This is a genomic window from Lysinibacillus sp. NPDC058147 (assembly GCF_042884205.1).
GTDB lineage: Bacteria > Bacillota > Bacilli > Bacillales_A > Planococcaceae > Lysinibacillus.
In genome coordinates, this window is the sequence record NZ_JBHVUJ010000002.1 from 610,494 (window position 1) to 668,164 (window position 57,671).

At 37.0% G+C, this 57,671-nt stretch carries 59 protein-coding genes, 1 pseudogene and 1 riboswitch (1 of these 61 only partly in view); of the genes and pseudogenes, 6 read left to right on the forward strand and 54 right to left on the reverse strand.

The genetic code is table 11. The annotated features are described in order from the left end of the window. Together csaA and ACFVT8_RS08460 are read left to right on the forward strand one after the other, a co-directional pair. On the forward strand, positions 1 to 222 hold the 3' portion of the coding sequence (gene csaA, locus ACFVT8_RS08455; RefSeq protein WP_387083167.1) for a chaperone CsaA. The gene continues 111 nt to the left of window position 1, outside the view; 222 of the gene's 333 nt are visible here — the last part of the coding sequence; the start codon falls outside the window, past its left edge; the stop codon is at positions 220 to 222. Between the two features lie 239 nt (positions 223 to 461). Further along, positions 462 to 890: a GNAT family N-acetyltransferase gene (locus ACFVT8_RS08460; RefSeq protein WP_387083168.1), complete on the forward strand. Its 429-nt coding sequence runs from the start codon at positions 462 to 464 to the stop codon at positions 888 to 890. A gap of 558 nt (positions 891 to 1,448) precedes the next feature. Here ACFVT8_RS08460 and ACFVT8_RS08465 read toward each other — a convergent pair. From ACFVT8_RS08465 to ACFVT8_RS08595, 27 genes are all read right to left on the reverse strand, one after another. Beyond that, positions 1,449 to 1,745 carry a hypothetical protein gene (locus tag ACFVT8_RS08465; protein WP_387083169.1) on the reverse strand — a complete coding sequence of 99 codons (297 nt, stop codon included), beginning with the start codon at positions 1,743 to 1,745 and terminating at the stop codon, positions 1,449 to 1,451. Further along, positions 1,745 to 2,044: a DUF2089 family protein gene (locus ACFVT8_RS08470; protein ID WP_387083170.1), complete on the reverse strand. Its 300-nt coding sequence runs from the start codon at positions 2,042 to 2,044 to the stop codon at positions 1,745 to 1,747. Before ACFVT8_RS08470 ends, ACFVT8_RS08465 begins: the two co-directional genes overlap by 1 nt. 603 nt (positions 2,045 to 2,647) lie before the next feature. Then, entirely contained in the window at positions 2,648 to 3,286 is a 639-nt protein-coding gene (locus tag ACFVT8_RS08475; protein WP_387083171.1) for an O-methyltransferase, read from the reverse strand. Beyond that, a complete protein-coding gene (locus ACFVT8_RS08480) occupies positions 3,273 to 3,638 on the reverse strand; it encodes a hypothetical protein (protein ID WP_387083172.1) in 366 nt (121 codons plus the stop codon). Before ACFVT8_RS08480 ends, ACFVT8_RS08475 begins: the two co-directional genes overlap by 14 nt. Before the next feature lie 531 nt (positions 3,639 to 4,169). Then, positions 4,170 to 4,706, reverse strand: coding sequence for a S16 family serine protease (locus tag ACFVT8_RS08485; protein ID WP_387083173.1), 537 nt, complete (start codon positions 4,704 to 4,706; stop codon positions 4,170 to 4,172). A gap of 710 nt (positions 4,707 to 5,416) precedes the next feature. Beyond that, entirely contained in the window at positions 5,417 to 6,037 is a 621-nt protein-coding gene (locus ACFVT8_RS08490) for an NAD(P)-dependent oxidoreductase (protein WP_387083391.1), read from the reverse strand. A gap of 78 nt (positions 6,038 to 6,115) precedes the next feature. After that, complete coding sequence (locus tag ACFVT8_RS08495; RefSeq protein ID WP_387083174.1) at positions 6,116 to 6,508, reverse strand: hypothetical protein; 393 nt, start codon at positions 6,506 to 6,508, stop codon at positions 6,116 to 6,118. A 154-nt stretch (positions 6,509 to 6,662) separates the two neighbouring features. After that, entirely contained in the window at positions 6,663 to 6,947 is a 285-nt protein-coding gene (locus ACFVT8_RS08500) for a hypothetical protein (RefSeq protein WP_387224248.1), read from the reverse strand. 527 nt (positions 6,948 to 7,474) lie between these two features. Further along, positions 7,475 to 8,158, reverse strand: a complete 684-nt coding sequence (locus tag ACFVT8_RS08505; protein ID WP_387083176.1) for a DUF1963 domain-containing protein — start codon at positions 8,156 to 8,158, stop codon at positions 7,475 to 7,477. Next, complete coding sequence (locus ACFVT8_RS08510) at positions 8,148 to 8,723, reverse strand: DNA-3-methyladenine glycosylase I (RefSeq protein ID WP_387083177.1); 576 nt, start codon at positions 8,721 to 8,723, stop codon at positions 8,148 to 8,150. Before ACFVT8_RS08510 ends, ACFVT8_RS08505 begins: the two co-directional genes overlap by 11 nt. Before the next feature lie 25 nt (positions 8,724 to 8,748). Beyond that, positions 8,749 to 9,345 (reverse strand): class I SAM-dependent methyltransferase, encoded by a 597-nt coding sequence (locus tag ACFVT8_RS08515; protein WP_387083178.1) that lies wholly within the window; start codon positions 9,343 to 9,345, stop codon positions 8,749 to 8,751. A gap of 1 nt (position 9,346) precedes the next feature. Then, complete coding sequence (locus tag ACFVT8_RS08520) at positions 9,347 to 9,910, reverse strand: cysteine hydrolase family protein (RefSeq protein ID WP_387083179.1); 564 nt, start codon at positions 9,908 to 9,910, stop codon at positions 9,347 to 9,349. Between the two features lie 288 nt (positions 9,911 to 10,198). Continuing rightward, positions 10,199 to 10,390: a hypothetical protein gene (locus ACFVT8_RS08525; RefSeq protein ID WP_387083180.1), complete on the reverse strand. Its 192-nt coding sequence runs from the start codon at positions 10,388 to 10,390 to the stop codon at positions 10,199 to 10,201. Positions 10,391 to 10,891: 501 nt separating this feature from the next. Then, on the reverse strand, positions 10,892 to 12,526 hold the full coding sequence (locus tag ACFVT8_RS08530) for a right-handed parallel beta-helix repeat-containing protein (protein ID WP_387083181.1): 1,635 nt from the start codon (positions 12,524 to 12,526) through the stop codon (positions 10,892 to 10,894). Positions 12,527 to 12,792: 266 nt separating this feature from the next. Continuing rightward, positions 12,793 to 14,475, reverse strand: coding sequence for a methyl-accepting chemotaxis protein (locus ACFVT8_RS08535; RefSeq protein ID WP_387083182.1), 1,683 nt, complete (start codon positions 14,473 to 14,475; stop codon positions 12,793 to 12,795). 267 nt (positions 14,476 to 14,742) lie between these two features. Then, on the reverse strand, positions 14,743 to 15,180 hold the full coding sequence (locus ACFVT8_RS08540) for a hypothetical protein (RefSeq protein WP_387083183.1): 438 nt from the start codon (positions 15,178 to 15,180) through the stop codon (positions 14,743 to 14,745). 249 nt (positions 15,181 to 15,429) lie between these two features. Further along, positions 15,430 to 15,954: a tubby C-terminal domain-like protein gene (locus ACFVT8_RS08545; protein WP_387083184.1), complete on the reverse strand. Its 525-nt coding sequence runs from the start codon at positions 15,952 to 15,954 to the stop codon at positions 15,430 to 15,432. A gap of 86 nt (positions 15,955 to 16,040) precedes the next feature. Continuing rightward, positions 16,041 to 17,147 (reverse strand): DUF4179 domain-containing protein, encoded by a 1,107-nt coding sequence (locus ACFVT8_RS08550; protein ID WP_387083185.1) that lies wholly within the window; start codon positions 17,145 to 17,147, stop codon positions 16,041 to 16,043. Beyond that, the gene (locus ACFVT8_RS08555) at positions 17,131 to 17,673 is read right to left on the reverse strand and encodes a sigma-70 family RNA polymerase sigma factor (protein ID WP_387083186.1); all 543 of its coding nucleotides are present in this window, start codon (positions 17,671 to 17,673) and stop codon (positions 17,131 to 17,133) included. Before ACFVT8_RS08555 ends, ACFVT8_RS08550 begins: the two co-directional genes overlap by 17 nt. A gap of 381 nt (positions 17,674 to 18,054) precedes the next feature. Continuing rightward, positions 18,055 to 18,372: a hypothetical protein gene (locus ACFVT8_RS08560; RefSeq protein ID WP_387083187.1), complete on the reverse strand. Its 318-nt coding sequence runs from the start codon at positions 18,370 to 18,372 to the stop codon at positions 18,055 to 18,057. Positions 18,373 to 18,486: 114 nt separating this feature from the next. After that, positions 18,487 to 19,203, reverse strand: a complete 717-nt coding sequence (locus ACFVT8_RS08565) for a toast rack family protein (protein WP_387083188.1) — start codon at positions 19,201 to 19,203, stop codon at positions 18,487 to 18,489. Positions 19,204 to 19,380: 177 nt separating this feature from the next. Further along, entirely contained in the window at positions 19,381 to 20,262 is an 882-nt protein-coding gene (locus ACFVT8_RS08570; RefSeq protein WP_387083189.1) for a hypothetical protein, read from the reverse strand. Further along, positions 20,246 to 20,779, reverse strand: a complete 534-nt coding sequence (locus ACFVT8_RS08575; RefSeq protein ID WP_387083190.1) for a sigma-70 family RNA polymerase sigma factor — start codon at positions 20,777 to 20,779, stop codon at positions 20,246 to 20,248. Before ACFVT8_RS08575 ends, ACFVT8_RS08570 begins: the two co-directional genes overlap by 17 nt. Before the next feature lie 107 nt (positions 20,780 to 20,886). Next, positions 20,887 to 21,270, reverse strand: a complete 384-nt coding sequence (locus tag ACFVT8_RS08580; RefSeq protein WP_387083191.1) for an SRPBCC family protein — start codon at positions 21,268 to 21,270, stop codon at positions 20,887 to 20,889. A 164-nt stretch (positions 21,271 to 21,434) separates the two neighbouring features. Continuing rightward, the gene (locus ACFVT8_RS08585; RefSeq protein WP_387083192.1) at positions 21,435 to 22,223 is read right to left on the reverse strand and encodes an ABC transporter permease; all 789 of its coding nucleotides are present in this window, start codon (positions 22,221 to 22,223) and stop codon (positions 21,435 to 21,437) included. Next, entirely contained in the window at positions 22,220 to 23,227 is a 1,008-nt protein-coding gene (locus ACFVT8_RS08590; RefSeq protein WP_387083193.1) for an ATP-binding cassette domain-containing protein, read from the reverse strand. Before ACFVT8_RS08590 ends, ACFVT8_RS08585 begins: the two co-directional genes overlap by 4 nt. Positions 23,228 to 23,372: 145 nt before the next feature. Continuing rightward, positions 23,373 to 24,605, reverse strand: a complete 1,233-nt coding sequence (locus ACFVT8_RS08595) for an MFS transporter (RefSeq protein ID WP_387083392.1) — start codon at positions 24,603 to 24,605, stop codon at positions 23,373 to 23,375. Positions 24,606 to 24,725: 120 nt separating this feature from the next. Between ACFVT8_RS08595 and ACFVT8_RS08600 the strand changes: the two genes are divergently transcribed. Further along, the gene (locus tag ACFVT8_RS08600; protein ID WP_387083194.1) at positions 24,726 to 25,601 is read left to right on the forward strand and encodes a LysR family transcriptional regulator; all 876 of its coding nucleotides are present in this window, start codon (positions 24,726 to 24,728) and stop codon (positions 25,599 to 25,601) included. Positions 25,602 to 25,767: 166 nt separating this feature from the next. Here ACFVT8_RS08600 and ACFVT8_RS08605 read toward each other — a convergent pair whose 3' ends face one another. The 6 genes from ACFVT8_RS08605 to ACFVT8_RS08630 form a co-directional block, all read right to left on the reverse strand. Next, entirely contained in the window at positions 25,768 to 26,868 is a 1,101-nt protein-coding gene (locus ACFVT8_RS08605) for a lactonase family protein (RefSeq protein ID WP_387083195.1), read from the reverse strand. A 170-nt stretch (positions 26,869 to 27,038) separates the two neighbouring features. After that, positions 27,039 to 28,031, reverse strand: a complete 993-nt coding sequence (locus ACFVT8_RS08610) for a sensor histidine kinase (protein ID WP_387083196.1) — start codon at positions 28,029 to 28,031, stop codon at positions 27,039 to 27,041. Further along, a complete protein-coding gene (locus ACFVT8_RS08615; protein ID WP_387083197.1) occupies positions 28,028 to 28,699 on the reverse strand; it encodes a response regulator transcription factor in 672 nt (223 codons plus the stop codon). The genes ACFVT8_RS08610 and ACFVT8_RS08615 overlap by 4 nt, the downstream gene beginning before the upstream one ends. Further along, positions 28,699 to 29,688 (reverse strand): alpha/beta fold hydrolase, encoded by a 990-nt coding sequence (locus ACFVT8_RS08620; protein ID WP_387083198.1) that lies wholly within the window; start codon positions 29,686 to 29,688, stop codon positions 28,699 to 28,701. Before ACFVT8_RS08620 ends, ACFVT8_RS08615 begins: the two co-directional genes overlap by 1 nt. A gap of 129 nt (positions 29,689 to 29,817) precedes the next feature. Next, the gene (locus ACFVT8_RS08625) at positions 29,818 to 31,629 is read right to left on the reverse strand and encodes an ABC transporter ATP-binding protein (protein WP_387083199.1); all 1,812 of its coding nucleotides are present in this window, start codon (positions 31,627 to 31,629) and stop codon (positions 29,818 to 29,820) included. Further along, positions 31,626 to 33,359 carry an ABC transporter ATP-binding protein gene (locus ACFVT8_RS08630; RefSeq protein WP_387083200.1) on the reverse strand — a complete coding sequence of 578 codons (1,734 nt, stop codon included), beginning with the start codon at positions 33,357 to 33,359 and terminating at the stop codon, positions 31,626 to 31,628. The genes ACFVT8_RS08625 and ACFVT8_RS08630 overlap by 4 nt, the downstream gene beginning before the upstream one ends. Positions 33,360 to 33,681: 322 nt before the next feature. Here ACFVT8_RS08630 and ACFVT8_RS08635 point away from each other — a divergent pair, with 322 nt between their 5' ends. Continuing rightward, a complete protein-coding gene (locus tag ACFVT8_RS08635) occupies positions 33,682 to 34,743 on the forward strand; it encodes a tetratricopeptide repeat protein (RefSeq protein ID WP_387083201.1) in 1,062 nt (353 codons plus the stop codon). Between the two features lie 60 nt (positions 34,744 to 34,803). Here the strand turns inward: ACFVT8_RS08635 and ACFVT8_RS08640 are convergent, their stop codons facing one another. From ACFVT8_RS08640 to ACFVT8_RS08710, 15 genes are all read right to left on the reverse strand, one after another. After that, positions 34,804 to 35,844 carry a ribonucleotide-diphosphate reductase subunit beta gene (locus tag ACFVT8_RS08640; RefSeq protein ID WP_387083202.1) on the reverse strand — a complete coding sequence of 347 codons (1,041 nt, stop codon included), beginning with the start codon at positions 35,842 to 35,844 and terminating at the stop codon, positions 34,804 to 34,806. Between the two features lie 12 nt (positions 35,845 to 35,856). After that, positions 35,857 to 38,070 carry a ribonucleoside-diphosphate reductase subunit alpha gene (locus tag ACFVT8_RS08645; RefSeq protein ID WP_387083203.1) on the reverse strand — a complete coding sequence of 738 codons (2,214 nt, stop codon included), beginning with the start codon at positions 38,068 to 38,070 and terminating at the stop codon, positions 35,857 to 35,859. 162 nt (positions 38,071 to 38,232) lie between these two features. Further along, positions 38,233 to 38,420, reverse strand: a riboswitch (cobalamin riboswitch). Between the two features lie 110 nt (positions 38,421 to 38,530). Then, positions 38,531 to 39,214, reverse strand: coding sequence for a hypothetical protein (locus tag ACFVT8_RS08650; RefSeq protein WP_387083204.1), 684 nt, complete (start codon positions 39,212 to 39,214; stop codon positions 38,531 to 38,533). Further along, positions 39,211 to 39,705 (reverse strand): ECF transporter S component, encoded by a 495-nt coding sequence (locus ACFVT8_RS08655; RefSeq protein ID WP_387083205.1) that lies wholly within the window; start codon positions 39,703 to 39,705, stop codon positions 39,211 to 39,213. Before ACFVT8_RS08655 ends, ACFVT8_RS08650 begins: the two co-directional genes overlap by 4 nt. Positions 39,706 to 40,107: 402 nt before the next feature. Next, positions 40,108 to 40,500 (reverse strand): bifunctional adenosylcobinamide kinase/adenosylcobinamide-phosphate guanylyltransferase, encoded by a 393-nt coding sequence (locus tag ACFVT8_RS08660; protein ID WP_387083206.1) that lies wholly within the window; start codon positions 40,498 to 40,500, stop codon positions 40,108 to 40,110. Then, positions 40,449 to 41,048, reverse strand: a complete 600-nt coding sequence (locus ACFVT8_RS08665) for a histidine phosphatase family protein (protein ID WP_387083207.1) — start codon at positions 41,046 to 41,048, stop codon at positions 40,449 to 40,451. The genes ACFVT8_RS08660 and ACFVT8_RS08665 overlap by 52 nt, the downstream gene beginning before the upstream one ends. Next, entirely contained in the window at positions 41,021 to 41,797 is a 777-nt protein-coding gene (gene cobS / locus ACFVT8_RS08670) for an adenosylcobinamide-GDP ribazoletransferase (protein WP_387083208.1), read from the reverse strand. The genes ACFVT8_RS08665 and cobS overlap by 28 nt, the downstream gene beginning before the upstream one ends. A gap of 27 nt (positions 41,798 to 41,824) precedes the next feature. Then, on the reverse strand, positions 41,825 to 42,400 hold the full coding sequence (locus ACFVT8_RS08675) for a bifunctional adenosylcobinamide kinase/adenosylcobinamide-phosphate guanylyltransferase (RefSeq protein ID WP_387083209.1): 576 nt from the start codon (positions 42,398 to 42,400) through the stop codon (positions 41,825 to 41,827). Positions 42,401 to 42,411: 11 nt separating this feature from the next. Continuing rightward, positions 42,412 to 43,020: a histidine phosphatase family protein gene (locus ACFVT8_RS08680; RefSeq protein ID WP_387083210.1), complete on the reverse strand. Its 609-nt coding sequence runs from the start codon at positions 43,018 to 43,020 to the stop codon at positions 42,412 to 42,414. A gap of 11 nt (positions 43,021 to 43,031) precedes the next feature. Then, on the reverse strand, positions 43,032 to 44,111 hold the full coding sequence (locus tag ACFVT8_RS08685; protein ID WP_387083211.1) for a pyridoxal phosphate-dependent aminotransferase: 1,080 nt from the start codon (positions 44,109 to 44,111) through the stop codon (positions 43,032 to 43,034). Further along, complete coding sequence (gene cbiB, locus ACFVT8_RS08690; RefSeq protein ID WP_387083212.1) at positions 44,098 to 45,054, reverse strand: adenosylcobinamide-phosphate synthase CbiB; 957 nt, start codon at positions 45,052 to 45,054, stop codon at positions 44,098 to 44,100. The genes ACFVT8_RS08685 and cbiB overlap by 14 nt, the downstream gene beginning before the upstream one ends. After that, positions 45,051 to 45,734 (reverse strand): adenosylcobinamide amidohydrolase, encoded by a 684-nt coding sequence (locus ACFVT8_RS08695; RefSeq protein WP_387083213.1) that lies wholly within the window; start codon positions 45,732 to 45,734, stop codon positions 45,051 to 45,053. Before ACFVT8_RS08695 ends, cbiB begins: the two co-directional genes overlap by 4 nt. A gap of 219 nt (positions 45,735 to 45,953) precedes the next feature. Next, positions 45,954 to 46,136 carry a hypothetical protein gene (locus ACFVT8_RS08700; RefSeq protein WP_387083214.1) on the reverse strand — a complete coding sequence of 61 codons (183 nt, stop codon included), beginning with the start codon at positions 46,134 to 46,136 and terminating at the stop codon, positions 45,954 to 45,956. A 236-nt stretch (positions 46,137 to 46,372) separates the two neighbouring features. Next, the gene (locus tag ACFVT8_RS08705) at positions 46,373 to 47,731 is read right to left on the reverse strand and encodes an aspartate kinase (RefSeq protein WP_387083215.1); all 1,359 of its coding nucleotides are present in this window, start codon (positions 47,729 to 47,731) and stop codon (positions 46,373 to 46,375) included. A gap of 1,055 nt (positions 47,732 to 48,786) precedes the next feature. Continuing rightward, positions 48,787 to 49,539 (reverse strand): glucose 1-dehydrogenase, encoded by a 753-nt coding sequence (locus ACFVT8_RS08710; protein WP_387083216.1) that lies wholly within the window; start codon positions 49,537 to 49,539, stop codon positions 48,787 to 48,789. 216 nt (positions 49,540 to 49,755) lie between these two features. Here ACFVT8_RS08710 and ACFVT8_RS08715 point away from each other — a divergent pair, with 216 nt between their 5' ends. Beyond that, positions 49,756 to 50,376 (forward strand): TetR/AcrR family transcriptional regulator, encoded by a 621-nt coding sequence (locus ACFVT8_RS08715; RefSeq protein WP_387083217.1) that lies wholly within the window; start codon positions 49,756 to 49,758, stop codon positions 50,374 to 50,376. Between the two features lie 208 nt (positions 50,377 to 50,584). Here the strand turns inward: ACFVT8_RS08715 and ACFVT8_RS08720 are convergent, their stop codons facing one another. The 5 genes from ACFVT8_RS08720 to ACFVT8_RS08740 form a co-directional block, all read right to left on the reverse strand. Beyond that, on the reverse strand, positions 50,585 to 51,292 hold the full coding sequence (locus ACFVT8_RS08720) for a DNA alkylation repair protein (protein ID WP_387083218.1): 708 nt from the start codon (positions 51,290 to 51,292) through the stop codon (positions 50,585 to 50,587). A gap of 606 nt (positions 51,293 to 51,898) precedes the next feature. Further along, entirely contained in the window at positions 51,899 to 52,723 is an 825-nt protein-coding gene (locus ACFVT8_RS08725) for a DNA alkylation repair protein (protein ID WP_387083219.1), read from the reverse strand. Between the two features lie 88 nt (positions 52,724 to 52,811). Then, positions 52,812 to 53,687, reverse strand: a complete 876-nt coding sequence (locus tag ACFVT8_RS08730) for a hypothetical protein (protein ID WP_387083220.1) — start codon at positions 53,685 to 53,687, stop codon at positions 52,812 to 52,814. Positions 53,688 to 53,973: 286 nt separating this feature from the next. Then, on the reverse strand, positions 53,974 to 55,398 hold the full coding sequence (locus tag ACFVT8_RS08735) for a M56 family metallopeptidase (protein WP_387083221.1): 1,425 nt from the start codon (positions 55,396 to 55,398) through the stop codon (positions 53,974 to 53,976). Then, entirely contained in the window at positions 55,395 to 55,757 is a 363-nt protein-coding gene (locus ACFVT8_RS08740) for a BlaI/MecI/CopY family transcriptional regulator (protein ID WP_387083222.1), read from the reverse strand. Before ACFVT8_RS08740 ends, ACFVT8_RS08735 begins: the two co-directional genes overlap by 4 nt. A gap of 296 nt (positions 55,758 to 56,053) precedes the next feature. Between ACFVT8_RS08740 and ACFVT8_RS08745 the strand changes: the two genes are divergently transcribed. After that, positions 56,054 to 57,007, forward strand: coding sequence for a TRM11 family SAM-dependent methyltransferase (locus ACFVT8_RS08745; RefSeq protein ID WP_387083223.1), 954 nt, complete (start codon positions 56,054 to 56,056; stop codon positions 57,005 to 57,007). A gap of 259 nt (positions 57,008 to 57,266) precedes the next feature. On the opposite strand, the pseudogene ACFVT8_RS08750 reads toward ACFVT8_RS08745, so the two are convergent. Then, positions 57,267 to 57,422: pseudogene (locus tag ACFVT8_RS08750) on the reverse strand (LysE family translocator); the annotation flags it as partial. Positions 57,423 to 57,671: the final 249 nt, after the last annotated feature.

The following is a 57,671-nucleotide window of genomic DNA, read 5'->3' on the forward strand; positions in this document are numbered from 1 at the left end:
GGAGGAGAAATTGGAATCAAGCAATCCTCTGCCCAAATTACTAAACGCTATACGCCAGAAGGAATTATTGATAAGCAAGTAGTAGCCATCACTAATTTCCCACCTCGTCGTGTAGCAGGCTTTAAATCTGAAGTATTAGTAATAGGTGGAGTTCCTGTAGAAGGAGATGTGATTTTATTAACTCCTGATCAACCTGTACCAAACGGAACTAAAATCAGTTAAGTCTAGGATTTTGTGATAGTGTAGTGTAAAGCTATCTTGGTACTAAGGGTCACTGATGTGGCCCTCTTATTATTTCGTTTCATCTAGTACCCTCTGTTACAATTTTGATAAGAACTAATCCCCCAATTCGAGAGGATCATAGAAAATGACATTTTATTTAGAATGGTGCTACATCGTTAAAATCTTCAAATAAAAAGTAGAAAGGAGCGTGATAATGAAGAGAAAAAGGAGAGAGCATTATGAAAAACAGACAAGCAACAACTAATGACTATGAAACTATTATTAATCTTTGGGATAGATCCGTTACCAAAACCCATGATTTTTTAAGTTTAAAAGATAAGGAAGACATTAAACAGGAAATTCCTATGTATTTCCCACATCTTGATGTGAGACTATGGTTTATAGAAAATAGATTGATAGGTTTTTCAGGTACCAATAATCAGCACTTAGAAATGCTGTTTTTAGAGCCTATTGAAATAGGAAAAGGTTATGGAAAACAAATAATACAACAACTCATTAGAGATTTTAATATAAGGTCTGTTGATGTTAATAAAGATAATGCAAACGCTAAAATGTTTTATTTGAAAAATGGTTTCACAATTGTCAGTGAAGAACCAACAGATAGTTCAGGCCGCCCTTATCCAATATTACATCTTGGATTGAAGTAACAAGAGAAAAGACTATTCCCGCTGTTTAAGAATGGATACGATATGTAAATATTTTTTTGCATTACATTATTCCTGCCATATTACCCTTTGGTTTCTAATTAAATTAATAAACTTACAGCAGGAGCAAACTAAAATACTTAGAAATACATCAGATAATAAGAACAATTATGCCGTGACATCCGCTGAAGGCTTTAACTTCTTTCAGCAAATTTTTTAAGTAACGAAAGTGAAACGGCAGTTACAAATCTTTTTGTAGCGAAAGCAAAGCGTCAGCTACAATTATTTTCTGTTGCGACAGGTACAGGTGTTTGAACACCCGTTGAAAAGCATCTTAAATCAGCATTCATCTTACCATCTATAGCGGCGGGAAACTTCTGCAGGGTCACAAATGTGGCCCTTTTTATTTTTTCTGTCGTTGTTTCATTTTTTAGATATGAAACTAGAATCTTCTGAGCTTTGAATTAAGGTTTAAAAAATAATCAACTAATACATTTTATTTAAAAGCAATAGTAAGAGCATACCTTGCAATAAGTTTAATCACTCTATTTTCTGTATTCATTAACTAATATCATGTAACTTCATTTTTTCTAATTCTTTCTTTCTTTTAATTTTTAGAGATTCCCTCCCTTTAGCCCAAGTTCCTAATAAAAACACCGAACCACCAACTGCAGCCTTAATAAGTGAAGATGTATTGTCATTATCCATTCTAATGGACCACCATCCGAAAATAAAAACTAAATATAGAATAGGTACAATTGCTCCCCAGTAAACGTTTGTTCTTCTAGATAAAAAAGATTGAATTCCTATTATTACAATGGCTATTAAAATGGCTATTATCCATTTAATTGGATCCATTATTCATCATTCCTTTCGCTTTTATATTTATCAATAATCATTTTTGCCGTTTCTAAACTCAACCGTTCATCAATTACCAAATTTTTAATCATATTTACAAACTCCACGTCTTCAGTATTGCTGTTCAGTTCAATTTTTTTAATTAATGTATCTAATTTAATCCTTACTGTCGGATATGATACACCATAAATTTTAGATATATTCTTTAAAGACCCAGAATTGATAATAAATTTTCTTATAAATTCAACAGATTCTTTATCTAAAGACAAAATCCAAGATGGTACTTCATCACGGTTCATATCACCCCTCCTTTTCAATAATGTTAAACAATAATTAAATAAAATTCAAGTATTAATTAATATTATTCATTTATTTTTAAGATTATTTTAAGATAAACTGCTTTTTTCACCGGAGAAACTTTTCGTAGGGTTAATGCTAGGTTTGAATTCGCAATCAGATAAAAAGAGATCAGTGTCAGTATGGCAGGAAATATAAATCCGTATCCAATGCCTACAAGAATATAAAAATAATAAAAATAATAAAAATATAAGAAAATCAAGGGCAATAAACGAAAATAAAGAACTTCACTGCTTTATCCTATCCAATCTTACCCTCCTTGCTACTAATAAAAGTAATAATGCGTAATTTGGTTACAATCCTTCGGAAAAATTATATATACCATATACTTAAACAAAGTACCTCCTCGATCCATTTACTGTTTAGCCAATTCATTCCTCAAGATACTATACAGTTAATCGAATCATATGGAATAAAGTTACTAAATTTATTCAACTAACTTACTTCGTTAGTTGAATAGCAAACAATCTTTAAGAAAACAGCCTAATCAAAAAAAGCACTAACATGCATTCGTCCGTCAGTGCCTTCTCGTATCAATATGCTGCTTATTTCTTCACTTTTGAAAGTGTCATACCATCTCCAATTGGAATAATAATCGACTCTAATTGAGGGTGGTTCGCTACTACTTCATTGAATTTCTTCATTATTTCCGTATAACGTTTTGGTTTGGCATTTGGATCTGCCACACTTCCTGCAGCAAGCACATTGTCAGTAACTATGATTGCATCGGGATTAGCTAGCTGTACACAGTAATTTAAGTAATTTTCATAATTATCCTTATCAGCATCGATAAAGAAAAAGTCGAATCGCTCATTACTTTGGACTAGCTCTTCAAGACTTTGCAATGCAGGTCCTGTTATATATGAAACTTGTTCACCAAAACCCGCCTTCGATAAATTACTGTAAGCTAACTGTGCGTATTTTTCCTCTAATTCTAAAGAAGTTAATTTACCATCACTGCCGAAACCTCTAGCTAGACAAATTCCACTATATCCACCGAGAGCCCCTACTTCAAGAATGTTTTTAGCTCCTGTCATCGAAACAAGCATTGTTAAAAGTTTTCCCGAGGAAGCAGAAACAGAAATAGCGGGCATTCCGTTTTCTTCTATGGATGTAATGACCTCCTCTAAAATAGAGTCTTCGTTATGAAACACTGCATCAATGTAATGATTAATTATTTTCATTCAGGTTTTTCCCTTCCTCATCATGATTTAAAGATTTTTCATCATCTTCTTGACTGTCGGATGTAGCCATCGTTTCACTTTCATGTAATTCAAATAATTGTATGAATTCATTGATGACCATATCGATGGCTTTTAACTCACCCACTAATATCGGCTGAATAGATTGAAACTCTGGTTGTTCTAATTGCTGTTTAATCGTTGCTCGCTTTAGATTCATCATTTCTAAAAAAGCAATGGCTCTTCCACGTCGGAATGTTTTAGCTCCACGTTGATGAGAGCCATCTCTTCCTCTGTGACGTCCCCCACGATGATGTCCCTCTTCTCTAAATTCCTTAAATTTTTCACTTCTCATTTTCATTCTCCTCTCGAATGTATACATTTGTATACGTTTCATTTCAATTTGATTGTATACAAATGTATACACTTTGTCAATTACCTTCTCATTCACCATTATTTTACCTGAAGCACTTAAGAAATAGGTAGTATATACCAATTATAATTTTCCATTAAACTGTAAATTTCAGCCTGATTAATTTGGCGAGTGAAACTGTTTAGAAGCATGTCTTATGTGAGAGGTGGAATATTGAAGAAAAAATCCTGTTTATTATTTGTGGTATTAATTAGTTTATTTTTAGTTGGTTGTAATAATGAATTCATACAAAGCAGCCTTCAAAAACTAGTAGAATTAGATGTTATTACATTATGGCGAAATGGCAAAGAAAAATGTATGATCCGACTATTTTGGGGTAATGATTACACAATAAAGTTTTTTAAGAGAATCTGGCCTTTAAAATCTTTTTCAGGAGGTCACCTTTCATTTTTGAAGATGAATTTATTTTTTAGCCTATAGGCGAAAAGAAAAGATGTCATTAGGACGCCTTTTTCATTTAATTTTATCGTTCATCTCATTAATTAATTGAACAGCTTCATCGATATGAGACACATTCAAAATTTTCATGTTGATATTTTGCTCCTTTTGAATCTGTGCCGCTTCTTCTGCATTTTTAGAGGGGATAATCATAAAAGGTAAACCGTTTTTTTCTGCGATCAGCATTTTTTCTTTTAGTACCCCTATTGGTAAGACGTCACCCGTTTCGCTTATTGCTCCAGTCACTGCAATTGCTACATTGTTTTGTAAATCTCCTCGTATAATGAGCCCTGTTAGTGCTAGGCCTAACCCAGCACTATTTCCATCAATATTATCCTGATTAAAAAATTCATTAATACGTACATCTTCTTTACCTAGATAATGATTAACGTTGTCTTTCATTTGCTCTACTTCATTCTTCTGAAGATGAAGCCACTTTAATATTTGCTGATTTTTACTCTTATAAAGAACTAAATTCGTAATTTCAACCACATTTACAAAAGGAACTTGCTGTTTATTTAAAAGATCTTCAACAGATTGAGTACTCTCCATAAATTGAAATTCTACTCTATTTACGCCTATTAAATAGATTTCACTACCTTTGGCATGTAATGGCTCTGTGTATATGTATGCGACATGAGAAGTTCCTTCATAAAATATTAGTGGTAATTCGAAACAAAACAGCAAGAACATGATACAAGTAGCGAGCGTGATTCTTCTTTTATATATTTCGTTTCTCAGTAAGATCCGGGCTATTAATAAGATGATAAAACTAAGCAATAGTATAGCAACAAAAGAAATTCCACCTATTACATCTTGAAGATACAAAAATAAAATTCCACCATAATAAAGGAATATTAAAAAGGTAGTTACAATATAAAGCCAACTTCTTTTATGATTAGAAATATTATCCACTCCTCACTTTAATATTAGCCTATTTTCAATCTTTAGGACCTTCCATTTAATTTCACATCTTAGTTTATTAATTCCATATATCCCCTGGTAATCCTCTATATTCAAAAGTCTTATATTCAAAAAATGAATCATCTTCTATAGCCAGATCAATGTTTCAATATTTTTAATTGATTCTTACTTATTCTCCACTTTATACACATGCGAATTTTTAATTTCCTAACAAAAAAAAACGTTAACCCTTTTCGATTAACGCCCCCCTTATGCTAAACAAAGTTCTACCAACCTTTAAAACATATTTTTTCAGTCTCTTTTTGTCTCTTCTTATAATTAATTACGCGTTTGAAAATCTAATACGCAATTCCTACACGCGATTTCACAAATTCCTTACTCTGAATTTGTTGATAGGCAAACTCTGCGGTATCTGCTACAGATATTTCTACCCCACCATCCGGTAAAAAGTCTCGTTCGAAACGATAAGTTCCTGTGTATTCACCATCTGGTAAGTATGTAGGGCAGACGATTGTCCAATCAGTGTTAGATTTCTCTAATAAATGATAGATTTTATGGTGCTCCTCTGCGGCAAAGGTTGATCTTCTTTTTGATTCGCTCGATTGATAACGTAAAATACTCGGCGTCAGACGACTTTGAAGAATACCAGCTGTTCCAATAGTTATTATTCTTTTCACATGTACTTTTTCCATTGCGTCAAGAATTAGCGGCATACTTTCAGTTAATATATTTGTGCCATCTGTGTTTAATGCACTGATCACAATGTCTACATTCTTCATGACATTTTCTATATCTTGTTTTTCTAATACATTCCCTTGTACAATATGTAAATTTTCATCATTTATTTGCAGCTTATTTAGGTTACGTACGAAAGCTGTAACGCTATGTTTATCTCGTAACGCTAGGGAAACTATTTGGCTACCAACGCGCCCAGTGGCACCTAAAACTAAAATTCTCAGAATGATCACCTCTTTTCTTGATTATAGCACATAAATTTTTTGTAACTATTAGAGATCCCTAATCATCCTTTAGCGTTGCTAATGAACATCAACAAGTTTGAGATTAACGATAAACAACTGAAGATCATTATTTTCTGCAATACTGTTGACGATATTTTGGATTTCGCTTTCTGTACTTTTATCAAATTTATCTAAATTATGTAATTGTATAGTGATTACTTGATTGTTTGGAGATTCAATTAAATAGCCGATTGTACTATCTGGAAAATAGCCTGCTGCTCGTAACGCTACTATTATTTTTTGTGTAAAATTCACATTTTGTAATTTGTCACCAATTTCATCAGCATAATTTGTATCGGGATTATTTTGAACAATGGGTCTCTCAATTGAAGGCTGATTATACTTAATCAAGGCTGCAGTTATTACGATTAAGGAAAATAAAACAAAAAGGCCTTTTATTAACCCTCTCATACATTCTCTCCATTTCTTCTTTTTAATAGAATACGCTTATCTTAATGAATTAATCCCACTTTGAAATTTTACAAAACTATTAAAATTTGCCAGGCTAATTTTTTAAATAGCCTGGCAAATTGGTGTAAGGTAACGGATAAAATTCACCTTTGTCTTATTCGTTTACGATGACTTTCACAACGGGTTCTAATTTTCCTACATATGCATCTCCGAGATAATCAACATCTATAACTATAGCTTGTGGCACGAAACGTTGAATGCTTTCAATAAGACGTGCGGTATTACGTCTTTTGACAAGCTGGAAAGGTGGACCAAAATCTCTGTAAAAAGGGCAAGATATTACGAAAGTAGATAATATAAAAGCTACATTTTGTAATATTTCATCAACGCCTGTAGCATTAAAGTCAATATTGCTCGTGGCGGTCACTTGATGTGTCATCCAATCAACCTTTCTTCTACGATACGTGGAAAGTTGTAAGTATTCTTTCTTAATATGAGCTTTTCATCGAAAAAAGAGCACTTTGTTATTTATGCTAAATGCTCAAAAGTTATGAACGAAGCACACATTCACTATTGTATGTATACAATGCAATGTTCCTCTAAACCATTGCACAGTGTTAGGTTCCACACTCATCTTTGCATCTTTGATTGGATTCCACATGCTAGTCATTATTTATCTTATTAGTGCGTAATAAATTACATACAACCAACTTAAACAACCATGTATGATCGCCCATATTATTGAATGATTTACACTCCACGAAATAGTAATGGCCAATACCGAGCCAAAGCTAATACCACTCTTAATAACTGTTTTGTTTTCCATTCTCTTCACCTTCTTTACTCTCCTAATTTCGGAAGTCTGCCTCCTCATCTTCATTCCTCCTCATCAAGTCATCAATGAATGTAACATCTATTGAAGAATGCTGTATTTCCTTCTTTTTTGAACGAACGATGACCTTACTACTAATAAAAATCACAATGAACACGCCATTCATTTACTTCGGAATTAAAAAAGAAATAGAAATTTCCATTATCGACGATATTGAAATGAGCTTTCTCGTCTGAGGCAATCTGAAGTACAAACGGAAATTCCTCACCGTAATCACGACCACTTTGACAAAAAGCGGGATAGCCACCTATTTTATGAACAGCATATATTTCGTCTACGATATCATCGAAATACTCAAAATCCTCCTCGTGCTCTAGCCTCAAAATTTCATCCTCCACATCTGATGGAATCCCTCCTCCATCCCATGTCGGATAATCATTATCAATAAGTTTTGGAAGTAGTGGGAAAGAACGAATACGGTCATGCTGCCAATGTTGCTGGATTAACCCTTCTATAGATGTATATGCTCTTATTTCAAAAAAGTCGCTAAGATCATCTTCTATAAGGTGATCAAATATTTCTTCATTGATAAATAACGTTAGAAGCTCAATATTCTGCAGAGATACAGGTACAAAAGGAAGGTCCTTTAAAAATAATGTTGCTAGTGGCTGAAACCCTTGTGGCCTCTGTTCTCCAGGTAATGACCATCCTACATAGCCAATCCAGCTTTCTAGCAGGTCATGTGTGGGTCTAAACCCACCTGTTTCAAAAATCGTTGCCTGTCTCACTAGCTGTGCCTTAATATCATCAATTTCCATTAGCTGCCCCCTCTCTGCGACAAACACAATCTACGACATGATCATTAACCATCCCTGTTGCCTGCATAAATGAATAGCAAATCGTACTACCAACAAATTTAAAGCCGTCTTTTTTTAATTGCTTGCTCATTATTTCACTAATTTCTGTTGTAGCAGGTACATCTGCTATGGATGACCATTCATTGATGATTGGCTGATGATCTACAAAGCCCCAAATATATTCAGAGAAGGAACCATATTTCTCCTGTATACGTAAAAAAGCTTGGGCATTCGTCACAACACTAGCAATTTTAAGTTTATTACGAACGATGCGAGAATCCTGACGAAGCTCTTGTAGCTTGTCTTCCGTATAGAGAATGATTTTCGATGCATCGAATTGGTCGAATGCTGCTCGGTAGCCATCTCTTTTTTGTAGGATTGTCCACCAACTAAGTCCAGCTTGTGCTCCTTCTAGACAGAGCATCTCAAATAAATGCTGATCATCATAGACGGGTATACCCCATTCCTTGTCATGATACTCAACATATAAAGGTTCATCTAACTTCACCCATTCACATCTTTTCATATATATATCCTCCATTTTCTATGTATCATTTCAGCCCTGTTATACAAAGCCATCCTTTTTGTGTGTTTTCCCTTATCGTAACGCTTTGAAATCCAATACTTTCAAACAACTGCTTAATTTCAGATTTGGTTTTATAGGCTTTCATATGATAATTAATTTTATAGAGCTCCGAAATTATAATAAACTTCCCATCGTCCTTCAATACTCTAAATACTTCCTTCACATCATTTGCTAAGTCTGGCCAAAAATAATGCGTTTGAAATGCTGTAATTGTATCGAAAAACTGATCCGTGTAAGGAATGTTCGACACACTAGCTTGCGTCACAATCACTTTTCCATTTGCTACATCCATCTGATTTGTTTTTATAGAGTCTTTGACAGCCTGCGCAGAAAAGTCTATCCCATAGATTTTACCACTTGGATTAATTTTCGATAAGGATTGAAGTGTTTTTCCACCACCACATCCAATATCTAACACAATATCGCCATCATTTATAGCTTCCTGTTTCATTAGCCAAGTATTCATCCCACTATGTGCCTTATTCATAATTCGTAACATCATTGAACCTACGAATCCCCTTGGTTTCTTAGCTTGCTCAATTAATCGTTGTAAAAGCGTCATTTCAACATTCCACCTTATCATTTTCACTTTTAAAAATTTGCATCGAACTAAGGATTAAGATGTCTTGTCTAGCTAGTTTTGTTAAGGCCACCTCTCTACTTTGATCAGTAGCACCTGCGACCGCATCCTCCACAACAGTAACAATAAAATTTCTAGCTTTAGCCCCTTCCACTGTTGCAGTTACACAGCCCTCAATAAAAACTCCTGTTACTATTAATTTGTTTATGCCATTATTATTTAAATACGTTATTAAGCTAGGATTGCTAAATGCATCCGCTTTCTTTTTTGAAAAATACGCACCCTTGACTTTTGATAGACGGTCATCCAATTCAGCACCTTTACTGCCTTTTAATGCAGTAAATTTTCGTAAAAGATTTGAGAGTACATCCGTGCGCGCAAACTCATTTCTAATATAGATGATCGGAACATTCGACTTTTCAGCCCTTTTAATAAGGTCATTAATGCTATTTATAGTTGGCTCAATTTGATGCTTTGCTACAGTCATTCGAGCTTGATCACTAAAATAATCATTTTGAATATCAAGTACCATTAACGCTTGCTTCAAAGTACTCCCCTCCCTATATATATCTATCTTCATAATACGTTCTCAACATAAAAAAGTTTCAATTTTTACCATTTCAGGAAGGGGATACCCTATGACTAAACAAGCTGCTTTGGAAGAAGTGCCTATAAAAAATGTTAAAAAAATCACAAGCGCTTCGTATTTAGTAAATTCATAGCACTTGTGATTTTATTCAAATATAAGTAAGAAAAATAATAATCGATTTGATCATGTCAAATTGTCAATTTAATATATTCTTATAACAGATATGTAATTTATCAAAAAATCTAATTAATTTAAATATGTACTGTTTGAAATATTTCTTTCGCGCTCATCAATTATTAAATGGATAATATATGCAAGTTGTTGCTCAATTTGCATATTGTTAAGATGCAGGATGTCCGCAATTGCATTTTTTTGCTTCTCTTCTAATCCCACCTTCTCAAGCATTAACATCATTTCTTCTTTCGAAAGTCCAAACATATATTTTTCACCTCTAATTCATCCATTTATTATTTTACAAACATTATTCATATTTCTCAAACAACGAACTAATACAAACATTCTATGAACCATTTTTACTGATTATAGGATATAACATGGAAATTAATCAATCCAATATCTACATTAATTTAATAATAATTTAACCTCTTTAAAAAATCATTGTTATTAAATTAATAATTTTCTAATGAAGGTACTATAACAATATTTTTTGTCACCTATTAATTCTATTATAAAAATAACAAGCCCTTTTGTCGAATTTTAGCATTCTTCGTCACATCCTATTTATCACAATTAGAAACCGTTTACATAAAAATATGCTTTAGATTGTAATGATCTAATGGTAGCAGATAGAACACTCACTTTTTTAATATGTATTCATCTTAATTATACTTTTCCCCTCGTTATTACAGGGCTTTTATCTCATAAAAAAAGTAATTTCAAAATAATTGAAACTACTTATCCTACTTTATTATTCGGTTATTACACTGTTTTATTAATATTATTCTTCAGAAGAGTTTTGTTAAGTTTTTGTAAATTTTCGAGTGGTATTCGCAATCCACCGTCTAGTTTTTGGATATCATTTGTTAATACAACGTGCTTTGTTTTGTCACTAGAATTGACAGGCAAATAAACTATTCTAGACGTTGTATCCTTCTTCCATATCGTCTCTTTTGTATACCCTTCGATAAATAACTGACTCTTCCCCTGTACAATAGCCGGTATTTTTACAGCCGTTAGATCTGTGTAAACCATCTCCAGTAAAGATTGATTAGACATGGCTAAAAATGGACGATCTGCTTTATCGATCGTACAATGCTCAATACGCCCCATCGACTTATCAGACCAAACTATTGCATACGGGCCTTCATGACAGGTTTTAAATTCACTATTCGCGACTTCAAAGATAGCATCAATACAAGTAATCGCATTCCCACTAATGTCTTCAAAAGTACAATTATCAGTAAATAATCGAGCATTATTTATATAAAGGTGATGACTTTTGAGCTCTCGAATTGTTGTGTTCTGAAGCGTAATCTTGGCGTGATCATTGCCATAAATACCACCTGCCTGCCCATATTGAATCATACACTGATGGAGCTTTAAACCGCTTGAGTCAATAATAAAGTGAAATTGCGGGTGTTCTTGGAGATCACACTCTGTCATTGATACATCGGCTTCATTGGCAATCGTTACTCCTGTTGCTTCTCCCTTTTCTATTTTACATGTACGCAACTCCGCTTTACTATTTTCAATTAACAACTGTGACTTCACATGTCGATGGAACTTACAATCATACAATATCCCCTTAGAGTTCTCTCCAAGATAAAGGCCATTCCCAGCTCCATCAGATAAGATAGAATCCGTCACCAACAACTCACTTTGATGAACAACAATGTGCGTGTCTTGATGTTGTTTGATTTCACAGCCATCCATCGTTAGTTTCGAGCTATCGAAAACTTGCATCCCTATATCTTGCCCTTGGTGAATAAGTGTATTGGTCATTGAAATTGAACTGGAGGCTGCAACAATTTGCGCCTTTTGATGTCCATGAATTTCACAATCCGTCATCTCCATCTTTACATCCTGTATTGCAATAATGCCATTCGTTCGGCCTTCCAACAGCATACAATTTGTCATTGCGATATCACTTTTCTGTGCAGAGATTTGAGCCTTTACATGATGCTGGATAGTCGTATCCACAAGAATAACGCTCGAACCATTATCAATACGTAAGCCAAAATGATTGACAGGGCTCGCTAAAATATCAACATTTTTCATCATGAGACTCCCAAAGCTAACAGTCACTTGTGCCTGCACCATTTGCTGCTCAACGACACAATTTTCCAGCTGTAAATCTCCCTTTACATAAATGCCCTGCCCTTGAGTAAAACGCAAATTCCGCATATTTACAAGTGTTCGATAGCGTATAAAAACGCCACCTTTAATGGTCACATTCCCCACTCCATAAAGTGTCAGCCTTTTGGAAATTTCGAAGCTTTCTTCATATATCCCTTCCCGGATTTCAATAAAATCTCCCGGCTCTGCCTCTTGAATCGCCTGCCCAATGTTTTGGTATCGGTGCATAATTCCTCTCTTTACAACAAGTGTCGCCATCTCTACACTCCTATTGTCGGTTTTATTTTATTTATATCCCCATTGAACTTCGTATTATTCAATTTTGTATAAATATTTTAGAACCTGTTTGTATATAGATCGATGACAACCCTATTTAGGGAAAGCTATTTATATAAATCCTCTATCCCTCCTCAACACCATAAAAAACCAGCAATCACAAGATTTCCTCGTCAATTGCTGGTTTAACAGATTTTTAATTTTCGGTGAAGCATTTACACTTACACGCATTAAATGTATGTCCAAAATTACAATTTAAATTTCCTAACAAGATCGTTGAGTTTCTCTGCCATGTCCGCTAAATTGGATGAACTGTTTTTGATTTCATCCATCGAGTTTGCTGCTTGTTCGATCGTTGCCGAAGTTTCTTGTATGCCTGCAGCCGATTGCTCCGATACAGCTGCAATTTCATCCACTGATTTATTAATATTGACAGTGTTTTGTACTACGTCTTCTAGCTTTGTCTTCATGTTGTCTATGTTAGTTGACATTGAGTACACAGCCTCTGCAATGTGGCCGAATGTTTCATTTGTAGATGCAATTTGAGCGGTACCTTTCTCAACCTCTTGATAGCCGTTTTCCAGAGAAGATGTCACCATGTTCGATTCTTGTTGGATTTTTTGTACGATATCCGTGATATCATCCACTGAGACTGCTACTTGTTCTGCAAGTTTACGAACCTCATCTGCAACGACCGCAAATCCTTTACCATGCTCTCCAGCTCTTGCCGCTTCGATAGCTGCATTAAGCGCCAGTAAATTCGTTTGTGCGGCAATATCCTGAATCACTGCCACGATTTTTGAAATATCCTGTGTTTGTTTACTAAGTTCGTCTACCTTATATACAGCATCCTTCACAATATGATGGATGGATGTCATTTGCTCTGTAGATGCATCCATTAAACCTTGGCCCTCTTTCGTTAAAGCCATGACATTTTGGGAATATTGCTGAACATCCGAACTGTTATTATTGACATCTGTCATCTTCAATGTGAATCCTGTCATTGTCGTAGCTACATCTGACGCATTACTCGCCTGAACCTCTGTGCCACTTGCTATTTCTGTAACCGTATCGACAATTTGTTCCGTTCCAGTTTTCACCTCTGTCGCTGATTGCATAAGCTCTTCACTATGTGCAGCCACGTCATTAGACACGGTTTGAATTTGCTTTAATAAACGGTTCAAAATTTCGGACATCTTATTTGTCGCTTCTGTAAGCTGGCCTACTTCATCTTTTGATTTCACCACTAGTGCAGGCTCACTTAAATCACCTTCAGTAATTCGTTGCATACGATTTGTTACAGCGATGATTGGTCTAGAAATGAATCGAGCACTTAATAATGCAATCACGATCGAAACGATAACAATCACAATACCGACGATTATACCTGTAAGCTGCTTAGTCTCGCCATCACTGACAATGTCTGCACCAGTCGTATTAATCGATTGCTTCCGATGTTCTGCTAACCCCTCAAAGCCTTCACGTATTTCCGTAGCCTCATCACTCATAGTTGCTAAATTTTTTGTTGCTTGTTCAATTTGGCCTTGATCATAAACAGTAAATACTTCTTTTTCAACATAACTGCTCCATTCTTTAGCCATTTCCGCAAGTTTGTTGAAATCACCTGTCTCTGATATTGCTAAACGTATTTTCTCATTCTGATCAGCATGCTTGACATTATCTTCAAAAATTTTCTTATACTTTTCATCTCCAGAAAGTACATATCCTCTAGCTGCCGCAATCCTTAGCCCTATCGTCTGGGCTTCCTCATAATCTGTAATTAGTAATTGCATTTCTTCATCTATAATTCGTTCCGTTGCGCTGTTGCTTTGGTTGACTGCATAAAAATTGTAACCAATGTATAAAACCACTACTGCTACTACAATGCTGAAGGAAAAAACGATTCTTTTACTAATTGACTTAAAATTCATTTCAAATTCTCCTTACTTTCCAAATGCAATCTAATGTGCATTGTCATAATTTGCACACCATTAGTAATCTAACACTCCTGAGCAGGATTTGGATTGATTTGGAATTTTACCTAGATTAAATGAAATAATTAGATGATTTTTATGTAATATTCAGCAGATTATTATAGCCATAATTTTCTAACAAATTGACTACCAAAAATATCATAACAGGACTTTTTATATAAAAAAGAACAACCTCAAAAGTAGGCTGTTCCTTCTATTTAAATATTAATCCCAATAATTAAACATAACATCTCCGATTGTTTTACTATCAAAGTGTGAAATGTATTTCCATTCCAACTCAGATAAACTATGCAACTCCTTATCCTGCATCAACAATGTGTTTAGTGTATCGGCAGTAAGGCATTTACGCATCGGAAAATATTTGTGTAATTGAGTTTTTGTTAAAAATTGAAAGCTAAGCTCTTCATCAAACTTAGCAAACGCAATATAAGGCATCAGTCTATGATGAAGTATCGTCAAACGTTCATCTTCCAGTTGAATCACCGCTTGCATATAAACAAAATGAGGCTGATCAATAAATTGTACCGCTTTTGCTCGTTGTTCACTTGTAACTAAATGATAAACCATCGACTGGAAAGATCGCATATCCTGTTCAATTAGATGGTCTGCATCAAAACCTGAAATCCCTTTAGTTAATCGCAACGAATCACCCCTTTATTATTGTGTCTATATGACCTTCTAGTAAAGATAGGCAGATTCCTTCAATGATGATCTAATTTCTTGTTATTTGATAAACAATTTTAGCCGCTTAAGTAGCAGAAGGTCTTTTTTTCATTTATCGCTCAAACTTTTCAATTTAATACCCTATTTTTCTGATTTATCGCCTAACTATTTCTGTTTATCGCCCAACTTTTTCGTTTTATCGGACACTTTTTCAAATTTATCGACATCTTACGCTCCTACAAACAACACAGCCTGTCCAATCGCAATAAAAAAGCCTTCATGTTGCACTGGACTGTTTTCTTCAATTTGTAGGGTAATCTCAAAATGAGTTTCACAAAAGACTGCCTGCCAACGTGCAATTGGTTGATCCTCTAATGAAAATACGGACCAGTCCTCCATTTCCTTGTTGAGTTTTATTGTTTGGACATCATCCGTGATGATTAAGTCAGGAATCATAATTTGCCAGCCATCATAGGCAATCATATACTCTTTGCCAGTGACGAAATCCTTCCCTTTAAAATGCACTCGCCCACGACGCGATACTTTCTTACATGTAAAAAGAGGCTGACCCGCGACATCACTGACATCAAAACGTACAAAGTATCGATAGTCCATCGTGCGGTCAAATGCCCTTTTCAAGCCATTCGAATAAACACGCTGAACAGTAGACGATACTTCCCCCGCTTCATTTAAAATGGCTACTTCCTCTGTTGATTCAATTGCCGCTGGTTGTTTATATGTATAAATCTTCAATCCGTTCGCTCCTTCTTTCAGTTGCTTTCTATAAACTAACATAAAATAAGCGCCAAATACAAAGGTTGTATTTGGCGCTTGAATGTTTATTTAGTTTGCTTAGGTACTTCTACAGTGAATGATTGGAACTTCACTTCTTTTAGTGATGACTTATCGAATGGAATTTTTGTTTCTGTGCCATTCTTATCAATTTGTACACCGCCTCCGCCTGAAGGGAGCATTAAATACGGAGTTATCGTTAATTTTTGAACATCATCTGTAATCGGGTCAAAGGACTTTATGCTGCTAAAGTTCCATACACCATTTTCAAAATGACCTTCTCCTCCACCAGAATGCGAAGTAATCTCCTTGCCAGTCTGATCGGTAATACGGAATTCTATAAACGATGCACCTACTTGTGAATTATCAATTGTACCCTTTTCAGAAGCTTTATAGTCAAGTGCTATACCTGACGGGCTTAATGAAATTTTTGACACATCCAGTTGAATGCCCTCTGCTTGTTGCTGATGATTCACCGGAACATAAATAGTATCGGTAATCTTTTTAACAGGAACTGTAAATTTCCATTGTTCTCCTTCTTTCCCTTCTAACAGTAAGCCCATTTCAAAGGAATCCGGCATTTTCCCCATCACGGCAAATCTTGCAAGTCCTGTATGAACCGTTGAACTTATAACCTTTTCTTCAAAGCTTCCAGATGCCACTTCAGGGTTTTTACCATTAATAGTAAAGTCCAGTCCTGCCCCAAAGTAATCTTTACTTAATTCTTTTTCAGAATCAACTGTAAATCCTACCGTAATATTAGATTCATCATATAGGACTTCGTCTATCGTTACGGAAATACCGTTAATTGTATGTTTTTCTCCAATAGTGCTTGTTAGCCCTTGTTCACTTGCTTGTTTTAGCCCAAGGGAGCCGGAGTTACTAAATACTGACCCGACAATTGGTAGCTGTGATAATGTACTTGCGAAAGTTGGTGATACGTATGCGGCAGAACCTATCATAATACTAAATGCGGCCGCCGTACTTGCTACATATAATAATGGTTTACGTTTACTTTTTCTTTTCATTTGTACCGGTGTTTGAGTCATATTTGATTGCTCCTCTGCTTGTTTTATTCCATTTGTAATTGCTGCTCGAACCTCTTCTCTTGGGAATTCTGGAAGGGTACCGTTTTCATTAAATGGCTTTTTCATTGAACGTTGCACTCCTTTCTAATTCTCGTTTTAATTGTTTTTTTCCACGATGCAAATACGTTTTAATAGTGCTAACCGGCTTTTCCATAACTTCAGAAATTTCTTTAATCGGTAAATCGCGATAATAAAATAAAATGATGGCCATTTGCTGAGAATGATTCAAATGCTGTATAGCATCCGATAGATCGATTGGATTCGCAATAACATTTTCTTGCTCCTGTAAACGATTTAATAATTCACTTTCTTCATAAGGAATGATTTTCTGCCCTTTTTTTAGCAAACGATAGCATTCATGTATTAAAATGCGAAACAGCCATGTGGAGAAAAATTCCGGATGCTTAAGCTGATGAACGGTTAGATAGGCTTTACATGCCGCTTCTTGAATAGCATCCAATGCATCCTCTTTTTGGCCAACATAAGAAAGCGCAGTATAATATAATTTTTCTTCCTCTAGAATGAGCAGCCGCTCAAAAGCTTCCTTATTTCCTGCAATAGCCTGTTTGACGATCGATAAGTCATGTTCCATGCTGTTTCCTCCTTTCAATACTTAGAGTAAATAACTCTATCAAAAGGTTTCACTTTGATAAAAATCTTTTTATTAATAAACTAAAATAGCTCGTCAACATAACGTGGGGTTGATTTCCGCTCCAACTGGGCTCTTTCCTGTGGGCGTCCGCTGAGCCGCTTGGGCCAACATGATGTTGGTCACGAAGGCGTTATCACAGGATGTGATGTTTTTAGCCTTCGTTCCTCTGCCTGCTCGCTCCAGGATTTCAACTGTGACGCTATGATTTAACCCCAAGGAGTCGCCCAGCAATATCCAATTGCATATGTAATAAAAATTTCTCACCCGAATTTTGGTGATAAGCAAATACAGTGGTTCTTCTTCAAATGCTGGGGCTGACGTTCAATCCGTCACTTTTGGCTCTGCTATCGTGCATTTTTTTGTTCTATCCATGATTTTGACAGTTCTATCCATGATTTTGGCTCTTCTAACCAGGATTTTGAGTGTTCTATCCACGATTTTGGCTCTTCTAACCAGGATTTTGAGTGTTCTATCCACGTTTTCGGCTCTTCTTTCCACGTTTGGCTCTCTATCCACGTTTTTAGCTCCTCTATCCACGATTTTGAGTGTTCTATCCACGTTTTTGGCTCTTCTTTCCACGTTTGACTCTCTATCCTCGTTTTTGACTCTTCTTTCCACGATTTTGATCGTTCTATCCATCTTTTACCGTGTACTTTATTTCTTCTATCCACCACTTTGACCTATCTATCCGTCACCTATTTTTCTACAAAAAAAGTAGACTACTTCATCTAGAGTAGCCTACTAAACTTTTCTTTATTTATCCAATTTAAAGGTAACTTCGCCAACTCCCATTTCTGAATGGACCTCTATTTTCACATCTGCTTTATCATACGCTTCGTTTACATAAACCCCTTTGCCTTTAGAAATAAAGCCATCTACATCTAATGATCCGATGCCGTTTTCTGTCGTAAGCTTTACCCCAACTTCTGATGGTAAAATGACAGTAGTTTGCCCAACACCTGTTTCAATATTCGTTTCGAAGCTTTTTTTCCAATCGCCACCTAAATTCACTTTGAGATCGCCAACACCTGTGTTAATATCTAATTTTTCCAACTGGAGCCCTTGTAAGTCTAGTTCTGCATCCGACGCGCCCGTTTCGACTGAGAGATCCATTGGAATATCTTCATTCAGTTTAATATCCCATATATTTTTTATTTTCCCAAAACGCACGCTAGTAGAGCCTTTATGGTCAATCGATACTTCTCCTGTCTTGCCATGTAAATCATATTTTACTTTTGGTGCCAGTTTATCAATATTGTATTGAGCAGTACCTTCAACCCAATCCTTAGCACCTTTTTCTACTGTAATTTCTCCAATACCCAGCTGTAATTCAACATCTAGTTTTTCTGCTTTATCCTTTTCGACTAGGATTGTTTCATCTTTGGTTTTACTTGGTATGATTGAGTTGCACCCCGAAAGCGCAATTAAAGAGGCGCCTATTACCAAACCAAGTCCCATAAATTTTTTCAATGTAATTTCCTCCCGCAAAATAGTATTCCAATAATTTCATTATATAGGAATTTTCATTTATAAAAACGACCCTCCGCTTTAAAATCTTCTAAGACCTAAGACGTAGTGAGCACTCCTTCCATGGTTATGTCAAAAATGACCCCCGTATGAAAGCATCATATTCATACGGGGCAGCTGTTAATAGGTGAAAACACGTGAAGTATTATAGAGAATAGAAGCCTTTCCTTCATGATCCAATGCATGTATCAGCAATTGAGGAGTAGCGATTTCTGATTTTAGAGGCACTGATATTAATTGCGCATCATTCGAATCAACTGTTTTCTCAATACGCTCGTTCCCAGTGTCTATTATTAATTTTTCAATGTTATGATTGTTAAGTAATGGAATAAAAAGATTGTGGATGTCTTTAAAATAAATAGGACTCAGTGTATCGACTTGATACTGGATATAGTAATCTAGTGCATAGCCTTTTCCATCATGCTTGAATATTGAAATGCCAAGAAGGTCATCCTTTGAAAAATAACCTAGTCTATACTGACGAATCGTTATTGTATCATTCATTTTCACACCATCAGGGAATGGTATCCACTTTAACGAATTTTGAATCTCCGCTTCATTTTGTACGTAAACGCGGTACCCAATTCGTTCAGACATATTCCCTAAAATAGCGATAATAATGACGATACATAGTAGTACTCGCCAAAACCATTTTTTCAAGAATGCTAATATCGCAAAAATAAGTAAGAACACAGAACTCACTGATCCTACTACCATCCAAGGTTGTGTTAATACGCTATAATCTTTCACCCTCCCAGACTTTTCTGGATAGAAATTTGAATCGACAACCGTCGACGTCGTTGATTGGATATCATGTTGGAAAAGCATCATCTTTAAACCGATGATCAGACAAGCTGTTACGACTACTGATAGGATAATTGGCATTAACGGTGTTCGTCTCTTCGTTTTTTGATTGATTTTTTGAAACGTTTTACCATGACTTTCATGAGAGAATTTACCTTCCTTATACATTTCGTTGATGGCATTACGAATCTGATCCATATTCGAACCCCTCCTCCAATAGCGTGATGCCAACCATTTGACGCGCTCGCCTTAATCGTGTTTTGACTGTATTTTCTGGTAGCTTTAGCAATTCTGCAACGTCCTTTAAGGAAAACTCTGCAAAGTGAAATAGTAGTAGTACATCTTTGTATTTCGTCGGGAGTTTCTCTATCGATGCCACTAGCAATGCATCTGTCTCTCCTATTAATACTTCTTTTTCAGGATTATTGGAAAGGCTCTTTAATTTGCTCCAATAATCAATGGCTTGTATTTTTTTATAACGCCAGCTTGAAAGATAACTATGACAATTGTTAATCGCAATTCGATATAAATATGTTTTGATGGAAGCTTCTTCACGAAATTGCTCCATTTTTTCATAATATTTAACAAAGGTATCTTGTACTAAATCTTCAGCCACTGTCCAATCTTGAACATATGTATAACAAACTCGTAATAAAAAATCTCCGTATATTGTCATGGCTCTAGTTAAGTGAGCGTCCTTCTGTTCTTTTAACATTTTGCTCGCCCCCTTTGCTTTTATAAAAAAGCATTTACAGTTAGACTGATGAACAATAAAAAAGTTTCATGAAAAAATCAAATTTTTCACGAAACTTAACTTACATGTTAAAGGCTATCATTTTTTTCTGCTAAAGCTTTTAAGCTTGCGAGAGAAGCCTCGTAGCCGCTCGTATTAAAAGTGACCGTGGTGCCATTTTGTTCTTCCTCTAAGTCAATAGCGATCAGTGTTTCTTCTATACCTAAGTAAAACGAAAACTCCTGATTTGGCGTTACGTTTTTTATCGTTAACATTATAGGTAATTTTTCCGCAAGCTGATTTTGTTCATTCGGCATTAACGTGAAAATCATCTCTTCTCCAGCCTCTAATTTTGGAATTTCCCAAGTTGAGTCTGGGGCGTACCATTGCGTTAGCAGCTGCTCCTCTGTAACAGCCCGCCAAACTGTAGCAATACTTGCATCAATCCAAATCGAATTTTTTTCTTGATCCATCAACGCATTCCTCCGTTTGCTGAGTCAATTCCTTTTTCCATCATTTTATCCTATTATAGGAATCAGCAACAGTTACAACTTTTATTATTTGCTTTTACGCAACAATCCAAAATAAAAAGCGTGTTTTGACAATTGCTTAATCAAAACACACTTAAAGATTTTTGCTATGTTCTACGCATATAAGCACGAACTGTTAGTGGCGCAAAAATAATAACAACGATTGCAGCTCCAATTAGTGAAGCTGACAAATCCCAACCTACAGTTCCTGAATTTGAAAGTTCTCTAACGGCCGTGACAAGATGAGAAATTGGATTAATTTTCACAAACCATTGCAGGAAATTTGGTAGGGTCTCGGCTGGAACAAAAGCGTTAGAAAGAAATGTCAGTGGAAACAGAACGAGCATGGATATTCCCTGTACACTTGAAGCTGTACGCGCAATGACACCAAAGAAGGCAAAGATCCAGCTTATAGCCCAGGCACAGACAATAACTAAAAGCCCCGCAAGTACAACATACCCCAATCCACCTTCTGGTCGATATCCCATGATATATCCCATTGTAAAAGTAAGTACAGTTGCAATAGTATAACGAATCGTATCTGCCAAGAGAGCTCCAGCCAGTGGTGCAATACGTGCAATCGGTAATGATTTAAACCGGTCGAACACTCCTTTATCCATATCTTCCCGTAATTGAACTCCTGTAACGATTGAGGTAGTGATGACAGTTTGCACAAGAATCCCTGGAATAATGACTGGCAAATAGTTTTGCACATTGCCCGAAATGGCTCCCCCAAAAATGTAGGTGAACATTAGGGTGAAAATAATCGGCTGAAGTGTTACATCAAACAATTGCTCTGGTGTACGCCGAATTTTTAATACACCTCGATAGGCCATCGTTAACGAATTTCTTAAAGATTGATTGAAGCTCGGCTTCTTTAGTAATTGACTTTTCATACTCTTTCCCCCTCTACTAGCTGTTCTTGGGGAACATTCTCACCGGTAATTGTCAAAAACACTTCATCTAAGGTCGGTTTTTGTACACTGAACTCATCAAGTTGTATTCCTTTTTCACGAAGAGCGATCAGTAAATCAGTAACTGCGTCAACATTTGCCATCGGGGCAGTAATCTTTCCGATATCCTGTGTAACCGTAGTTTTTACTTTGAGTATTTTTTCTACGGTTTCACGAGCAACTATGATCTCCTGAGGATTTTGAATGTTCAAATGTAAAGATGATGTGCCTACAGACGCCTTTAGTTCATCGACTGTCCCCTCCGCAACAACACGGCCATGGTCGATAACGGCAAGTCGATCTGCCAGTTCATCAACCTCTTGCAGATACTGTGTCGTTAATAGGACGGTTGATCCTGTATCTACTAAGCGACGGATTGTGTCCCACATTTGATTACGTGTTCGAGGGTCTAAGCCTGTAGTCGGCTCATCTAAGAAGATCAATGGTGGCTGTGCGATAAGACTTGCTGCCAAGTCCAAGCGACGACGCATACCACCAGAGAAATTTTTCAACGGACGTTTAGCGGCTTCTGATAAACCGAACTCTTCCAGTAATTCAGCCGCTTTATTTTTAGCCTCTGTACGTCCCAATCCTAGTAAGCGAGAGAAAATTATCAAATTTTCCGTTGCACTAAGTGACTCGTCAACAGAAGCATACTGACCAGTAACTCCAATTAATTGACGAACAATATGTGGTTCTTTCACTATGTCATAACCAAATATTCGTGCCGACCCAGCATCTGCTCGTAGTAAGGTTGCAAGCATTCTGATAGTGGTAGTCTTTCCTGCTCCGTTAGGACCAAGTACACCATAAATAGTGCCAGCACGTACGTTTAGATCGACACCATCAACTGCACGATTATCTCCAAAGTGTTTGATGAGACCATGTGCTTCAATGGCCAAATCATTATTTGCTATAGGGTTTTTCATTCTATTCACATTACCCATTGTATTTCCTCCTTCGCTAATTACCATCGTTCCATTTTTCATGAAACAGATGAAAATCATTATTCTAAGTTTTTATAGATATTGTCTATAAACGGATGATACAACAAGTTTATGAACTGAATGTGAACCGAATAATTTTAATCATTCATTGAATTTGATCGGCCGTTTTTGAACTCTTCATACTTTTGGTCGTCGTTCTATATAAATTCATTGCACCGAGAGTGACAACTAATGCAACAATATCCAATGCTACTTGATAGCTTGAAAATGTCGTTACCATAAAACCATATAACGAAGGAGCGATCACTATAAAAAATTGATTCAACGTCAAGGCTGCACTCACAGTTAGACCAACATAATTTGGATTCGATTGTTCTGTGACACAAGCGATATACAATGAATACCAGCCAAGTCCAACGAAGCCTAATATGAAACAACATAATAGCATTAAGATTTTCACATGTAGCATAAATGGCAATATGACGGTAAGAATAGCTGCACTAGCCATTACGATTATTAATAAACGCTCCCTCTTCTGTGCAAAAAATTGATCACTAATCCAAGCAATGGCTACCCTTCCAATCATTCCACCAAGCAATACAAGGCTTAAATACTGCCCTGCCTCTGTTAAGGTATAACCGCCTTCTGCATGTAAATAACTCATGAAATGGGCAACAAGTATCATTTGTAGGGTCATCATCACAATTCCTACAATATAAATTGGATATAAATCTTTATTATTTTTTATAGCTTCGAGCTTCTCTTTAAATGTGATAGAGGTCGCAGCTACTGCTACACGTTTTTTAGGCTCCTGATAGATCAGTAAAAAGAGCACTCCGCCGGCAATAGCTACTAAGCCTTGCACAAGATGTACCGATGTCAGGCTATAATGATGGTACATATATGTAAGAATAACGGAGGCTAACGCCCCACCGATTGGGATGCCTGTTTGTCGAATGCCAATTGCTAGCCCACGATGTTTGTCTGGGAACCATTTCACAATTGCGGTGCTGCCCCCTGTTTGTGCACTTCCGTACCATACGCCCACGATTAATAATAAAAATAATAACACTGCATAATTATTGACCAACATGAGTAGTAAAGCTGAGAATCCTAATAAAATAGAGCCCCATCCGATGATTTGTTTCTCCCCTTTTTTATCCATCAAGTAGCCGAACATAATCATCGAAAAGATTGGGCCAATATTAACGGCAGAAACGATAAAACCTGTTTGGAGTGATGATAAATTCCATTCAATTTGATAAAATGTGGCAATTGGCCCCATACCGTACGTCACAAATGTTGCCGCAGTCTGTGACAACGTAGCCACTAATACTATGATCCACTTATAATATGTATTCATAAAAATTCCTCCAATGCTCTTACACTAAATCATATTAACTTTACATATTTGAGTTTACGCTTACCTTATGAATGCGTAAAATGGAGGAAAGTGATAGTGGCTATCAAAAAATTTTATAGGTGTGTGACATACAACATGAACATAGAAGAAATAGCATTAAAGGTCGAGATTTTGGAGAGGCAAAATCTTAGTAAATCCGCTGAAATAACGAATTATACACAATCTGCCTTAACCTCTAAAGTGAAGAAAATGGAGGCTGAAATTGGTCAGGAGGTGTTTAAACGTACACCGCAGGGCTTGAAGATTACAGATGTAGGGATACACTATTTAAAATTTTTAAAGCTGATTACACAGGAATACGATGAATTTTTACAAGAAATTGGTTCTGCGCGAACGAATACAAAAATTAACTTCGGCACTTCCCATACAACGATAAAAATTTATGGCGCATCCATTATGAACGCCTTACAAACAAATGATATTCCGTTAGACGTCGATTTCACGGTTGAATCAAGCACTTCCTTAAATGAAAAAATCCATTCCGCCGAAATGGATTGTGCACTGACGAGTAATCCTTTTAAACACTACCCTGATGTAAATTATGACTTGATTACAACAGAAACATTTGAAGTCATTTCGAATAATTCTTATATTATTGATTTTGAGAAACGTTCGCCTGTTACACTACTTGTGTTAAGTAGAGGCTGTATGTATACTCGGGCGATGACAGAGTGGTTAAAAAAGAATCAAGTTCCATTTACGATGAAGGAAATAAAATCGGTCAGTAGTATCCTTGATTTTCTACAAATAGACAATACAATTGCTGTGTTAAATACAAAACTAATTGACCTTTATAATTACTCCAACATTCACTATTACGATTTGCCGCAGTTAAATAAGGAAATAGAGACTGTCTTTATTTACAAGAAGAACGAAAATCAACAATCTTCTATTTTTCAATTAAAACATGTGATTGAATCGTTGTTGGAAGACCCTATCGAACAAAGCTAGTTCGCTAGGGTCTACTAGCAATTTATCGGAACTATTTCAAGGTTTAACGGAACAAATTTTTATTTTATCGGAACTATTTCAAGGTTTATCACCCTAATTTTTAAATTTATCGCCTAACTTTTATAATTTATCACCCAACTTTTTTAATTTATCACCCAACTTAAAATCAAAGAACCGCTAACCCCTGTGAGCCAAAATAAGGGAGTTGAGTCCACGCAGCAACCTGCAATCTAATTAGACTTCCACCTTCTTGAATAGCAAATACAGAGACTGTTCCCTGATTTCCGTTAAGGGTGTAAAAATGCCGCCCATCTTTGCTCACACCAACATCCATCGGGAGTCCTGGAGCTGTTCCTTGTGGTGTACTGGTAATATGCCCTGCTACTGACAGTTCACCATCAGGGTCGATTCGGTATGTGGAAATTGTGCCGCTTAAAGTATTCGTTATGAATGCAAAACGTTCATCTCTAGTTGTGATTACCCAACATGCGGTTTTATATCCGTTTTGTACAGAGCCGCTGATCACATGAAGAATCCCGTCGTTGTCCATTGAATAGGAAGAAAGGGCATTTGAACTCGCTTCAGTAACTAAGAGGATTCCAGTAGATAAAAAATATGCCCCCAATGGACCGTCACCATAAGAATCATTGACGATTGGTTCTGTAACCATACCGTTTTGATTAACGTTGAAAACGCTAAGACGGTTCGAAGTATACTCGGTTACAAGGAGCTTACTGCCATCACTTGTGAAAAGAACTTGAGCGGGCTCGGCATTGAAAGTGCTGAGAGAACGTGAGGAGCCAGTGATAGGTGTAAGGCGTCCGTGTTCATCTATACGAAAACCCATGATGTTCGATGCATAATTGTTCCCAGCAAACCCTACATTGGCAACATAGACAAGATTACCAAACACATCTACACTATTTGGCTGAGCACCTCCCGACGGCTTTACGTCCACTAGAATGGGTACACCGCTGTCACTAATGAGAAAACTACTAATACTATGACTGCCTGCGTTTACTGCGAGAAGGAAACGACCATCAAGGGATAAGGTCAAAGCTCCTTGTGACGTCAGGGAGTCGACCCCATTGTTTGGCGTTGCCGCAGAAACTTTCCTTATACCAGTACCCCTCCCATTAGTCGGGTAGGCACCCGCGAAGGTAAGCATTCCATTTATGTCCCTGTGAAAGGCAATGACTTGATTCATGACTTCATTATTCGTCATCATGTAAACCATACTTACACTTGCAGGGGAATTTTTGTTCATAAAAACTTTCCTCCTTTTATAGCTTTATATGGTTCTTTTACGTTTTCGATTCCCTGTTTTTTATTAATAAACAACATTAGTCTGGAATCAGCTGTCCAATTGTTGTGCAGCAAGACCTAGCTTTTTCCGATGTAATAAAAAAACAACGGCAAAGAAAAAAGCCGTTGTTTTTAGGTTGAAATAGAAAAACAAAATGATGTTCCTTCTTCATCTGAATGGAGTGAATAGCTTACTTGAAGAATTCTAGCGATGTCATCAACGATTTTCAAACCTAGACCCCCACTTTCACGATTCTGTTCAAAGCCAATACCGTTATCCATCATGAAAATCTGATTATCTTTCATTGTTATCTCGAGCTTTGTAGCTTTTGAATGTTTCAAAGTGTTTTGGAACACATTATCGAACATTCGTTGTAACCATAGTTCATTACTCATCCATGTTTTATGGGTATCTTCTGGATGATAGATTAGTTCAATGTTATGCATTCTATATAAATAGCTCCACTTTTTTATCATCGTTTCTAACAATGTCGTGAGTTGCACTTCTTCCGTCACGATATACGAATTTTCTATTGTGTCTAAGGATTGCAAATTAAATTCATTCGTTAAGTTAGAGATATATTGAATTTGCTCATTCAAGGATTCCACCAATTTTGGTTGCTCCTTATAGTATTTTTCTAGATAAAATAATTGTAAACGGATCGCAGTTAACGGTGTATTAATGTCATGCCTTAGCTTTTGTAATAGCTCTTTTTGTAGTTCCTGCTGTTGTTTAAGCTCTAATTCCCGATAAGTAGTTCGCTCAATTAGTATGTTCACCGACTGAATTAACTGTCCAATCTCATCCTCACTGCCAACCTCTAATGTACTCGGTGTACTTTCATTACTCGCTAAGTCACGAATCGTTTTGTTTAGCATATTAATTTTCGTCAATAATGTATTAATCGATTTCGAAAATAAATATGCTAGCAAACATAATGATAGGAAGAACACAAATAGCATCGTTGGATAGGCGAAAGATTCATGGAATGGAGTTCCTTTATTTCTAGTTTTAAAAGCGAACTCGTAAATAATAGACATCGACACACTAATCCCTAACAATACGATTGGAACACTGACTATAGCAGTAAACAATAATAATCGATATTTTATTTTTAATGTCATTTCTTTATGTAGGTATTTAATCGATACCCTTCTCCATAAATATTTTGTAGGATGGTACCTGATGAATCATGAATTTTCGTTCTGATCTTCTTGATGTGAACATTGATGATATTTTGATTTCGATCTTCAAGTGGCCATAAATAGTCAAAAAAATGATCCTTCGTTAACACCCTATCCTTGTTGTCATATAAATAAAAGAAAATTTTACGTTCGATTGCTGTTAATGAGATTTCATCATGTATATTATTTTTAAATAATTTACGATGCTCGGTATCAATTAATAGATGCTGGACTTGTTTGAATGTGCCATATTGTTGCTCAAGCATTTTCTGCATTCTTAAAAGAAGTTCTCTTGGATCAAATGGTTTTGTCATATAGTCTTCCCCAACTGTTAACCCTTGAAGCTTACTTTCTATATCATTACGAGCTGAAAGAAAAATAATGGGAATATTTAAGCCTAAGCTTTTAATGCTCTTTGTTAGCTGATAGCCATCCTCCCCCGGAAGCATAATGTCCATTATGACTAAATCAATTTGATGGATAAGGTTCATAATTTCTCGTCCATCGGTTCTCCATACAACGTCGTAACCTTCACGTTGTAGTATTTTTTTCATCAAATCACCAATCATTTGGTCGTCTTCTACTATTAAAATCGTAAATCCTTTCATTACCTCGGCCTTTCTTTGTTGCCAACTTTTGTCTTCATAAATTCTATAGCAAGATTATAAATCTCATCAGGCTTATATAAATAAATACTATGAGTACCGCTTAATTCTTTCACTTCCGAAATGTTAATTTGCTCGGCGAATTCTGCATATTTCTGACTATGGTACTTCGTAATTTCCGAATTTTTATTTTTTTCAACAATGGCATCTATTAATAATATCGGTGTGTCTTTTGGTTTCGGAAGCTCTTCTGATTTTAAACTATTTTCGTACACATGCAGTAGCTCATTTTTCATATCATCATTAAAAACTTGTTTATAGGATAATGCTTTATAAATGTCTTTTTCTTCCCCCGTTAAAAACGATTGCTTCATTACTTCTGGATTATACACTTGTGAAGGGAAAAAGCGTTGTAAGCCTATTTTCGTTAGCATATTCATTCCTCTAACAGTCCATAAATCGACTACTCCCATTTTATGCTCCACATATTGACTTGGCAGACCAATATCAAGCGCAATAATTCCCTTAATTTCTTCAGGATATTTTTGTGCCCAATAAATCGCTTCAACACCTGAAATGGAATGCGGTACTAATATATAAGGAGGCTTATTCCCACTTTTCAGGAGAGCTTCCCTCGTCTGTGCTAACATTGTATCAATATCTCGTCCGTCCTTCGAGACATCGCTGTACCCATATCCCGCTCTTTCAAGAACAGCAATCTTATGTCCTTGAGAAAATTTACTGTACAGTCCTTTCATTTCATAAATGGGTGCCGCAACTCCTGAACCTGCCATAAACACATAAGTGTCCTGACCATCCCCCTCAGTGTAAACATTAATTTTTTGATGATCTACCTCAACAAGTGTTCCTTTAGTATCTAAAAGTTTGGATTCCTTACTAAGCTGATATCGATGATAGCTGAATATCGCCACTAGTCCAATAAGCATGAACACGATAAAGTAGATGACTATTTTCTTAAATATTTTCTTCATAAATTTCACCTCTCAGTTTGATAATGAAAAGGATAAACAATAAAAATAAATTTCCCATAAATTTTTTAGCAGAAAATAAAAAAGCTGTCTATTAAGTTTTTACTTACTTAATAGACAGCCTTCTATTTTTTATTCCACTTGCTCCAGCAACAATTTTTGCTGGAGGTTACTATAAATACCTTGTTTTTGCATGAGCTGCTCGTGATTGCCCTGCTCAACAATTTCACCTTGTTGAATAACAAGAATTTGGTCAGCATTTTCGATTGTTTTTAGACGGTGCGCAATGACAAAGCTTGTGCGCCCCTGCATTAAATGCTGCAGACCTTTTTGAATATCGACTTCTGTTTGCGTATCTACAGAGGATGTAGCTTCATCCAAAATTAAAATATCCGAATTTTCTAAAATTTCCCGGGCAATAGCTAATAATTGGCGTTGACCTTGACTTAAGTTCGCTCCACCTGCTTGTACAGGTGTATCATATTGTGCTGGTAAATATTTAATAAAGTTGTGGGCATTTGCGATTTTCGCCGCTTCTTCTACCTCTTCATCTGTGGCATCGAGTTTACCAAAGCGAATATTTTCACGAATCGTTCCAGAGAATAAATACGTATCTTGTAGTACGACACCTACTCTTTGACGGATCGTTGCCATTTTGTAATCCTCGATATTATGACCATCAATCAAAATATCACCTGCATCGACATCATAAAAACGAGTTAACAAATTGATAATCGTTGTTTTCCCTGATCCGGTTGGACCAACAAGTGCAATAGTTTCACCAGCCTTGGCATGGAAGCTAATATTTTTCAGTACCGGTTTCTCTGGCACATAGCTGAAGGATACATGTTGAAATGACACATCTCCTTTTAAACTTTGGCAATCAATGGCATGCTTTTTATCAGCTACTTCTGATGGTTCATCTAAAATTTCGAAAACTCGTTCTGCCCCAGCAATCGCTGACTGGAATGTATTCAAAAGGTTTGATAGTTGATTCAGTGGGCGGAAAAATTGACGTGTATACGTCACAAATGCGGCGATAACCCCAATTGAAACGATTCCTTTTACCGATAATAATGCCCCTGTTCCAATAACAACAGCTAAACCCAAGTTATTCATAAAGTTATTTATAGGGCCTAGTAGACCAGAAGTAATTTCTGCTCGCTGTGCTGAGTTACGAAGATTTTCATTTTGTTTATGGAACGTCTCAATCGTTTGTTGTTCTGTCCCAAAAAGCGTTACAACCTCCGCCCCTGTAATCATCTCCTCAATAGTACCGTTCAGCTTCCCTAAATCACGTTGACGTGCCGCATAGTTTTTACTACTACGTTTGACTATTTGCTTCGTCGTAAAAACGATGAGTGGAATAATGATCAGCGTCACAATTGCTAGCTGCCAGCTAAGCGAAAACATAGCAATACTAACACCGATTACCGTTAGAACTGACGAAACGATTTGTGTCACACTTTGTGCAAGTGCGGTATTTAAATTATCAATATCATTCGTTACACGGCTCATTAAATCACCAAGTGCTCGCTGATCGAAAAATCTCAATGTTAACGTTTGTAGCTTTTTAAACAGTTCAAGACGCAATGTACGAATTGTTTTCATCGCCACATGAATCATGACATATGTTTGTAGCCACGTAAAAATAGACGCCGCAGTGTAGATAACTGCTAGCACAACACCTAGACGAATCGTACCAGCAATGTCCTTTTTCATTATATATTCATCAACGATATGTCCAATTAAGTACGGCCCTGCTAAACTTAAAAATGTAGAAGCTACTACAAAAAAGATAGAGAAATATAGTCCTATTTTTTGCTGCTTCACATATTGCCACACACGATTAATCGTTGCTTTTTGATTTTTAGCTTTTTCAGCTGGTCCAGCCATTCGTGGTCCACGTCCAAAATTCATTTGCTTTGGTTGACTTTTACTCATTGTTGTTCACCAGCCTTTTGCTGTGAAGCGTAAATTGCTTGGTAGAATTTATTATTCTGTAATAATTGTTGATGTGTACCTTGACCAACAATTTCGCCATCCTCTACTACAAGAATCAAGTCCGCTTGTTGAATAGAAGCAATTTTAGACGCTACGATAAACGTCGTTGTGTCTTTATATTCATTGCTTATAGCTTGTTGAACATGTTTTTCAGAGGCGCTATCAAGAGCAGATGTTGTATCATCCAGGACTAAAATAGCTGGTTGTCTTACGAGTGCACGCGTTAACGCTAATCGTTGCTTTTGACCGCCAGAGAGATTGGTTGCTCCCTGTGAAAGTTCATGTGCTAAGCCTTTATCCAGTCGATCCACAAATTCAGTGGCACATGCTGCATCGAGAGCTTGCTGTATTTCCTCTGACGTTGCATCCTCTTTGCCAAGACGGATATTGTTGTCAATTGCACCTGAGAACAGTAATGCTTTTTGAGAGGTAAAGCCGATATGTTTGCGTACAGTGGATAATGCATAATCTTTTAGGGGTTTTCCATCCAAACGTATTTCTCCACTCGATGGGTCAAATAAACGTGGTAATAGCTTCACTAACGTTGATTTTCCACTACCTGTTTTTCCGATTAGACCTACCGTTTGCCCCGGCTTTACTGAAAATGTAATATTTTTCAGCACATCCTCCGCCGATTCATAATAACGATAGCTCACATTATGAAAGTCAATCGCCCCTTGAATTGGCGATGTAAGTGGATTTACCGCTTCTTTAACCGCTACTTCTTTATTTAAAACGTCCACGATACGCTCTCCTGAAGGAATAGCACGGGCAATTTGCATGAGCACCATGCTTGAAGTCATTAATCCATTTAAAATAATTGTTAAATAGTTAATAAATGCGAGAATGACCCCAACCTGTAGTGTACCTGATTCTACTTTAATAGCACCAAGCCAAAGTGCTGCGACAATTCCTAGATTGACAACGAACATCGTAAACGGCACGAGCACGCCAACAATTTGCTCAGCTGTAATAAAGCGTTTCGTCAGTGTATCATTAAGACCACCAAATTGTTCAATCTGTTGCGTTTCTCGACGGAACGCTTTCACGACACGAATTCCCGCTAAATTTTCCTGAAGCTTCGTATTAACACCATCAATCGCTTCTTGCACTCTACGGTATAGCACACCTGAGTACTTTGTGAAAAAGTACATCGCAATAATCAATATCGGCACGATAATAAGAAGTATGGAAAATAGTTCACGTGCTGTTACAAATACAATAATGACCGCTCCAATAAATAATAGTGGACCACGCACAAAAATACGCAATGTCATCATAAACGCGCGCTGAACACTTTCCACATCACTCGTTAAAATCGTAATAAGCTTCCCTGTTGTAAAAGCATCACGTTCCTTGGCCGAATACGTCATCATTTTTTCATAAAGTGACTGACGAACATCCGATGCAAAATGGATGGCTGCCTTCGAACTAAAATAGGAGCAGCCAATGCCACCAATAAGACCAAGTACCGCACTCATCAACATCAATACGAACATTTTCAGCACATATGGATTGTCGCCATTGGCAATACCCGTATCGATCATATGTTGCATAATAGTTGGCTGTAGTAAATCCATCGTTACCTCTAGTACCATTAATAATGGCGCAATCAAGGTAAAAAATTTATAGGGCCCTAAAAACCCTCCTAACTGTTTAATTGCCTGCATTCTTTCGTCTCCGTTCTGTTCTTTCACATCCGCTCTTAATTATAACTGAAAATCATTCTCAAATGGTAATTAATTTTTCGTGTCTCGTAATATTCGGGGCACGATCGATCATTTATATGAACTTCTAGTTGAAATAAAAGGAGGTTTTATCCTCTTTTTCCAGAATAATAATTATAGGTAATTAATTAACCTATTACCATAATTTGAGATACATTCAGTTCCGACTGTGCGCTTTCTTTTAAGCGTCCAATTTTCCACTGCAATAATTTATCTCTAATTTTTGGTATGAGCCTTTGAATTAAAGAAGAAAAGAGGATGTATCATGGAAAACACTATACATAGAGCATTACAACTACGAAGACAAGGACAACTACAAGAATCGAAAGAAATGTTTTTGACATTATTATCAAATGATCCACTCAATCCTTCCCTCCACTATCAATGTGCACGAAGCTTTGATATTTTAGCTGAAGAAACAAAGGCAATGCCACTTTATGAGAAGGCGATTGAATTAGGCTTAGCAGATGACGAACTAGAGGATGTATTTATCAAATTAGGCTGCATTTATCGAACACACGAACGCTTTTTAGAGGCGAAAAAGCTATACCAAGAAGCCATGCGTAAATTTCCTAAAAAAGAACAAATGAAAATATTTTACGCGATGGCATTATATAACTTAGGAGAACACTCTGAAGCAATGGGTTTCTTAATTGACAACCTCGCTTACACGACAACTAATCAAGATATATTAAAGTACTATCGAACAATCACTTATTTAGGTAGTCGATTAGATTCTAGTAGCGATAAAATTATCGCACTTGATAAAAATCAGCCATTACAACCTTCTACAAAATCTATCGTAGAAAAAGTAACAGAGGGGCTTAAAGATTTTGGTATTGGAGGTTTTTATACTAGTAGAGGTTTTGAGTATGATGAATATTATCACTTTTTTAATGATCGAGATTTAGAAACACGGAGATGTGCCCTTGCTGCTTTTACAGTAATGCTCGGTGCATGGCATGCTCTCAGCGGCTTTACCTTTATTCCACAACACGACCGAAAATATTTAGGTGGGTATGATCCAAATGAACCGTTTCATGAATTGAATAATTACATCGAAGCCTTCGTAGCTCATCATCAACAAATAAAACAAGATTTCCCTGTGATGTTTAAATATATCATTGAATTTTTAATTTCTATTGAAGAAGAAAGAAAAGTACCGTATGAAAAATGGTTTCCAGAATTAGATGCGCAACTCGTGCAACGATTGAGAGATGAAGTATTACTTCCCTACAAATCACTTTTAGACGTCCCTACTGAATACAAATACTTTTTAAAGGAAGCTGGCATTCAACCATTTTTCAAAGACGATTTTTTTGAATAACTAGAGAAAAGCCATGTTAGCATGAATCACGCTAACATGGCTATTTTTACTCTAAGCTTTTTACAAATCATCAAAGCCGTTATCTTCTACATTGACCTTCACATATTGGCGAGAACGTTGCTCGAAGAAATCTGTTTTTCCTAAGTCAACATCCTCATACGCTTTAACCCACTTCAATGGATTTTTGCGATAACCTTCAAATGGACGCTCTACGCCAAGCTGATTACAGCGTACATTGGCATAGAAATGTACATAATCATGCACATCTTCGACATCTAGGCCTTCAACTTTATCACCAATTACTTCATTCGCCCAATCGATTTCTAGCTGAACGGCTTCACGGAAGATTTCTTGGACACGAGCTGCTCGTTCAGGTGTATCGTATTCAGGATATTCCTCTAATAGCTCCTGATAAATCTTCACAAATAAATCCACATGTAGCTGCTCATCGCGATTAATATAATTAATCATCGTTGACGTTGCCACCATTTTTTGATTGCGTGCTAAATGATAGAAGAATGCGAAGCCAGAATAGAAGAATAAACCTTCCAAAATCACATCATAAACAATCGCTTCTAGCATATTTTCAACAGTTGGCTCTTCTGAAAATGCACGGTAGCCCTTAATAACGAAATCATTACGTCGCTCTAGTACCGGCTCTGTACGCCAATAATCAAACGTACGATCCTGCTCGTCTTTGTTAACAATACTTGATAGCACATAGGAATAAGAGTGATTATGGATTACCTCTTGTTGCGCTAAAATAATCATTAACGCATTTAAGCTTGAATCAGTTAAATAATCCGCTACTTTCCCTGCAAAATCTGTTTGTACACTGTCTAATAATGCTAGCAAGCCAATGATTTTTAAAAAGGATTCCTGTTCATCTGCTGATAGCCCTGGAAACTGCTTTACATCATTGCTCATATTAATTTCAAATGGTGTCCAGAAGTTGCCTAGCATTTTTTTATACTTTGGATATGCCCAGCTAAAACGCACATCATCCCAGTTTAAAATGTTAGAAGAACGTCCGTTGACAATTCCTGTTGAACGGTTCGGTGCATCCTTATCCATAATTTGTCGTTTTGTAATTGTTGTCATTGTTATTTCCTCCTAGCTTGCGCAAGACTCACATTCTAGCAATTCTACAGACGTTGAGCGCACATAATAAGTCGTTTTCACACCGCTCGCCCAAGCATTCATATGCAATGCTAGTAAATCTTTCGCCTTGATCGTATTTTGAACATATAAATTAAGTGAAATGCCTTGGTCAATATGACGTGCTCGTGCAGCATTTTGCTTGATTGTCCAATTTTGATCGATGAAATAAGCAGATTTATAATACCAAGTCGTCACTGGTGATAAATCTGGTACTGTTACTGGAATTTTGTAATCCTTCTTCTCTTCTGAATAACTCTTTTGGAAGATCGGATCAATCGTAGCCGTACTGCCCGCTAAAATAGATGTTGATGAGTTCGGTGCAACTGCCATTACATAGCCGTTACGCATACCTTTTTCTGCAACCGCGGCGCGTAATGCATTCCACTTATGACTGTCATAGCCACGTTTTTCAAAATACGCACCAGTATGCCAATCTGAGCCTTCAAATAATGGATAGGCTCCTTTTTCACATGCTAAATCGTTAGAAGCACGAATCGTTAAATACGCAATTTCCTCATATAGCTTGTCCGCAAATTCTACAGCTTCCTCAGACTCCCATTGAATTTCTTTCAAAGCTAATAAATGGTGCCATCCAAATGTGCCAAGCCCAATACCGCGGTAGCGTAAGTTCGTACGCTCTGCTTGTTTTACTGGAATTGTATTTAGCGCTATAACGTTATCTAGCATACGTACTTGAACTGGGATCAATCGTTCTAAAACACCAGCCGGAACTGCTCGTCCTAAATTGATAGATGATAAGTTACATACAACGAAATCTCCAGGCTTGCGACGTGTTACGATAACGTCATCTTCAAGGGTAATAGATTCGAATTCAGTAGCAGACATATTTTGGAAAATTTCTGTGCACAGGTTCGAGCTGTAAATCATTCCTTCATGCTTATTCGGATTCATGCGATTCACTTCATCTCGATAGAACATAAACGGTACGCCTGTTTCTAGCTGTGAGCGCATAATACGCTTCATAATATCAATGGCTGGAACGACTTCACGACTTAACAACGGATTTGCGATACATTCCTCATATTTAGTACGGAAAGAACCGTCACCCTTTTTCTCATCGTAGTAATCCTCTAGTGAATAGCCCATGATTTCACGCACTTCATGTGGGTCAAATAAATGCCACTCCCCACGTGCCTCAACAGTTTCCATAAAGATATCCGGTAAGCATAGCCCTGTGAAAATATCATGGGCACGCAGACGTTCATCCCCATTGTTTAAGCGTAAATCTAAAAATGTGAAGACGTCTTTATGCCAAACATCTAGATAGACCGCAATAGCTCCTTGTCTTTGACCTAGCTGATCGACTGAAACCGCTGTATTATTAAGTTGTTTAATCCATGGTAAAACACCACTTGATGCACCTTTAAAGCCTTTAATTGATGAGCCCCGGCTACGAATTTTGCCCATATAAACACCAATACCACCGCCGTACTTCGATAATGTTGCGACATCTGTATTAGTGTCATAAATACTTTGTAAACTATCATCTACTGTATCGATAAAGCAGCTTGATAGCTGTCCATGTGTTTTACCTGCATTCGATAATGTTGGTGTAGCAACAGTCATATATAAATTACTCATTGCCCAGTAAGATTCACGCACTTTTTCTAAACGATTTTCAGTTTCATCTTGCATCAAAGTCATCGCAATGACCATCCATCGTTCCTGTGGTAACTCCACTGGTGTTTTTGTATAATCACGGACTACATAACGGTCCATTAATGTTTTTAAACCAATGTACGTAAACAACTCATCTCGACTTGATTCTAAATAAGAAGCGAGTTCCTGAAGCTCCTGCTCACTATATTTTGTTGTTAAACTTTCATGATACAAACCGGCTTCTGTATAGTGTGCTAAATGTTCTGGGAAAACCTTATAAACATCTTTCACTGAGACACCACGACGCATCGCAAATTGGTCATATAATTTTTCTAAATAAATTTGAGCTGCGACAAATGTCCAGTATGGCTCCTCTTCATCAATTAGGCTAAGCGTTTGTAAAATCATCGCATCTGCCCAAGCTTCAAATGTGGCATTATCGTTTTTTCGTAGCCATCGATCCGATAACCTTACAAAACTTTCGAGTTCATCCTCCGTGTAACTTTTTTTGAGCTTAGTCATTTGCTGTTCAATTTGAATTGTCATGTAACATTCTCTCCCTTTCCTTCTCCAGACAACACAAAAAGCGATCGCGCAACATTTATCGGTTACGTGATCGCTGTAAAATCGGAAATGGAAATGAAGGACATGGACACAAAGAAGTGAACAAATCTTTCGCCTCCACTTCTCAATCCCCGAAGAATGTGTTGCTGTCTTGAACAACTCGGCAGGTCTCCTGGCTCATGCTTCGTCCAAATGATGGCCTTCCCGTTCTTCACAGTGGCCTATTTATCATTTGTCAGCATTTACAGTTGCGGGGACAGCTTCGGCCTAAGATGACTCTTTTTCCGAATTCCCTTTTAAACCATATTGGTACCGCTTGTCCAAAATACTATATATTGTGTTTTAACTCCTAAACAAATCTAACATATTGTGTTTATTGTTGCAATAGGCGTTTTGCCCCTTACAAGTTATAAAGTGCTACATTTTCTCGATGCAAGCCCAATTACAATGCAGTTTTACGTAGTTTTTCAAAATTTCTAGGAAATTTTTTTTGTGCTAATTGCTCTTTTTCTGGCTGTATTCCTAGTAAAACTACTGCACATGGACCAGCCGATTTTTCAACATCTAATGAACTTTTGACTTGTTGTTCGCCAAAAAGTCGAGTAAATTCGGCTTGTAGACCTTTTGATCCGACTGGCCATACTTGCTGCACGATTCCCTCTTTCCACGCCTGAAAAATAGGTTGGAGCTGTGCGACATCTTCAGGCTGAGCAAGGATTTCATTGCCTACAAGCGGTAATCCATAGGTGTACCAACTAAGCTGTTCATACTTAGTTGCTATGCGTTTTTGCTGCTCACCTAGCATCGTTATAGACAAACCTGATTGTAGAGTCGGCATATTGGACTCTGTACTACCGTCTATTTGCGGACAATTAAGACCCGCCTCGTCAAAAACCTGCTGAATGCCTGCAACATAACGAGACCATGCAGTATCCCCTGAAAAATTAGCGAGTAAAATATGGCTTGGTAAAGCATTTGCAGCAAGTTGCTCTAAAAAAGTAACACGTGCCGTGAAGTATGCCGTAAGTTTGTCTGGGGCAGACACAACATCTTGTGGTTTTTCACCAATTGCTGCGGCATTATCTGTTGTAGCAAACAGCTCACCTATTTTTATTGCATTTCTCATTGCACTCGACCTTCCTTACGCACAAACACCTTAGAGAGAATTGGCATCACAACGGCAACGATCACTAGATTTACAAGTGTTGCCAATGGAAGACTAGTCAGTGAAGCCCAGTAAAATGCCGGACTTATGATAAAGTAAAATGGTAAAGGTGCCACTACGCCATTTAATATAAGTGCCACAGGCCATTTCCAGAAATGCATTCCTTTTTTATGCATGACCCCAAAAACCCATACAACAATAAACATTTCTACTGCGATAATAATATGTAGTGGTCCATAAGGGAAGCCAGTAGTTAAGGCTGAAATAAAATGCCCAATGACTCCCGCAACCCCAGCTAATACTGGAGATAAAAAGACAACGCTCAACAATGCAGGTGCAGAGTCAAGCGCTGCAGTTGAAATAAATGTTGGGATTTTAATGACTGCACCCACTGCACAAATTGCCGCTACCATGGCAGTGAGCGTCAATTTCATTAATCTTTGTCGATCCATTCCATTTCCTCTTTCCTTTAATATTTGGCTATTCATTATAACGAGTGGTTGATTTCCGTTCCGGCAGGGTGCTTTTATCGCTGACGTTTCGCTTTCGCGCAGAGCAAAGCTTCCTGGGGGCGTCTGATGAGCCGCTTCACTCGCTATGCTCGCTCCAGGGTCTCGGGCCAACAGATGTTTTTTGCGCGAAAGCGTAGTGCAACGTAGCGACAGCAACAGCACCGATGTTGGTCACGAAGGCGTTATCACAGGACGTGATGGTTTTAGCCTTCATTCCTCTATTGCTAATCCCAAGGAGTCACCCAGTCTCCACTCCAATCAACTAATATACATAGCATAGGTTTTAAAAAAATCAACCCAAAGATTTTTAATGAAAAGCCTTCTAAATTTTTCAAATCTATATCATTTGATTTGTTCCCCAATACCGTACCAAATGCGTACGATTTGTTCGGCTTCAGCAAATAATGCCTGGTACAAACGTCCACATGTATCACGCAACAGTCGAGCCTGTTTTTCCATTGGCACAACTCCACGTCCCATATCGGTCACTATTATATAGACGGCACAATTTTCTTCAAGAGTCTTTAGTCTTGTCAAAATGGTTTTGACAAGGGGTTCATCCTCCTCAAGATTTTGTGTCACGAGCCACTTTTCTATATTTTTAATAACTAACACATCACAGGCTGGGCTGTCATCAGGTATATTGCCATCAACTAGCTCAACTTTTTGACCTGCAAGCAAGTTCATGACATAGTCGGTTTTTCCACTATAGGCGCCTCCGATAAAGACATGCATCTCGCTCCCTCCTCCCAAGCCTTTCTTGTAAACGTTAAAGAAAACATTTTATCATGCGGTGTTTGATACGACCAAAAAGTTTGCTCAGTCGGTGCAAATTTTACAAGAAGTGCCCGAATAACTCCCCCATGGACAACGAGATGATAAACATCTTCACCATTTGGTAATGCAGTGAATCCTCCAATGACTCGCGCACAAAAAGCATCAAAGCCTTCCCCCTTTGGAGGTGGTGACAGAACGGGGTCATCTAACCACGCACAATAGCGACTATCCGTTTTTAATTCCTCATATGTTTGCCCTTCAAATTCCCCGAAGTTCGACTCTCGAAATCTCCTATCAGACACATATGTTGCATTCGGGAAATAATGGGCAGCTGTTTCCCTACAGCGCAGCAAATCACTACCATACACCTTCGTGACATTTGGATCTACAATAGTCAATATAGATGCATCAGCTAATGAAGAATCTGTCCAGCCGATATATCGCTTCTCCAAATTTTCCTTTGTTGGTGCATGTCTCATTAAGTGCACAATAACAACGTCACCCACAATACAACCTCCATTCCTTCAATTGATGCACCGAGTAAATCCCCAGAAACGCCACCAAAGTTGCGCACTGTAAATTGCCGAAAGACTAAAAAGGCAATCGCTAATACAGCCATCAACACAAGTGGAACAATTGAGAAACCTATGACAAACAACAAGCTACTATACGCCACAACTAATGTGATAAGCATAAAGCAAATAAGTAATCCCGGCTTAATATGTGTTTTAAAAAAGTAGGCTAGCCCCTTTTCTTTCGAGCACTTGAGCGACATAAAATAAAAGCTCATGCCCACTCGTGTTAATAACGGAATAAACACAAGCATCCACAGCGCTAACTTATGCTGGACGAATAGCTCATGCAGTATGACCAATTTTCCAAGCACTAAAAATAACACGGATAGCACTCCAAATGCGCCAACACGTGGATCATCTAAAATTTCAAGCCGCTTCTCACGGTCCCGATACGAAAAATAAGCATCCCCCATATCAATAAAACCGTCTAAATGTAAACCACCAGTAAAAAAGGCAAATAGTCCAACAATCACAAAAGAAAGCAAGATCTCACTGCTTGCCGTCCATTCTGTTAAACTATAAATCACCGTTGCCACTGCGGTGCCCATGAGCGCCCCTACCCATGGCAAAAAGGCGAACATCCCTGTTATAGTTGCCTTCGTTAAAGGAATTTCTTTATGTACCGGCAATACTGTAAAAAATTGAAACGCAAGTTGTATGCTATGCCAGAAATTTTTCATCGACTTGCCTTCCTTCTTCGTCATTTATTATTTCCATTTCTTTAAGACACCATAATTTATTTCATACGCCTCATTTGCTATAGAAACGAACCATTGATGTAATCTCCCAAGCGTTTGTCGGTATAATTCTACTTCCTCGCTAGAATATGGAGGCTCATCGAATAATTCATTCGAGACGATAAAAAACGTCACCCTTTTCTCAAGTAACGTCCCTACCTCCTCTTTTAAACTATCAAGCTTTTGCTCTAAACAACCGGGTTGATCCACGCAGGGCGTTCCCGTGTCAAAACCTTCGTAAAAAGCATTCGTCAGCCATGTTGTAACACAATCCCATAACACGACATCTCCATCGGACAGTTTATGCAATGTATCTGCCATGTCATAGGGTGCTTCTATCGTCAGCCACTCAATGTTTTGCGCACGTCTGTCTGCCTGATGGCGCATTATTCGCTTCTCCATCTCATTGTCCAACGCTACTCCAGAAGCAATATAAATAAGTCGTTGTGCTTGGTTAAACTCTGTTTGATAGTGAGTAACAGCCGCTTTTTCAGCAAAGTGGGATTTACCACTGCGTACTCCCCCTGTAATGAAAATCAGTGGCATAGTTACGCCTCCTATTGTAAATGTTGAGTGTTTCCGATCTCTTTCACTAGCCATTGCGGTCCGACTTGTTCAATAATCGTGACACTTGTACCATTAATAAATGGTTCTGCCCACAGCTGATTGATGCTTCGCCCTAAAATGGCGTTAACGATGCATTTAATCGTTACAGCATGAGACACAATTAAAACATTGTTTTCGGGATATTTTTCTGCAATTTTCTTTAATGTAAACATTGCTCGTTCTGTTACCGTACCAAAGCTTTCCGTATGGGTTGCAACGAATTGTCCGGGATAATCGGTATATAGTTCATAATCAAGGCGATGCGTAGTCATAATGTTCTCGACTGTTTTTCCTTGCCAATCTCCTAAAAAAATTTCCCGTAAATTATCCTCATAATAGATTGGAAGCTGTCGATCAGCAAGAAGAATGTTCAACGTTTCCTTAGCACGGCCACTTGAACTGCTATACGCCGCAGTAAAAGAGAAATTTTTCAAATGATCTCGAAGTTTTTCTGCATGTGCAATACCCTTCTCGGATAGTGGCGAATCCAACCATCCCTGTAGCCGCTGCTCTTTATTCCACATCGTTTCACCATGTCTTATTAAATAAAAAGTCGTCACCTTTGTCACCCCTAATTTGCGTTAAACCACGTTTGCAAACAATTCTGTAAATACGTCATAGCCGTAATATCTTTAATTCCTATACGGAACCATTCACCATTTAAGCCCATAAAGTTTTTTGTATGGCGTAGCACGACGCCCTTTGATAAACAGTATGTAAAAAATGTATCTGGTTGCTGATTTTTCGGTAATGCAAAACATACATAATTCGTTACACTATTTGTCACCTGACAACCATTTTCTTGTAAATAGTTCTGTAGCGATTCCCGTTGATTTTTAGCATAGGCAATAGCTTGCTTACAATATACATGTTCATCTAAACAACCTGTCCCTATAACGAGGGCAAAGGCATTCAAATTCCAATGCGGTAGGATAAACTTTAGCTCTACAACAACTTTTGGGCTCGCTACTAAATAGCCTAGACGTAATCCAGGGATTGCATACATTTTTGTCATCGAACGAACGACTATCACATGAGGATTATCTGTCACATACTGGATTAAAGAATAGGCTTCATCTACCCAGTCAATAAATGCCTCGTCAATTACAAGCTCACAATGGACGTTTGCACCGTGAGAAATTAATTGGAGAAGCTCCTCTTTCTTCGGAAGCACTCCCGTCGGATTGTTCGGTGTACAAATATATAATGCATCTGCGTTCGCCATTTCATGCTTCAGATGCTCCATCGGCAATGTGTAATGGACAAAATCCTCTACAACGACAGGCACAATTTCAGCGCCTGCTGCTCGTAATGTTCGTTCATATTCTGAAAAAGTTGGATGCACGATAATAACACGCTTATTTGCGTAACGTCTAACTAGAACACTAAAAAGCTCGGATGCACCGTTACCTAGTAATACAGAATCTTTCTGAACATCATGAAAAGCTGCCACCTTTGATAAAAACGGCTCACCGTCCGGATCTGGATAACGTTGAATAAGCGGATAAAACGTCCGCCAACGCGCCTCCACAAATGGGGGTGGCCCCGCTGAATTAACATTTTCACTAAAATCATACACCTTTTCGGGCATATTAAGTCCAAGCTGATGATAAACATTTTGCGGATTTGCTCCGTGATTAGGTAATTGCAAAAATTAACACCTCCACTGCTAACATAACAAGCGTAAAGAGCAAGGTCGCAATGCGCATATGAATCACTGACGTTGCAATATGTTCTTTTGTTAATGGAACTAATTTCTCGCCCATTACCGCTCGATAAGAAACGACACCCTGATATGTATTTTTTCCACCAAGCTGTACCCCTAATTGGACAGCTGTAGCTGCTTCTAAATAACCACTATTAGGACTTGGATGTTTTTTCGCATCCTGTGCCCAACGTTTTAAGCGCTTACCGAGAGACACGTTTGTTTCATTTTTCGTACCTAGCACCATCAAAAGACCTGTTAATCGGCTTGGAATAAAATTCAGTACATCATCTAGCTTTGCAGCGAACATACCAAAATCTTTATATTTTTCGTTTTTATAGCCAATCATAGAGTCTAATGTATTGACGGCCTTATAGCCCCATAATCCTATTGCACCAAATAAGAAAGCATAAAATAAAGGAGCTGTTACACCATCACTCGTATTTTCTGACACCGTTTCCACTACACCACGAACAATCTCATCCTCGTCAAGTTTCTTCGTATCACGGCCGACAATCCAAGAAAGCTTCACCCGAGCTTCAGCAAAATCGCCTTTAACGAGCGGTTCATAGACAGCCATCGCCGCTTCTTTTAAGCTACGTTGTGCTAGTCCAATCCCAATTAGTAATCCCTCTACCAGTATGCCAAATAGTGGGCTAACTTGATAGCTTAGTAGCATAATAGCTGTCACAACAAACATCGTTGTGCCTACTACAGCGAGTGACATCACCATACCACGGAATTTTCTCATTCTTCCTTTATTCCATAATTCTGTTTGAGATTGAATGAGCTTTCCAATCCAGCGTACTGGATGAGGCATTTTAGGAGGATCACCAACGATTAAATCAAAAACAAGGCCAATGATACAGGCAATCACCAGAGCCATCATAAAGGATTCTCCTCTTTGTCTTTTTTATATTTTTGAATGGCTTCACGCATCGTTTCATAAACACCATGGCCAATGACTTTTCCAAGCATCGTAATCGGTCCAGCATATTGATGGTAGTCGCCTTCCTCTGTTGAAGCAATTAACAAACTGTCCGTTGAAGTACCTGTAGCTTGTGTACCCGTTGTTGGATCTGTTATACCCTCATCCATAAGTGCTTTGACCTTAGCCTCTGTCGTAGAAATCATTGCCTGAAATAAAGCTTCATCCGACAATCTCCCATTTATCAAAACCCACGTATTAATAGTCCCAGCATGATACTGCTCCTGACGATGAAAGGCACGCGTAATATCGACGGCATTGCCAAGACCTGCCGTAATCATGATGACAAGATGAATTCCTTCATATGTAAACTCACGAATTGTTGCATATCTAGCATAGACGGCCGTCATCATCGCAACTGTATTGTCAATCGGAAAACCCTCAGACTGTAAAAACCTTTGTAATTCCTCCTGTGGTTTGCGTTCATCATACGTATAAGGCACTGAACGATTCATCAAATGTGTATAAAAGCCAAAGCCCGGATTATGTACTGCTGAGGATACTACCTTCATTGGTGAATCTGTTTGGACGGCAACATAATGGTCGGAAATATGAATATCGCCCTTACGTAGTACTGGCATTATCTCGCCTCCTATTCAATATATAACAAAAAATAAAAAAACAAATTCTTACAAAGAAGAATTTGTACTGTTTATTCTTTAATTAATAATCTATCCCAAATATAAATCATGTGAATTTGCGTACAGCATTACAACTTCATAATAATCAAATTATTTATTTTTTTGAAATTGTATCATAAATCCGTGTTTTATCACAATCCAATTTTGAGATATATTCCGTTATTGCTTTTGTTTTAAAGTTTTAAAACGAACAATGGATCCCGCGATAATAAATACCCAACCAATACCGATATAGACAATTTTCATTGTTTTTGTCGAGGACGGTAAAATATCCATGATCGTTAAACAAACAAATAGTATGCCAATCATTGATAGAAACATACCAATCGATAATTTTTTCAAAAGAAAGACCTCCAATCTATACGCCCTCGATTTTACCGTATTCTCGTCAAAAAGAAAACACTAATCCAGTTCAAGGATTAGCGCCGTAAACGGGCAGTCATTTATCCGTTAACGAAGGCGAAGAATGAGGTACAAAACTCCCACCTAAAAAATTTACCGAAGCAAAGAAGTTAGGTAGGACAAATAATTCCCGTTCAGTGGGGATTAAGAATCCCCACCGATTAAGCTTTCTTTCCTTACACTCTCACATGTGCAAAAAATTCCCCATAAAGTGCTTGTAAAATCTGATTTTCATATTCTTGTAGCACACCGAATACTAGACTAACTTCAGATGAACCTTGATTAATCATCTCTATATTAGCACCTGTTTTTGAAATCGCAGTTGCAGCACGTGCCGCTAGACCTGTGTTATTACGCATGCCTTCGCCTACAATAACAATCATAGAGAAACCATGACGCATTTGCACATCATCCGCATTTAACTCATTTTTCACACGAGAAATAATTCTTTCTTCATTATCTAGTGTTATTTGATTTGAACGCATTATGACTGAAATATCGTCTAAACCAGACGGTGTGTGTTCATATGAAATATTTTCATCTTCTAAAATTTGTAGAAGCTTACGGCCAAAGCCTACTTCACGATTCATCAAATATTTAGACACATATAAAGTTGAAAAGCCACTGTCTGCCGAGATACCTGTAACCGGACGTCCTGTTACAGAACGTCTTGGTACGATACGAGTACCTGGGGCTGATGGATTATTTGTATTTTTTATGTTAACGGGCACCCCAATCTTGTAAACAGGCATTAGCGCTTCATCATGGAAAACGGAAAAGCCTGCATAGGATAATTCACGCATTTCGCGATACGTAATTTCTTTAATTTCCACTGGATCATTCACAACTTTCGGATTTGCGGAAAACACACAATCCACATCCGTAAAGTTTTCATAAAGCTCTGCTTCAACAGCGGCTGCTAAAATAGAGCCTGTAATATCAGAGCCACCGCGGTCAAATGTACGCAGTATGCCCGCTTTAGTGTAACCGAAGAAACCTGGGAATACAATAATTTCCTTGGTATATTTTAGAGGCGCTAAATTTACATAAGCCTCTGGTAAAGCATACGTGCGTTCAGGTAAATCATTGACGACCAACCCATCTTTTGGGCTTACGTAACGCGCCGGCATACCGATTGAATTAAAATAAGTAGCGATTAGCTTCGCATTATTGTCTTCCCCTGCCGCTTTAATGCTATCGATAAATAATTCCTCATTCGATTTATCGCCTTGTACACGTTCACGTAAATCTTCAGCGATCACGTCACAAATTGTATGATCTAACTCCAAACCATCCGCAATCGCCTTATAGCGATGCACAACGATTTGCAATTCTTCCTCAATATCTTCATTTTTTAATGCTGCCATTGCTAAATTAATTAATAGATCAGTTACCTTTATATCGTCACCAGAACGCTTCCCAGGTGCAGAAACGGCTACGATTTTACGTGCCGGATTAGATTTTACAATGTTTGCTACTTTTTGAATTTGTTCTGCGCTTGCTACAGATGTTCCACCAAATTTACATACGATCATAACCATCAAATCCTAACTTTTTTAATTGATTGTATTCCTCCAAAAAACAATTGAATGTACACAGTGTACAAATTATCGTCTCTTACGTCAATACAATTTAAAAAATTCACGCAATTAATCGATAGAAAATGGACAATTTTCACACTGTTTGATTTATTATACGGATTTCGTATGAAATAGTTAAGGTTTTTGCAAAATTTTTTCGCAGAATTCCTATATTTGTACAAATATTTGTCTGAACTAGCTGAAATCATCAAATTTACAGAATTTTTTAACGCTTGATCTGACATGACAAACCACTTCACGTCTTTACGAATATAAATGTGGATATCAATATGAACAATTTTGTTTGTATAAAGATAAGATGTAGCACTTAACAGCAGGATGTGGATTATTTTTACAACAAGTCGAAATTTTTCGGAATGACTATCCCAAAAAGATTAGCCAATCAAGGTTTCATACCCTTCTCTTTTAAGTATCGTAATAAAACAAATAATGAAGTGTACATCATGCACGAACCCTTTTGTGCTTACTTAAATTAGCAAGTGATTTTCATCATATTTGATTAAATTGTAGTGCCTTTCTTCTATATTAATTGAAGAAAACGCTTTCCCCATTATGATATGCAGAAATAATTGTGATGTTTGTGCTATTTAGGATGATGTCAAGCTATTCTTTTTTTGAATTTTTTATCTATTTCAGACGGGGATTACTTTGAATTGTGTAGGATTCCGCTTTTATGTCGTGAAGGGCTGTATTCGTTGGAATCTGAGCAGTTCTACAGGTGACCCGATCAGTTTTATCCTGGACCTGAGCAGTTCTTCGGGTTACCCGATCAGTTTTATCCTGAACCTGAGCAGTTCTTCGAGCGACCCGATCAGTTTTCTCTTGGACCTGAGCAGTTCTTCAGGTGACCCGATCAGTTTTAGTTTTATCCTGGACCTGAGCGGTTATTCTTTGTCCTTTGCTCACGAGAGAAGTCTTATAAATCACAAAAAACTAGGCTCACATCCTATGTGAAACCTAGTTTTTTTCTCTAGTTTAATTGATTTTTATTAAATAGCTGTCCAACCGCCGTCAATGATTAATTCAGCACCTGTCATAAAGCGTGATTCGTCAGATGCTAAAAATACAACGCCATAAGCTACATCTTCTGGTGCACCAAAGTATGGAAGCTGTGTATACGTTTTATAGAATGGAAGTGCTCCTCCTTGTTCCATCGTTGGTGCTGTCATTGGTGTAACGATGATACCTGGATGTACCGAATTCACACGGATTTTATCTTTTCCGTATTCAATTGCAGCTGATTTTGATAGTACTCGAAGTGCTCCTTTAGCCGCTGTATATGGACTTGTACCTGCCATACCAACAATACCACCAATAGATGAAATATTAATAATAGAGCCTCCACCTACTTTTTGCATTTCAGGAATCACATATTTCATGCCAATAATGCAACCATTTAAGTTAATGTCCATTATTTTATTCCATTCATCCATTTCCATGTTGGCAATCGTTTTTGGTGAAGAAACACCTGCATTGTTAACAAGTACATCTACTTTTCCATATGTTTTCACTGCTTCAGCAATGACGGATTTCCATTCTTCTTCAGATGTCACATTATGTTGGATCCCTATAGCATCCCCGCCACTTTCTTTAATTTCCTTTACTAATTGGTTCAATGCATCGATTTGAACATCTGTTGCGATAACTTTTGCTCCCTCTTGAGCAAATAATTTTGCTTCAGAAGCTCCCATTCCCATTGCTGCTCCTGTAATAATGGCTACTTTTCCATTTAAACGACCCATATTAAAACTTCCCTTCTAAAATAAAATAGCATCTAATAAAATGACTAATTCATGAACATATTAACAACTAGTTGTATTATCGACACGATGTCGTTAATATAAGTATATCAATACTCTTCAAAAGAGCAAACAACACATTCAATAGATTCGATGCTTTATCAACGAACTTATATCTAGTGTTGTAAAAATAGAAAAAATAAGACAAGGAGCTTGAAAATGTCGAATAAAAAACAGAAAATGGACCCTCGGGTTATGAGGACTCGCCAATTATTAAGGGACGCACTTGTGGAATTAATTGAGGAAAAAGGCTATGACAAGATTACGGTACAAGATATTACAGAGCGAGCGACCATAAATCGCGCTACTTTTTATCTACATTATCGCGATAAGCTTGACCTTCTATATCAGAGCTCAGAGGAAATTTTAAATGATTTAATGGGCAATATTAACGTCACATTTGAAGACAAGACGGAAATTGATTTTTTAAAAAATGAAGATGAGCCACACGATACTTTCATACATTTATTCGAGCAAATTTCTTTAAATAGCAAATTATATAAGGTGTTTTTAACTGAAAAAGACATTCCTTATTTTTCTTCAGGCATAAAGGAAATCATCATTAATTTCATCTCAAATGGGATCAACTTCATGCAGCCTGATGATAAAAAACTTACAGTACCACGCGAAATGGCTGTCAGATATTTTGCTGCTGCCTTTCTTGAGGTAATCGTTTGGTGGTTAGAAAACGATATGCTTTATTCACCAAAATTTATGGCTACTCAGTTAATGAAAATTACAGTGAAGGGTCCTTATATTGACCAACCTTTTGGAAAATAAAATTGTTTTTCAGCTTAACAACTTCTAAGAAAAACTGTCCTTTAGTATCAATTATGCCTCGGAATAATTACGTCCAGAATCGGCTTTGTGCTTGTACAAAGCCGATTCCATGACATCCACCGAAGCCTTTAGACCTACAAATGTTTTTTGTACGAAAGCAGAGGCATTCTCGATAAATAAGTAATGTTCGTGGTGCTCCGGCTATTGTTTAGCATCTTACATATTTACGTTTGAAACCAACTCTTCCTTTTTCTACGTCCTTTTGAATACTTTCGTAAGCGTGCAAGAAACTACTTTTTTTATTATCTCGTTTTACTTCTACCGGACCTATTTCCTTTGCAATTTTGACAGCCTTTTCATGGAGCGGTAAATATGAAAGACCAACAGTGTATAGAAAATTATTCATAGCAAATTTCGTTCGTTCTGGCGATTCGTGAATCGTATTTTTCACAATTTCAATCATATTGGCAATTTTGCTCTCGGAAAATTCATCGTCTAAACGATTCCCTAAAAGCCAACAGTAGCAACTCCAGCCCGCTGACATTCTCAGCTCTTCACCGCTTGCGATCCATTTATCAGCAACTTCTTGTGCAATATCTGCTTCCGCTAAAGTTACTGCTACCACATAATCCGACAGCATATAAAAATATGCTATATCCATCCACCGTTCAAAATCTGACATAGTCATCGCCTTTGGATCTGCAATAATGCCTGCAAAGTACATTGCGTCGTAATTCCCTGTGGCATAAAGTTCTTCAGCTAATGGTTGATTTATTTTTATTTTCTTAGCTATTGGTTTCATCGCACCTGTTGCCACGCCAAAAAGCGGCTCATGCGCACCATTGGAAATATACATTTTTTTAGTTCGTTCCTTGCCAAGAGCCTCAAGCTCCTGCATCACCATTTCTAGATTCATTTTTTGCACTTCCTTTTTGAAGTATTCTCTCTAATATTTTGCCATTTAATCATTATCCTATAGACAATTAAAGATTGAAAACTAAAATGCTTTATTTTTTACAATATATGTTAATCCCTTAATAATAAGGAGTGTTATTTTATTAAACATTTTTAACAAATGTTTAAAATATATAGTGTTACTCATTTTTATTTTTAAAATAATTTATTTTGGAATTCCCGATTATTAGTATCTACTATTTTTTTGTTTGTCTTATTTATTTTCTATTATTCAAGTCCAAGCGAAAAAACAGATTATATTATTACGTATTGTCGTCATTATTAGTTCTCTTGTCATATCAATTACATCTATATACTATAAAGCCCATTTTCGCTTATTTTTTCTGTGATAATGTTTATTGCGATTAGTTTCACATTATAATTAGCAATCAGGAAAACAAAATGAACAAGCAATGGGATTAATACCATTTGCTTGTTCGGCTTGATGATTGTTATAGTGAAAATTTAAGGCATAATAGACTTCTCTGCTATTTATCTTCAAAGGCAGTATAAAATGCTCTAATATGCAAGCAATTCAAAAACTCCATAATAATTTTTCAATAGCCAATTAACTTTTTATAATTGTTCTTTGAGCTTTTTTAATGATTCTCTCAGTTGCCTTAGTTGGAGATTCTTTTTGCCATTCATCACATAGGTTGGTTACCCACTCTGGTTGAGTTTTGCTAGCATCATTTAACCAATTGCCAACAGAATCTTGAACATACTTTGCTGAATCTGATTTTAGTAAATTTAGAATTGGAAGTGCGATTTGCGGTTCTTCCTTTAAAACTTCAATATGCTTTGTCCATACTCCGCGAGGACGAATTGATTCTAAACTGAATCTACGAATGTTTTCATCTTCACTTTTCGCCCACTCTGTTAACAAGTCTACACTATACTCAATATTTGCTGAGAGATCCTCTCTAATTGACATCCAAGCAATTTCCCGAACACCAAAATGATGATCTGCTGCGAAAGTGCGGATATACAATAGCTTCTCCTCTAAAGAATAATCGTTGTTTCTATTCATAAATGCCGCCCAACATCGGACACTATCAGATACGTGATGAGCGCATATTGTGATTAGCTCCTCTCTTTTGGTTGCACTTTCATCCATTAAGACAGTATCTAATAAACTTCCAATTAAACGTATGGCCTTCATTCCCGTTTCAACTTTTTGCTTCTCTACCTCAGTTAGTATATATTCTAACTTTTCTTCTAGCCCTATTGATGGTAGAACATTTTTTAATAAAGTAGTATGGTGAACAGCTTGCCATTCCGTTAAATTAACACTCTCTATTTTTCCTTGATTCAGCAAGATTAAAACTTCGTTTGGGATATCGCTAGCCTTTCTAGCTCCCTTTCTATGTAAAATATCTTCTTTTACAACCATTTTAGAACCCTCCTGTAATTGTGGGACATAAAATCAAATAATTAGAGGTCTTTTCTTATATTTTCTCCTACCGTGAAATAGGTTGCCACTATAAGTTGGAGGGAAGATACTCCCTCCACTCCTCCCAGGCTTCCATATAACCATTTAGATCGTGCGGATGAACTTTAATACATACGCCAATACGTGTATATAATTGAAAGACAACTTCATCCAAAAGTCGTTCCTTCGTAAAGGATGTATTCCCGTTCCACAAGGAAAACGATGAAAAAAGTGTATGCAAATCTAGACTATCTGGTGAAGAACAAAACGCATAGGTAAAATCGTAAACTTTTGAACCGATTAAAGGTGATGGGTCAATAACTCCTTTTAACTGATTACGAGAGTAAACAAAATTATGAACACCAGTATCCCCGTGAAGATAATACTTCTCCTCTTGATTGTGATCAGTTTTTAATCTATTTAATAACAACTCTACTCTTTTATGGTCCTCATTCGGTAAGAGCTTCCCTATGTTCAGTTTTGCAGACTCAAAACTACTTTGGTTAAAGTCTGACCAGGAGTTTCTAGGAACCCCATTTATTCTTCCCCAAGAAATGTCGTTATCCACCTTCACATAATTATTGAACAACTCTTTAATTAAAATCTTCATCCATTCTAATTTCGATCCTCGATTATAGTGGGTTTCTCCAGGGATATAAGAGTAAGTGATAAATTCTTTTTTATGATCCGTGTAAAGAACATCCGGCAACAATTCCACATCTTTATAGGCTAGTAGGAATTCCTCAGTGGAAATTATTATATTAGGATGGTCAACCTTTATCACATAGGTTGGTATATTTTTTATAAGGATAGTATATAAAATGCCATCCGTTGTACCACTTTTTAACCCTTTCAATTCTAGATGATCATTTATGACTAAACCTTTATTAATAAGTACATCAATGATTTCATTTATTTTTTCCATTTTATGATCCTTTTAGTCAATTTAATTTATTATCCAACTTCATATTTCCCTATCTTTTTTCAGCAATTTAACTCTATAGGAAAAGCTCCCGTATAAGAATGTTATCCAAATCATTCTACTCAACAGCTACAAAATTTTTAGTTTTAGTTCTTTTTCCAATTTTCAAATTAATCTTAACATATATATCCAATAAAAAAATCACCTCTCAAAAAAATGAAGTGATTTTCACCAAACTTTATTACGAATTTTCAGTCATCATAAAGGGTACATATTATTCATGAAAACATTAAGGGTTCTTGCTGTTTCCACTAAAGGGCATACTATCTAAACGATTAATTAGTTGTCGGAGGCTTTTTTCGTCCGAGGCGAAATGTCTAACATCCTCTCCAACTATTTTGTCTACCTGCTCTCTTGTAAACGTATAGCTATTTACTATATCATCACTTTGACCCGAGCTATCAACAATCGAACAAGTTATACTATCGACGTTATCAATCAGGCCTAAGAGTAGAATGGCATTCCGATGAAAAACTTCGCCCTTTATCTCTTCTTCTTTCCCGAGATTCGAATCGTTCATTACATAATTGATCGTCACTCCATAAGGCTGAGCTTTCGTTTGAAGTGCCATGTTCCATTTAGAATCTGTTGGATTGGGCATTCCATTGATGAGTCCGCCTACCTTAGTAGCGTTACCTACATAAAGTGTTTTGTTCTCCATTAACTGATCAATATTATAACCATGAAGCGATTGCTGAGGTTTGGGATTGGCTGTACATCCTACAACTAAAGCCACAATAACAAGCATATACGCTGCAATCGTCCTCTTAGAAGCTTGACGATAAGTAAGAATGTTTTTAATTCTTGCTTTCACATTACTCTCTCCAAAAGCAAGCGGACTTCCAGTTGGTAACCCTTTTTTGACGGCAAGAGTAAGTAATGAGGTTGAATAGCTTCGTTTAATCTGATTCCCCATCTTGTTTACGACACTTTCATCGCAGGACATCTCCATATCTTTACTCATTAGCGCATAAGACAACCACATTAGTGGATTGAACCAATGAATGATAAGCATCATAAATGCCAAAGGTTTTATTAAATAATCTCGTCTCTTAATATGAATTTGCTCATGGAGTAAAATGTAAGACAGCTCATGATCACTCATGTCGATTGGGATGTATATTTTCGGATTTATAAAACCAAGTACAAAGGGTGTGGCAATCTGGTCAGTCTCATAGATATTATCTTTGACAAGTGTCGCTGTGCGAACCCTAACTAATATTTTTAAGTACGATATAATGCTGTAAAGCAACAGAATGACTACACCTGATATCCAAATTACACTGGCAATCCATATAATTATTTGCATAGGATTTACACTTGCCGTGGCAGTAGCCACCGGAAGGGATGAATTTATAAAATGGTTTACTTCTTTAATTCCGACATCCACAATAGGTGTTTCTTTCATACCAATTTCCTCTGGCACAAATTCCATGAAGCCCGTGCCAGTTGTATCCTGGGGTTTTACGAGATGTAATATACTAAAGCTTGAAGCAAAACTAACGGGAGTGATCAGTCTGATGGCAACGGCCACCCATAGAATATAAGAAAATATTTTAGGAGCGCGCTTCAATAGAAGTCTCGCAATGATCACAGCAAGTGCGACAAAACTTGCTGTAATGCTCATATTAAGGATTATTAGAAACAGGTTCATTCTTTAGTTGCCTCCTCAATAATCCGCTTCAACTCTTCAGCTTCCTCATTAGAAAGTACCTTTTCACCTAGAAAAGCAGTTAAAAACTGCGGCAAGGAACCATTAAAGGATTTTTCAACAACTATCTGACTCTCGTATTTCTGTGCGTCCTCTTTCTTAACAATAGATGTTACCGTTGCTTTCTCGTTTCTTAGGATTTCCCGCTTACACAATTTCCTTAAAACGGTATAGGTCGTGGATTTTTTCCACCCAAGCTCTGTTTCGCACAGCTTGACAAGATCAGTAGAATTAATTGGTTCATTATCCCAAATCAAGCATGCAAATTTGTATTCAGCATCGAACAATTTGTATGGTTCCATTCTAATCGTCCTCCTTAATAAGTTTATTACAGTAAACCTTATGTAAATGAGTTTATTGGAATAAACCTATCTTGTCAACAATTGGATTGTATTTTTTATTTTCTGCATATGGGCAATTTACATATTAGAGCCGAGGCATTCTTTATGTGTTATTCTATTATTAAAAGAGATGGATAGCTCAGTCAGTTTTCATTGGCTACTAAAAGTAACAATCAATAACTTCTTTCAGCGGATGTTTGGACACCAGCTAATGAAGAGAAATTAAGTGAATAACAATATTAAAGGATGATAGACAATTGAGTAACGAACAAAATAAAAGTAAATTTATATACACATATGTACATCATGTTGACGAATACGATCTATGTAGAATGGAGATGCGTTCATTTTTTAGTTTTGATTCCCAATCAAACTATATAATAAGCGATATTAAAATTGATCCAAGCCGTAGCCCTTTTATACAAGATAGAATTGAAGTGCTATTTGAAGATAATAGCGTAGAGAACATCAAAACATTGGTGAAGGCTGTAAACATAGATGGAGCAACTTTTAAAGTGGTTTGTTTAAATGACATGGATCTAGGTGAAACGAAGAAAATCCCTCAGTCTGAGCGTCGATTAAACGAACGTGAGATAGGATTATGTATTGATGGAGAACCCGACCTAAATCATCCTGAAATTGTATTTGGTCTCATTTTAATAGAGGGAATTTGGTATTTCGGAAAGTATATGAAGAGTGAATCTATTTGGCGTAAACATTTACACAAACCAAACAGTTATTCAACGGCACTTAGTACTAGAGTAGCTCGTGCCGTTGCGAATATCGCAGTTCCCCAACCTCAAAATATTCGGGCGATCGATCCTTGTTGTGGTATAGGGACAGTAGTAATTGAAGCCCTTTCCATGGGAATTAATATTGAAGGACGAGATATATATTACAATGTTTGCAAAGGTTCCCGAGAGAACATCGCTTATTTTGGATTAACAGGCAAAATTACAGTAGGTCCAATCTCCGAGGTAAAGGAACACTATGATGTCGCCATCATTGATTTACCGTATAACTTATTTACCCATTCATCACCAGAAGATCAATTTGATATTATAAAACATGCTCGTCGGATTGCCGATAAGGTTATTGTCGTTACTATTGAAACAATTGATGACATGATAGTAGATGCAGGTTTTGTCATATCAGATCGATGCGTTGCTAAGAAGCAATCGTTTTTACGTCAAATTCTATTATGTGAATAAAAACACGTACTCCAAAAACTATCATCATGTTCGATAGTTTTTGGAGTACTCAGATAGCGATTAGCTGAATATCGTTTCTAAAAATTTCAGTTACATAATACAGAGACCTTGACAACTATCTAGGTCTCTTTTTGTTGTCAGAATGTGTCTCATTATAGTCCATTTCATTATCCATATCCTCTAAATTCAACTTGGTAATATCATCGTCATCTCCTTTACCAATGACAGCCATTAATCTTAAGTCTTTACCAGGAGTGCCTAAAAAACTTAACATTATACCTAAAAGTGATATGAATCCCGCCATACGTCCCTGTGTAATAGAACGAGAAATTAGATACACCATATTCGGTCCCGGCGAACAAACCATCCCAAGTGAAACAAGTGCAAAAGCTATCAAAGTACTAAAAGAAACCATAATTATCCTTCTTCCTTTCTAATTTAACAACAAACATACTGAATTGTTTATTATAGTAAATAGATTCTTTTACTTATAAAATTATTGCAAAAAAAGAACTAAAGGGTTTTGTAACCTTTAGCTCTAATAAATAGAATAAACAAAACTCTTATTATTCATTAAGAAATAATTAGTTGTTTTCATTTATTTTCTCTACTTTCTCTACTTTCTCTACTTTCTCTACTTTCTCTACTTTCTCTACTTTCTTAT

What these genes read in the sequence shown, in the direction of transcription:
- ACFVT8_RS08470 (WP_387083170.1), bottom strand. Translation starts at nt 2,044, where the DNA reads ATGAACCGTGATGAAGTACCATCTTGGATTTTGTCTTTAGATAAAGAA.
- ACFVT8_RS08725 (WP_387083219.1), bottom strand. Translation starts at nt 52,723, where the DNA reads ATGGTTGTAAAAGAAGATATTTTACATAGAAAGGGAGCTAGAAAGGCT.
- ACFVT8_RS08605 (WP_387083195.1), bottom strand. Translation starts at nt 26,868, where the DNA reads ATGAACAAAAATTCCCCTGCAAGTGTAAGTATGGTTTACATGATGACG.
- ACFVT8_RS08475 (WP_387083171.1), bottom strand. Translation starts at nt 3,286, where the DNA reads ATGAAAATAATTAATCATTACATTGATGCAGTGTTTCATAACGAAGAC.
- ACFVT8_RS08480 (WP_387083172.1), bottom strand. Translation starts at nt 3,638, where the DNA reads ATGAGAAGTGAAAAATTTAAGGAATTTAGAGAAGAGGGACATCATCGT.
- ACFVT8_RS08715 (WP_387083217.1), top strand. Translation starts at nt 49,756, where the DNA reads ATGTCGAATAAAAAACAGAAAATGGACCCTCGGGTTATGAGGACTCGC.
- ACFVT8_RS08550 (WP_387083185.1), bottom strand. Translation starts at nt 17,147, where the DNA reads ATGAAAAAGCCATTTAATGAAAACGGTACCCTTCCAGAATTCCCAAGA.
- ACFVT8_RS08590 (WP_387083193.1), bottom strand. Translation starts at nt 23,227, where the DNA reads ATGGGTAATGTGAATAGAATGAAAAACCCTATAGCAAATAATGATTTG.
- cbiB (WP_387083212.1), bottom strand. Translation starts at nt 45,054, where the DNA reads ATGATGGCTCTGGTGATTGCCTGTATCATTGGCCTTGTTTTTGATTTA.
- ACFVT8_RS08465 (WP_387083169.1), bottom strand. Translation starts at nt 1,745, where the DNA reads ATGGATCCAATTAAATGGATAATAGCCATTTTAATAGCCATTGTAATA.
- ACFVT8_RS08535 (WP_387083182.1), bottom strand. Translation starts at nt 14,475, where the DNA reads ATGAATTTTAAGTCAATTAGTAAAAGAATCGTTTTTTCCTTCAGCATT.
- ACFVT8_RS08460 (WP_387083168.1), top strand. Translation starts at nt 462, where the DNA reads ATGAAAAACAGACAAGCAACAACTAATGACTATGAAACTATTATTAAT.
- ACFVT8_RS08580 (WP_387083191.1), bottom strand. Translation starts at nt 21,270, where the DNA reads ATGGATCAAGAAAAAAATTCGATTTGGATTGATGCAAGTATTGCTACA.
- ACFVT8_RS08650 (WP_387083204.1), bottom strand. Translation starts at nt 39,214, where the DNA reads ATGAGAAATGCAATAAAAATAGGTGAGCTGTTTGCTACAACAGATAAT.
- ACFVT8_RS08575 (WP_387083190.1), bottom strand. Translation starts at nt 20,779, where the DNA reads ATGTTAAAAGAACAGAAGGACGCTCACTTAACTAGAGCCATGACAATA.
- ACFVT8_RS08610 (WP_387083196.1), bottom strand. Translation starts at nt 28,031, where the DNA reads ATGACATTAAAAATAAAATATCGATTATTATTGTTTACTGCTATAGTC.
- ACFVT8_RS08510 (WP_387083177.1), bottom strand. Translation starts at nt 8,723, where the DNA reads ATGAAAAGATGTGAATGGGTGAAGTTAGATGAACCTTTATATGTTGAG.
- ACFVT8_RS08620 (WP_387083198.1), bottom strand. Translation starts at nt 29,688, where the DNA reads ATGAAGAAAATATTTAAGAAAATAGTCATCTACTTTATCGTGTTCATG.
- ACFVT8_RS08615 (WP_387083197.1), bottom strand. Translation starts at nt 28,699, where the DNA reads ATGAAAGGATTTACGATTTTAATAGTAGAAGACGACCAAATGATTGGT.
- ACFVT8_RS08515 (WP_387083178.1), bottom strand. Translation starts at nt 9,345, where the DNA reads ATGACGCTTTTACAACGATTAATTGAGCAAGCTAAGAAACCAAGGGGA.
- ACFVT8_RS08525 (WP_387083180.1), bottom strand. Translation starts at nt 10,390, where the DNA reads ATGTTTGGACTTTCGAAAGAAGAAATGATGTTAATGCTTGAGAAGGTG.
- ACFVT8_RS08705 (WP_387083215.1), bottom strand. Translation starts at nt 47,731, where the DNA reads ATGATCGTATGTAAATTTGGTGGAACATCTGTAGCAAGCGCAGAACAA.
- ACFVT8_RS08740 (WP_387083222.1), bottom strand. Translation starts at nt 55,757, where the DNA reads ATGGAACCATACAAATTGTTCGATGCTGAATACAAATTTGCATGCTTG.
- ACFVT8_RS08710 (WP_387083216.1), bottom strand. Translation starts at nt 49,539, where the DNA reads ATGGGTCGTTTAAATGGAAAAGTAGCCATTATTACAGGAGCAGCAATG.
- ACFVT8_RS08660 (WP_387083206.1), bottom strand. Translation starts at nt 40,500, where the DNA reads ATGCATGTCTTTATCGGAGGCGCCTATAGTGGAAAAACCGACTATGTC.
- ACFVT8_RS08675 (WP_387083209.1), bottom strand. Translation starts at nt 42,400, where the DNA reads ATGCCACTGATTTTCATTACAGGGGGAGTACGCAGTGGTAAATCCCAC.
- ACFVT8_RS08600 (WP_387083194.1), top strand. Translation starts at nt 24,726, where the DNA reads ATGAACATAGAAGAAATAGCATTAAAGGTCGAGATTTTGGAGAGGCAA.
- ACFVT8_RS08695 (WP_387083213.1), bottom strand. Translation starts at nt 45,734, where the DNA reads ATGCCAGTACTACGTAAGGGCGATATTCATATTTCCGACCATTATGTT.
- ACFVT8_RS08635 (WP_387083201.1), top strand. Translation starts at nt 33,682, where the DNA reads ATGGAAAACACTATACATAGAGCATTACAACTACGAAGACAAGGACAA.
- ACFVT8_RS08570 (WP_387083189.1), bottom strand. Translation starts at nt 20,262, where the DNA reads ATGGATCAGATTCGTAATGCCATCAACGAAATGTATAAGGAAGGTAAA.
- ACFVT8_RS08735 (WP_387083221.1), bottom strand. Translation starts at nt 55,398, where the DNA reads ATGAACCTGTTTCTAATAATCCTTAATATGAGCATTACAGCAAGTTTT.
- ACFVT8_RS08585 (WP_387083192.1), bottom strand. Translation starts at nt 22,223, where the DNA reads ATGAAAAGTCAATTACTAAAGAAGCCGAGCTTCAATCAATCTTTAAGA.
- ACFVT8_RS08560 (WP_387083187.1), bottom strand. Translation starts at nt 18,372, where the DNA reads ATGGATAGAACGATCAAAATCGTGGAAAGAAGAGTCAAAAACGAGGAT.
- ACFVT8_RS08530 (WP_387083181.1), bottom strand. Translation starts at nt 12,526, where the DNA reads ATGGCGACACTTGTTGTAAAGAGAGGAATTATGCACCGATACCAAAAC.
- ACFVT8_RS08655 (WP_387083205.1), bottom strand. Translation starts at nt 39,705, where the DNA reads ATGGATCGACAAAGATTAATGAAATTGACGCTCACTGCCATGGTAGCG.
- ACFVT8_RS08485 (WP_387083173.1), bottom strand. Translation starts at nt 4,706, where the DNA reads ATGGAGAGTACTCAATCTGTTGAAGATCTTTTAAATAAACAGCAAGTT.
- ACFVT8_RS08495 (WP_387083174.1), bottom strand. Translation starts at nt 6,508, where the DNA reads ATGAGAGGGTTAATAAAAGGCCTTTTTGTTTTATTTTCCTTAATCGTA.
- ACFVT8_RS08555 (WP_387083186.1), bottom strand. Translation starts at nt 17,673, where the DNA reads ATGGAACATGACTTATCGATCGTCAAACAGGCTATTGCAGGAAATAAG.
- ACFVT8_RS08630 (WP_387083200.1), bottom strand. Translation starts at nt 33,359, where the DNA reads ATGCAGGCAATTAAACAGTTAGGAGGGTTTTTAGGGCCCTATAAATTT.
- ACFVT8_RS08500 (WP_387224248.1), bottom strand. Translation starts at nt 6,947, where the DNA reads ATGACACATCAAGTGACCGCCACGAGCAATATTGACTTTAATGCTACA.
- ACFVT8_RS08730 (WP_387083220.1), bottom strand. Translation starts at nt 53,687, where the DNA reads ATGGAAAAAATAAATGAAATCATTGATGTACTTATTAATAAAGGTTTA.
- cobS (WP_387083208.1), bottom strand. Translation starts at nt 41,797, where the DNA reads ATGAAAAATTTCTGGCATAGCATACAACTTGCGTTTCAATTTTTTACA.
- ACFVT8_RS08640 (WP_387083202.1), bottom strand. Translation starts at nt 35,844, where the DNA reads ATGACAACAATTACAAAACGACAAATTATGGATAAGGATGCACCGAAC.
- ACFVT8_RS08720 (WP_387083218.1), bottom strand. Translation starts at nt 51,292, where the DNA reads ATGAATCTAGAAATGGTGATGCAGGAGCTTGAGGCTCTTGGCAAGGAA.
- ACFVT8_RS08505 (WP_387083176.1), bottom strand. Translation starts at nt 8,158, where the DNA reads ATGGAAATTGATGATATTAAGGCACAGCTAGTGAGACAGGCAACGATT.
- ACFVT8_RS08625 (WP_387083199.1), bottom strand. Translation starts at nt 31,629, where the DNA reads ATGAGTAAAAGTCAACCAAAGCAAATGAATTTTGGACGTGGACCACGA.
- ACFVT8_RS08645 (WP_387083203.1), bottom strand. Translation starts at nt 38,070, where the DNA reads ATGACAATTCAAATTGAACAGCAAATGACTAAGCTCAAAAAAAGTTAC.